The following is a 57,671-nucleotide window of genomic DNA, read 5'->3' as shown; positions in this document are numbered from 1 at the left end:
CGCGCGTGCCCCAGCCCTGGCAGGCCGAATTCTCCGACCTCGTCGATACCTTTGGCCACGCCGTCTACAAGCGCAGTTTTAGCCTGCCGGCTGGTTGGGATCGGCAGGAGCTGGTGCTGCACTTTGGTGCAGTGAGCTATTATTGCGAAGTGTTCCTCAACGGGCAGAAGCTCGGGAGCCACGAAGGCGCCTTCCTGCCGTTTGAGTTCGTGCTCGATAGCAAGCTGCTGCGCCCGACCAATGAGGTTGAAGTGCGCGTGACCATGCCGTCGGCTGATCACCGCGCCTTCCCCGACTTCCCGTTTGGCGAAGTGCCGCATGGCAAGATTTCCTGGTATGGCCGGATTGGCGGCCTCTGGCAGTCGGTGACGCTGCAGGCGCGCGATGCGCGTCGGCTTGAGGCGGTTGTCATTACCGCTGGCACCGATGGCATCGTGAAGGCTGAGTTGGATTTCTCGGCTGCTGCTGCAGGGCTGCCGGTGGCACTAACCGTGCGCGATGCGGGCGGCAATGTGGTGGCCGAGAGCACGGTGACGGCGGCGTCTTCGGTTGCTGCGGAACTGGCGGTGACGGCACCAAAACTCTGGGGCATCGATCAGCCCAATCTCTATACGCTGACCGTGTCGCTGGGCGACGACGTCGATGTCGTCGAAGAGCGCTTTGGCTTCCGCTCTGTCGAGACGCGGGACGGCAAGATCCTGCTCAATGGCGAGCCGATCTATATGCGCGGCGCGCTGGACCAGGATTACTATCCCGACGGCATCTATACGCCGCCCTCGCTCGAATTTCTGGAAGATCAGGCCAAGAAGGCCAAGGAACTCGGCCTTAATACGCTGCGCTGCCACATCAAGGTGCCGGACCCGCGCTATTATGACGTGGCCGACCGTTTTGGGCTGCTCGTCTGGACCGAAATTCCGAACGTCGCGAACTTCACCTCGAAGTCGGCGCAGCGCATGCGCGACACGATGACGGGCATTCTGAAGCGCGACCGCAACCATCCCTCGATCATCGCCTGGACGATCATCAATGAGGACTGGGGCACCCGCATGCTCGAAAATGCCGAGCATCGGCAGTGGGTGAAGGACACTTATGACTGGCTGAAGGCAGAGGACACGACGCGTCTCGTGGTCGACAACTCGGCCTGCTTCCCCAATTTCCACGTCAAGACCGACCTCAACGACTACCACTATTATCGTTCGGTGCCGGAACGCCGGCAGGAGTGGGACGACATCACTGCGCAGTTTGCTGCGGGTGCTGATTGGACTTTTTCGTCCCTTGGCGATGCGGAGCGGAAGGGTGATGAGCCGCTGATCGTTTCGGAATTCGGCGTCTGGGGTCTGCCTGATCCGAAGAAGCTGCGCCGTGAAGATGGGTCGGAGCCGGATTGGTTCGAGACGGGCTCGCTCTGGGGCGACGGCGTGGCGCTGCCGCATGGCATCGAGGATCGCTTTGGCGCGCTCGATCTGGCGAAAACCTTCGGCTCGTTCGATGCCTTCATCGAGAACGTGCAGTGGTATCAGTTCATGAACCTGCGCTACGAGATCGAGGAGATGCGCCGCTATTCCTCGATCATGGGCTATGTGATCACCGAGCTGACGGACGTGCATTGGGAGGCCAATGGTCTCCTCGACATCGAGCGCAATCCGCGCGTGTTCCACGACGTGTTTGGTTCGATCAACGCCGACGTGGTCATCGTGCCACGGCCGGCGCGTTACTCGGCATATCTGGGTGAAACGCTCGATATCGAACTCAAGATCGGTACCGGTGGCGAGGCCATTCCGGCTGGCGCGGTGTTGCGCTGGAGCGGGGAAGTTTCGGGTTCGATTGCTGTGCCGGCAATTGGCAAGGTTTCGACGGCCGATCTCGGCAAGATCGGCTTTGCCCTGCCTGCGGGCGGCGGCAATCGTATGCTGTCCATAGAATTTGTGCTTGAGGCCAACGGGTCGGTTCTCTCGCGCAATACTTGCGAGATCGCGCTTTATGCAAAGCGCGATACGGCCGGGCGTCCCTCCATCGCCGCTGCCGATTCCTCCCTCGCGAGCTATGCCAGCGGCCTCGGCTACCGTGTGGTACCGGCTGCCGAGGCCGATGTGGTGCTGGTGCACGCCGTGGATGGCGACGATGTCGAAGCCATCAAGGCTGGCGCACGGTATCTGATCCTGGCCGATGGTACGGTGGAGACCAACAAGAACCTCCGCACCGATATGCCGGACGGGGAATTGCCGCATCGCTCGATCGTGGCGGGCGGGAAGAAGTTCCGGCCGAGTCTCGATCAGCATTTGCCGGGGATCAGCCTTGTCGAGCGCGACGGCACGATCTGGCGTGGCGACTGGATTGCCGGGTTCTCGTGGGTGCGCCGCGAGGGTGCGTTTGCGGACATTCCGGGTGGACCGATCTTTGATCTCTCGTTCTCCGATGTGGTGCCGCATCACCTTCTTACAGGGTTCAGGCCCTGGGAATTTGGCAACAACGTTATCGCGGGGATGGTTTGCGGCTGGGTGCACAAGCCGGCGGCGATCATTGGCGAGAAGCGCGTTGGGCGAGGTGGCGTTGTGGCCACGACGTTCAGGCTGCTGCGGGAAGAAGCAGGGGCTGATCCGGTGGCGGCGGCGCTGTTCGATGGGTTGGTGACGACGGCGGCTGAGCTGCCGGTGGATAAGGGAAGCATGTGAGGCACGAAGCTTAGGCGACCAAGGGTTCCCCCTTCTCCCCTTGAGGGGGAAGGTGCCCCGGAGGGTCACCGAATTCGCGAATGCGAATTCGGTTGGGATGAGGGGTACGCGGAGATCACGACTAGCTCCTCTGTGGAGGAGAGAACCCCTCACCCTGACTTTTCGCTGAACGCGAAAAGTCTGTCCCTCTCCCGCAAGGGGCGAGGGGAAGGCCGGTGGGGCGCAGAGAACGCAGACCAAAAGACAGCAAAGCTGCGCTGGTTGAAGAGGAGGAAAGAGATGGCCGATATCGTCCTTCGGGATGTCAGCAAGTCCTATGGCGCCGTGCAGGTGCTGGACAGCGTCAGCATGCATATTCGTTCGGGCGAGTTCATCGTTTTCCTCGGGCCTTCGGGCTGCGGAAAGTCGACACTGTTACGGATGATTGCCGGGCTTGAGGCAGTCAATGCGGGAGAAATCCATATCGGCGATCGCCGGGTGGATCAGTTGCCGCCCAACCAGCGCGGCGTCGCCATGGTGTTCCAGAACTATGCGCTCTATCCGCATATGACGGTGCGCCAGAACATGAGCTTTGGGCTCGAAAATGTCGGCACCGACAAGGGCGAGATCGCCAAGCGGGTCGATGAGGCAGCGCGCATGCTGGAAATCGGGCAATTGCTCGATCGGCGGCCGGCACAGCTTTCGGGTGGGCAGCGGCAGCGTGTTGCCATTGGCCGCGCGATTGTGCGCGAGCCCGATGCGTTCCTGCTCGACGAGCCGCTGAGCAATCTCGATGCGGGCTTGCGGGTGCGGACGCGCGTGGAGCTGGCGCAACTGCACCAGCGCATCGGCACGACGATGATTTTCGTGACCCACGACCAGACCGAGGCGATGACGCTGGCGAGCCGGATCGTCGTCATGAACAATCGCAAGGTCGAGCAGATCGGAACGCCGATGGAGGTTTACTCCAAGCCCGCAAGCCGGTTTGTGGCCGCCTTTGTTGGTTCGCCTTCGATGAACTTCTTGCCGGTGACGGCGCTGGCCGATGTGGGCGGGCGGGTCGTGGTGACGGCGGGTGGCTCGACCATTCCGACGACGATTGCGACTTCGGTGGCGCCGACTGTGGGGCAGGGGCTGACCTTTGGGGTGCGGCCGGAATCGCTGCGCGTTGCGGCTGATGGCGAGATTTCAGGGACCATTGCGCTGGTCGAGCGGCTGGGCGACCGGACGCTGATCCATACCAAGCTCAGCGACGGCACCGTCATCGTCGGGGACGATATCGGCAAGTCGACGCTCGAAGCGGGAGCGCCGGTGCGGCTGAAGATCGATGGCTCGGCGGTGCATCTCTTCGATGCACAGGGCGTCGCCTATCACGCCGACTGAGGAGAATTTCTGCTGGGCGGAAAACAACAAAGCACCGCTCCAGCCGGATGAACACATGCATTGGGCATGTTTTGGGAGGAAGATGTTATGAGACTGTCTTTGAAGCGATTGGCTCTGGTGTCGACGGCGCTGATGGCGCTGACATCAGCCGCTGCAGCGCAGCAGACCGTGGTCTGGTGGGATTTTCTGGCAGGCGGCGACGGCGTGCGCATGAAGGCGCTGATCGACGGTTTTAACGCCGAGCATCAGGGCGAGATCGAAATCCAGGGCACGACGCTGGAATGGGGTACGCCGTTCTACACCAAGCTCCAGACCTCCTCGGCCATTGGCGAAGGGCCTGATATCGCGACCTATCACCTGAGCCGCATTCCGCTGGCCGTCGATAGCGGCACGCTGAGCGAAATCACCGATGAAGATCTTTCGGGCGCCGGCATTTCCGATGCCGATTTCACCCAGGCGGCCTCTGACGCCGGCAAGGTCGATGGGACGCGCTATGCCGTGCCGTTCGACCAGCATGGCCTCATTCTCTATTACAACAAGGATATGCTCGCCGAAGCCGGCCTGATCGGTGACGATGGGCTGCCGAAGGGCCTCGATGGCCTCGACAACTTCAACAAGATCCTGGCCGATTTCACCAAGGACGGAAAGTACGGCATTTCGACCCCGACCGGTGATCGCTACCGCACCATTTACTCCCTGTTCGGCCAGCAGGGCGGCACCATGTTCGACGAAGCCGCCGGTGGCTTTTTCCCGACCGACGAAGACCTCACCAAGCTGACCAACGCCATCGACGTGGTGAAGGGCTGGGTCGATAGCGGTTACACCCCGGTCCAGGTCGAAAGCCCGGCGGCCCTCGCGCTCTTTACCTCGGGTCAGTCGCCGTTCTTCATCATGGGCAATTGGGAAGTCCCGACCATGGTCGACCTCCATGCCAAGGGTGAGCTGTTCGAATGGGGTGCGGTGGAGCTGCCGACGCTATTCGAGAACAAGGCCGCATGGTCTGACTCGCATGCCTTCGTCGTTCCGGCCAATTCCGGCAAGGAAGCTGATGCCGACAAGCGCGCTGCGGTGATGAAGGTCATCGCCTGGATGGACCAGCACTCGCTCGATTGGGCTGGCGCAGGCCATATCCCGGCCTTCAACGCCGTGCGTGAAAGCGCCGAATTCCAGGCGCTGAAGCCGCAGTCTGACTATGCAGGGTTTGCTGATACGGCCGTGTTCGATCCGCGCACCATCCTTGCGGGTCCCGCTGCGCCGCTGGGTGATGCCTGGAGCAATTTCATCAATCCCGCCACCACGGGCGAAATCGAGCCGGCTGATGCCGCCGCGCAGATGCGCGACGATCTCAACGGTCAGCTCTAATTGAGCCTGGGGGTGCGGGCCAAGGTCCGCATCCCTCCACACCCACAACGTCATTCCCGCGAAAGCGGGAACCCCTGTTCAAACGGAGGTCCCCGCTTTCGCGGGGATGACACCGGGCGCGAGACGCGGTTCGGTGGTCGAGGAGGCCCAAAAGAATGCTCAGGGATAAAAGGCAAGAATATTTAGTTGCGCTGCTGCTGGTGGGCCCGTTCGTGCTCATCTATGGCGCGCTTTTTGTCTGGCCGACGATCCAGATGGCCATGCTCAGCTTCACCAAGGCGCCGCTGATCGGGACGGGCGACTGGGTCGGCTGGGACAATTATGTAAAAATCCTGAGCCATAAGCTGTTTCACCAGGCGTTCTGGAACACTGCCTATTTCGTGCTGCTGACGGTCATTCCCAATACGCTGATTTCGCTTGTTATCGCCATGGCGGTGAACCGGTTGAAGGGGCCGGTGCAGGGCTTTGTGCTCGCCTGCTTCTTCCTGCCCTATATCCTGCCGGTTTCGGTGGTGTTCCTCACCTGGAACTGGATCATCGACGTGCAATATGGGCTCGTGCAGGGTTTCGTGGCGCTGTTCAATGGCGGCCAGCCGATCTCGCTGACGCGCACCATTCCGCTCTTCATGCCCACGGTCGCCTTCGTCACCATCTGGTGGACGATGGGTTTTAATATCCTGCTCTTTATCGCTGGCTTGAGGAATATCTCGCCGGAGATTTATGAGGCGGCTTCGCTCGATAGTGCCGGGCGGTGGCGGCAGTTCCAGCGGATTACCTGGCCACTGATCTGGCCGGTGACGGCGCTGGTGCTGACGATCCAGCTCATCGCGCAGCTGAAGATTTTCGACCAGGTCTACCTGTTCTCGATCGGCGGGCGGCAGGACGCGACGATCACGCTGGTTCAATATGTCTACAAGCTGGCTTTCCAGCAGAACAAGGGCGGCGAGGCCGCAACGGCCGCCATGCTGCTCTTTGGGATGATCATCATCCTGTCGGTGCTGCAATATCAGCTGCTGCGCGCACGAGGTGAGAAATGAGCGCCGAAGCCATTCCCAATCGCGACACCATGGTATCCGCGCGCAGCCGGGGCGATGGCCCCATCGACATGATCGGGCTGGTGCTCACGGTCATCACCATTCTCGTGGCGCTCGGCTCGTTTTTCCCGATCTATTGGGCCGTCATCACGTCCATCAAACCCGATGGCGAAGTGATTTCGGGGAGCAATTCGCTAATTCCCAATCGCGTCGTCTTCGACAGCTATATCCACATCTGGAACAACACCAATATCGGCATCTGGTACATCAACTCGATGGTGACCTCGCTTGTGATTACCGCGGTTGTGATCGTCTCTTCGGCGGGTTGCGCCTATGCGCTGAGCCAGCTCGATTTCCCCGGGCGGCGGGTCATCTATGTTCTCATTCTCGCGTGTTTCATGGTGCCGATGCAGGCGCTGATCGTGAACCATTTCGTGCTCATGGCGCAGTTCAAGCTGCTCAATACCTGGGCCGGTATCATCCTGCCGCAGTTGATCGTTCCGGTGGTGATCATCGTCTACAAGCAGTTTTTTGACTCGGTGCCGAAGGAGTTTCGCGAGGCGGCGCAGATGGATTCTGCGGGGCATTTGAAAATCCTGTTCCGCATCTATCTGCCGATGAACTGGGGCGTCACTGCTTCGCTTGCCATTATCACTTTTATCGGCGCCTGGAATTCGTTCCTCTGGCCGTTCCTTGCCGCGACGGGCGAGGCCACGATGACTGTGCCGGTGGGCATTACCCAGGTGAAGGACGCCTATGGCATTGTATATGGCAAGCTGATGGCTTCGGCCGTGGTGGCGGGCCTGCCGGTGGCGGTGGTCTATCTCATCTTCCAGCGCCGGGTGACGCAAGCGATCATGCTTTCGGCCGGCGTGAAGGGGTGAAGCGGTCTTCCGATCTCGATCTCTTCAAGACCATGCTCGTTGTGGGCATGGTCTTGATCCACGTCTTTCAGCTTCTCGGGCGCTCGATGCCGGACTGGGTGGTTCGGGTGGAAGAGGGGATCAATCTCATTACCTTTTCCGGCTTTCTCCTCGCCATGGGCATCGGCGTCGGCATGGGAAGCGAGCGAGAGCGGGGACTTTGGGAGCGGTTGCGGCCGGTGGGCTTGCTGCTGCTTGCCGCGTGGATTTCTGCCTTTGCTTTTGCGCTGCTGGTCGATCGGACGCCGCTGACCTGGGCGCTGGCGCTGGATGTGCTGAGCTTTCGGCGGCTTTTCGGCTGGAGCGAGTTTCTCGCCAGCTTCTTCATGCTCTATCTGTTGCTGGCTTTGTTCCGGCCGCTGATCCTGCGCATGGCGCTGGACCCGCTTTCCTTTGGTCTCGCCGTGGCTCTTTCCTTTGCCTCGACATGGATCACCCTCGACCTGTGGCTGCCGGCCTCGGCAACTCTGTTGAGCACGACACTCTTTGCGAGCTTTCCGCTGCTGCCCTATCTGCCGTGGTTCCTTGTTGGCATTCGGCTGTGGCGATCAGGCGGAAAACTGAGCTGGCTGCATTGGGCGCTGGCGGTCCTTTGCTCGGGGTTTCTCGCCTTGCAGATACATCAGACAGGCGCCTTGCCGGGACGCTTTCCGCCAACGGTGCTCTGGGTGATCGGGCCGGCTTTGGCGCTGGCGCTCTATTGGGCCCTGGCGCGCTTGCTCGCCGCCCACGTTCCAAATGTGCTCCTGCTGCCGGGGCGGCATGTGCTGAGCTATCTGCTGGTTTCGAACCTACTCATCTTTTCTGCGCGGCGGATCTGGGGAAGGCCACTCACGGCGGTGGAGACGTGGCTGGGGAGCACGCTGGGCGTGCTGGTGGTCATTGGCGTGGGGTGGTGGCTGCTGGAGCGGTGGCGGGGCGAGACGAAGTTTCGGGCCGCTTCGGTGGCGGCGTCGACGCATTAGTGTCGAGCCGCGTCATTCTAGCGCTCCGCGCAGAGACGAAACGCGGAAGCTAAATTTTAGGTGGGAAGCAGCAAACTGGGTGGAACGAGACAGTCTACAATTTGGGTGGCCGTGCGGAGGGCAGACACCAGGCATGCCGGATATGATGTGGACAGTCGGAGGCCTGGTGCGTGCTGGCCCCGGCAATGTGGCCGCTCGAGAGCGGCCACATGTACGCTTAGTCGAGGCCCGCTTTCATCCGTCATGTCTCACCGCATCGATGGTTGATAGCGCGACACAACGTATCAAGCTGCCTCACTCCTTGCTGCTCTCCAAACGGAACATGTCCCCGCCCTCGCCAATCGCAATCAGGCCTGTCTTCGAGTATAGGTCCAGTTTGGCCCGTGTATCCGCAATGTCGAGATTGCGCATTGTCAGTTGCCCGATACGATCCGCCGGTGTGAACGGAGCGTCCTCGACCTTTTCCATGCTTAGCCGCTCAGGCGCATAGGTCAGGTTCGGGCTTTCAGTCTTCATGATCGAATAGTCGTTGCCGCGGCGCAGCTCCAAGGTCACTTCACCGGTGATGGCGCTTGCCACCCAGCGCTGGGCAGTTTCGCGCAGCATGAGGGCCTGCGAGTCGAACCAGCGGCCCTGGTAGAGCATGCGGCCGAGGCGCAGGCCGTTGATGCGGTACTGCTCGATGGTGTCTTCGTTGTGGATGCCGGTCACCAACCGCTCATAGGCGATGTGCAGCAGTGCCATGCCGGGGGCTTCGTAGATGCCGCGGCTCTTGGCCTCGATGATGCGGTTCTCGATCTGGTCGCTCATGCCCAGGCCATGGCGGCCGCCTATAGCATTGGCTTCGAGGAACAGCGCGACAGGATCGGCAAAGGTCTGGCCATTGAGCGCGACGGGCTGGCCCTCCGCGAAGCGGACCACGACCTTCTCGGCCTTCACGTCCACGTCGTCGCGCCAGAAGGGGACGCCCATGATTGGGCTGACGATCTTGATGCCGCTGTCTAGGCTCTCGAGATCCTTCGCTTCGTGCGTGGCGCCCAGCAGGTTGCTGTCGGTGGAATAGGCTTTTTCGGCACTCATCTTGTAGGCAAAGCCGTGCGAGGTCAGGAAGGCCGACATTTCGGCGCGGCCACCCAGCTCGTCGATGAAGGCCTGGTCGAGCCATGGCTTGTAGATGCGCAGGTTCGGGTTGGTCAAAAGGCCGTAGCGATAGAAGCGCTCGATATCGTTGCCCTTGAAGGTGGAGCCGTCGCCCCAGACGTTCACGCCGTCTTCCTTCATCGCCGAGACCAGCATCGTGCCGGTCACGGCGCGGCCGAGCGGGGTGGTATTGAAATAGGTGATGCCGCCGGTCGAGACGTGGAAGGCGTTGGATTGGATGGCGGCGATGCCTTCATGTACCAGCTGGGTGCGGCAATCGACGAGGCGCGCGCCCTCAGCGCCGAAATCCATCGCCTTGCGCGGAATCTCGTCATAATCGGACTCGTCGGGCTGCCCGAGGTTCGCCGTATAGGCATAAACCTTGGCGCCCTTGAGCTTCATCCAAAGCAGCGCGGCGCTGGTATCGAGTCCGCCGGAGAACGCGATGCCGACTTTTTCGCCATTCGGCAGGCTTTTCAGGATTGTGCTCATGTGTGGTCTCCAGTCGGATCGGGATGGCAGAACAAGGCCATGTTGACGCCGCGAGTAGCAAATTTCGCAGGCCGCGCCTAGCGCCTGAAAGGCGTCCGAATTGTTCTGAAGCCTTATCAAGTCATCGATACAACACGTTAGCCTGCTGGCTCGAGCCGCTCAAACGTCCTGCGATCCGGCGGGGCCCTGAAGTATTCAAAGACCTCTGCCTCGGCTTCGCGCCTCGACTGGCTGCGGTTGCTGGGCGATACCCAAAGCGGGATCGTCGCAATTTGATAGCGCGACGATCCTTGTGATCTGCCTTACTTCGAGAACTTCCTGGCCCCGGCCACACACGCAATGACTGCGATGGTGATCAGCAGCATGGAGGGCGTGACAGCTTCGCCCAGAAGTGATGCAGCCAGCGCCAAACCAAAGAACGGCTGCAGCAGCTGAAGTTGGCCCACCGATGCGATGCCCCCCTGAGCAAGGCCACGGTACCAGAAGACGAAGCCGATCATCATGCTGAAGAGTGAGACATAGGTCAGGCTGATCCACGCGGGCACCGTAACGGCTGCGAACGAGGCCGGCCAACTCAATACGGTCAGCAACGCCATGATCGGAAGTGAGAGGACCAAGGCCCAGGAGATCACCTGCCAGCCGCCAAGGCGCCGAGAGAGCTTCCCGCCCTCGGCGTAGCCCAAGCCACACACAACAACCGCGGCCAGCATGAGGCCGTCACCCCGGGGCGATGCTTCCAATCCCTGGGACAGGGCGAAACCAGCAACCAGGCCGCTGCCAAGCAGGGAGAACAACCAGAATGCCGCCTTGGGGCGCTCGCCGCCGCGGAGGACACCGAAAATGGCGGTAGACAAAGGCAACAGGCCGATAAACACAATCGAGTGTGCCGAAGTCACATGCTGCAGGGCGAACGCCGTCAGCAGCGGAAAGCCGACGACCACGCCCAGCGCAACGACGGCCAGCGAGAGCAAGTCCTTTGTCGATGGGCGCCGCTCCTTGAAGAAGAGCAGAAGCGCGAGTCCTAGAATTCCGGCGATCAAGGCACGGGCCGTCGTCAGGAAGATCGGGTCGAATGACTGGACAGCGATGCGGGTCGCCGGAAGAGACCCGCTGAAAATGACGACGCCGACGAGGCCGTTGATCCAACCGCTGGTTGACCGTTCCATTTATGCAGGCTCCTTGACGGTCGCCTTATGGATTGTCGACCCGAATAGGGCCAGATACAGTTCAGTACAGTTGAGATGAACTGTTATGGTCGTCAACATGTCACAGACGGAACCTCTCACTCGCATTGCGAGCGTAATGGCGACCATCAGGCAGCGCATCGAAGCCGGCTCGTTGCCCGTAGGGTCCAAACTGCCATCCGTCAGGGCATTTGCCGGGGCGATCCAATCCTCGGTATCGACGGTGGTTGAGGCCTATAATCTCCTGGTCGCCGAAGGCATGATCGTGTCGCGTCCTGGTTCCGGGTTCTTCGTCGCTCCTCAGGTGATCCCCTTGAAGCTGTCGAGTGCGGGGCCAAAGGCGGACAGGGCTATCGATCCATTGTGGATCTCCCGCCAGTCGCTCGAAGCCGACGACAAAGTGCTCAAGCCCGGATGCGGTTGGTTGCCAGCCTCATGGATGCCCGAGCAGAGCGTCCGTAAGGCGCTCCGGACCGTTTCCAAAGCAGGGGTAGACTCCCTTTCCAGCTATAGCTCGCTACTTGGTTTGCCGGCGCTCCGCCACCTCGTCAGCCGGCGGTTGTCCGAGAAGGGTGTGGAAGCATCGCCCGACCAGATCATCCTGACTGATAGCGGCACGCAGGCCATCGACCTTCTTTGCCGTTATCTGCTCAAGCCCGGCGACACCGTGTTGGTCGACGATCCGTGCTATTTCAATTTTCAGGCTTTGCTCCGTGCTCATCGCATCAATATGGTCGGTGTGCGATATACGCCGACCGGCCCTGACATTGACGCATTTGCACGAATTGTCGTCGAGACGGGTCCGCGCCTCTACATCACCAATTCGGGCGTACACAACCCGACCGGCGCCATCCTCGCGCCGGCGATCGCGCACCGCGTCCTGAAAATCGCCGACCAGCACGACCTCGTTATTATCGAGGACGATATCTTCGCCGATTTCGAACACACTTCTGCGCCCAGGCTCGCCGGCTTCGACGGGCTGGATCGGGTAGCGCAGATCGGCAGTTTTTCGAAGACCCTATCAGCGTCGGTGCGGTGTGGTTTCATCGCGGCAAGGCCGGAATGGATCGAGGGGCTGATTGACCTCAAGATCGCGACGATGTTCGGCGGTGCCCGCCTGAACGAAGAAGTCGTCTATGCCGCCCTGAGCGACGGCGGGTATCGGCGGCACACCGACGCCTTGCGTGTCAAGCTGGAGCGAGCGAGGCGGGATGTCGGCGATCGGCTCAGGGCCTTGAGTATTGTGCAGTGGACCGAGCCACGAGCTGGAATGTTCCTCTGGTGCGAGTTGCCAGAGGGTGCCGAATCCGCTGATCTGACCCGCAAGGCTCTCGCTTCCGGTATCGTCCTCGCACCAGGAAACGCGTTCAGCGTTGCTCAAAACGCTGCGAGCTTTATGCGGTTCAACGTGGCCCAGACAGACTCTCGAACGATCGAGAAACTCTCGCAACTCTTACGATTAAGGTGAGATTGGGGTCATCTACTCAATAGACGGCCGCCTGTGTGAAGGCAGAGCAGCTGCCTTGGTTATCGCGCTCCGGCTCGCCTTTTGAGGGTGGAAGTCGGACCGGTAGGCTTTGGGTAACGCAGCAAACGACCTGCGAAGACCCGCTCCGAAGAGCGGGTCGCCCGATTTACCAACGTGTCAGGCCGAGCAGTTTCTCGCCGAGCGGGGTCAGTTCAGCGGTCGTGGCATTGTGCTTTTCCCATTCGCGCGGATCGCCCGGGAAGGCGTCGCGCTTTGGGTGATCGAGTTCGCGCCAGAGGCGGATGCGTTCCTGACGCTCGGCCTCGTTGTCGAATTCGGCCGGGTGCATGGAGATGTATTGTGCCATACGGACGCGATTGTCCGCGTGGTTGGGCCGCACGCCATGGGCAAGGAGCGAATTGAAGATCATCAGGTCGCCTGGCTCCATGTCGATATTGACCGTCGACTGACCGCTCATGTCGGGATGCATGGGGTCGCGGTCCGCGGGCTGGGTCTTTTCCCATTCCTCGAAGTGCTGGAAGAGATAAGGCACGCACTGAAAGCCGCCGACATCGCCATCCTGCTTCTTGAGGCTCAGCACGGCTTGCACACCGATGGGCAGCGGGCGAATTGAGGTGTCGACGTCCCAGTGAATGAAACCGTTGGGGTTGCCCTTGACCTTCTTGGGTGGATTGAGATTGGCTCGGTCGATGGTAACCCAGAGGTCTTCGCGGTCCCAGATATCCACGAAGACGTTGTAGATACGCTGCTCCATGCGATTATCCCAAAGATACTGATGATTATAGATCTCCAGCATCCCGGTATTGTTGAGCTCCTTCATCTTGTGCTCGCGGCGTTGCGGCGCATACCAGGTGGAGGGGTCGTTGGGATCTTTCTCGTCAAACTTCCAGAGCAGATCGGCAAGCCGCTCGACATTGGCCGCAGGCACGGCTTGCCGCACGATCACATAACCCTTGGTGATCCAGTGTTGCCAATCGTCCTTCGACAAAACGCGCAGCGGCAAGGTCTTCTGGATGTCCTTCAGTTGCGTGGTGGCGGAGGTTGTCGGATGGCTGTCTCGCTTCAAGGCTGTCGCCATAGTCTGCATGGAAATGTCCTCCCATTTGTCTCAACTCCCGATCATTCGGTGGAGCCAAGGTAGCAAAGGGGGATCAGCCATGTTGTCGGGACGAAGCTAATTCAGATACTATTCTGGCATTTGTGAGTACCAATTAGCCAGATGAAACCCTATCTTGAAAAGCTGCGGACCGATGTCGGGGCGTCCTGGGCCATGCTCAATCGCCGCCTTGAGGAGGGCATTCCCTTCCAGTGGCACCATCATCCCGAGATGGAACTGACCATGACGCTGAACTCGCGTGGTCAGCGCTTCATCGGCGACCACGCCGGTAGCTATGACCACGGCGATCTGGTCCTGGTCGGAGCCAACCTGCCCCATTCCTGGTATTCCACCGACCGGCTCGATCCCAACGAGCCCCATATCGCCCTGGTGCTGTGGTTCGGCCAGGACTGGCTCGAAGACCTCGCTGACAGCGCCGTGGAACTGCGCCCGCTCCGCGACCTCGTTATCCGCTCGCGCACTGGCCTCAAATTTTCGACCGAACTCGCCGATGAACTCCGTCCGCAATACGAGGCGCTGATCGACCAGCCGCCCGAGGCGCGTCTTTTGGGCCTGCTGCAGGTGCTGCTCCGCCTTGCCCATGACGACGGCGCCATCGCGCTCTCATCGGTCCACGAAACAGCCGCCGGCCCGCGCGATCGCATCGACCGTGTGCTCGATCACATCCATTCGAACTATTCCGAAGAGGTGCGTCTAGAAACACTGGCCGAAATCGCGGCGCTGAGCGTCTCGGGCCTGCACCGTCTGTTCCGCAAACATACGCAATCTACTGTGTCCGACTATCTGATCCGCCTGCGCATCGCCGACGCCTGCGCCCGCCTTTCGGGCACCAGCCAACCCATCCAGCACATTGCCGTCGAAGTCGGCTACGGCGCTCTTGCCAATTTCAATCGACATTTCCGGAGGCTGAGAGGCATGACCCCGAGGGAATATCGGAAGCATTTTTCTCGGAGACTTTAGTCCACACGGCGAACCGCACACCCCGAAAGTCTAGCTTGAACGGAGCTACCCCTGCACTGCTCCCAAAGCGGTGTCATGAATGCCCGGAATGGGCCGATGGCGGCCCAGTGTCTTCGGGGTGGCTTGCGGCTCGTCTGTTTTTTCAATGGAGAACAGAAAGCTGACATTTATGATTGGACTTACGCAGCTGCATGACCTGTATCAATCAAGTGCCTGCGCCTCCGTTGATGAAGTCACGCCAGCCACCAAAATGACTGATATCCTGCGCATCGCTGAGCGCGTAGCTCTCGCACAAAAACCCTGAATAGACGCTGCCGTCTTTGAGCTCGATTTTGCCAACGCCAAGAGGCGCAGGAATGCGGGCAATGAAGGCGCCGTATTCGGCTGGGGGCAGGGCCCATACCTCGACAGCAATGCCGGAGCCAGCATGTCCGGGCACCCGGACGAGGCCTGGCTTAGGTGGCGTTGTATTTGGCAGCGCAAAGAGCCGATAGTCGGCTGCAGTCGTTCCGGACTTCAACAACAAGCCCCCTGCGTTGGTCAACTCCTTGTTGAGCGGCATGCCCGTGAGATGAGCGCCGACCACGACGAGAGGCAAGAACTCTGTGGGTACCAACGCGGAGGAAAATTCGGGAATGGCGGCGGACTTGTCGATGCCTTGGCCGACTCCCAGCGCCTTATGCAGCCGCGCTGCCCATTGGGCCAAGGCGTCATCGGAAAAAGCAGGGCCAATTAAGGTCACGCCCCCGGGCAGGTGACCGTCGGCATCGAAGCCCGCCGGCACCGCGATGGCGGCGCAGTCGAAGAGGTTGACGAAATTGGTGTAGCGCCCGAGGTGCGAATTGCGCAGCACCGGCTCAGCCTGCATCTCGGTGACGGTATAGCTGGTCGGCGCCGTCGGCAGCAGCAGCACATCGCATAGCGCCCATTGCTTTTCGGCTTGCCGGCGGAGGTCGGCGAGACGGTATTGACCGTCAAAGGCCTCGACGGCGGTTTTGCCTTCGGCACCGGCGATGATGCCGCGCACGGTCGGGTCCATGTCTGTCGAATGCGTCGCAAAGAAATCGGCGACGGCAGCGAGACGCTCGGCGACCCAGGGGCCGCCATAGAGAAGCTCTGCGGCTTGGCGGAATGGGGCATAGTCGATCGAGACGATCTTGGCACCAAGGGCTTCGGTCGCAGTGATCGCGTGATCGTAAATGCGTTCCACCTCGGCATTGCCATAAAATTCTCGCTCGGCGCCCGTAAGGACGCCGACGCGCAGGCCTGCCGATGCCAAGGTTCTGGACTGCATCTTGCGTGAATAGGCATCGACTTCGTCAAAGCCTTCGGCAACCCGACGGATGACGGTGCCATCGGCAACGGAGCCGGCAAAAATGCTGACGCAATCAAGCGAGCGGCAAGCAGGAACGACGCCAGTGGCCGAGAGGAGGCCAATGCTGGGCTTGATGCCAACGAGATTGTTGAACATCGCAGGCACACGGCCTGAACCCGCCGTGTCGGTGCCCAATGAGAAGGTGCAAAGCCCAGCGGCAACGGCGACGGCGGAACCCGAACTGGACCCGCCGGAAATATAGTCTGCATCGAAGACGGATCGCGGAGCGCCATAGGGCGAGCGCGTGCCATTGAGGCCGGTAGCGAACTGATCCAAGTTGGTCTTGCCAATGACGATGGCGCCGGCCGCCTTGAGGCGCGCCACGACGAAGGCGTCGGCGGCCGGCTCGTAAGCAAAGGCCGGACAAGCCGCCGTGGTTGGCATGCCGGCAACGTCGATATTGTCCTTTACCGCGAAGGGCACACCCCACAGAGGAAGACTTTGCGGATCGGGATGCGCGGCCATCAGGTCGCGCGCCGCCTGTCGCAAACCTTCGTCGGACGTCGGGGTTATAAACACCGCCTTATCTGCAAGCGCTGAGCGGCGCGCGATCACCGCTTCCACAACATCGAGAGGCGTACCGCCTTCACGGTAGAAGGCGTTGAGGCTCGCAAGATCGAGGAAGGTAGGCAGCATGGCGGACTCCAAAGTCGCCAGCAGTTTGGCATCGAGCCTTATTGTATGCAACAACATCATGTCAGCCTATTTTTTATGCGTTATTTTTTCTATTGTATGCAATTTGTGCAATACCCCCCTAATCGAGTCCAGATGGCAAAATATTCAAGTCATTGAAATCGATGATAAATTTTCGGTAAACGAGTTTGGCACATCCCTTGCAATGATGTTTTTAGCCTCTCCTCGGAGTGGCGCGCAGGGAGAAAACATCAATGTCGCAGTTCAATCTGTCTCGCCGTTCGCTGCTAAAGGCCGGTGCCGCTGGCCTCGCCGCGGCAGCTCTGCCCATGGGCTATGCCCGGGCTCAGTCACCAATCGTGCTCGGCGCCGTTTACGTCGGCCCACGCGATGACTTCGGTTGGAACCAGGCCCATTCGGTCGCCATGGAAATCCTCAAGCAGGTGCCGGGCATCACCGTCATCGAGGAAGAAAACGTTCCGGAAACCGACGCCGTCAGCCAGTCGATGGAGTCGATGATCAACCTCGATGGCGCCAACTTGGTCCTCGCGACGTCCTTCGGCTATTACAGCCCATTCGTGGTCGAACTGGCCAAGAAATATCCCGAAGTGCAGTTCCGCCACGCCGCGCCGCTCTGGAAGGAAGGCGACCCCACCAATGCTGGTTCGTACTTCTGCTATCTGAACCAGGGCCACTACGTGAACGGCGTGGCCGCGGGCCTTTCCTCGCCCACGGGCAAGCTCGGCTTTGTGGCCGCCAAGCCCATCCCCTCGGTTCTGTCCAATATCAACTCGTTCCTGCTAGGCGCGCGGAAGAGCAATCCGAATGCCACTGTGCAGGTAATCTTCACCGGCGAATGGTCGATGCCGGTGCGCGAGGCCGAAGCCACCAATGCGCTTGTGGATGCTGGTTGCGACGTGATCGGTTGTCATGTCGACGGCCCCAAGGTTGTGGTCGAAACGGCCGAGGGCCGTGGCGTGAAGACCTGCGGCCACAATGCGAGCCAGGCCCCGCTTGCGCCGAAGGGTTTCATCACCGGCGCCGAATACAAATGGTCGACCATCTATTCGATGTATGCCGATCTCCTCGCCAAGGGCGAACCGCTGCCCAACTTCGTGGCTGGCGGTTTCCACAACGACATGCTGCAGAATACGCCCTATGGCGCCGGTGCCACGCCCGAAGCCATCGCTGCTGCCGACGCCGCCATTACCGATCTCAAGACCGGCAAGCCCATCTATGTCGGTCCGCTCAAGGACAATGCGGGCAATGTCGTCATCGAGGGCGAGATGGACAATTACGACCCGGTCCTCGACGGCATGAACTACCTGCTCGAAGGGGTTATCGGTTCGATCACCTGATCGCAGCGGCATCACCGAGATATTGCGCCAAACACACATACGTCCCTCCCCCCGCAAGGGGGAGGTTAGGTGGAGTAAGCGGAGCAAGCCATGAGCGCGGAAACTGCCGGATCAATTCCTTCCACGCACACGCCCAATGTGCGCATGCTGAAATTCGCCGAGGCACTGTTTGTGCCTCTGGTGGCGCTGCTGGTTTCGGCGGTGTTGTTTTCGCTCTTCCTCCTCATCATCGGTAAATCGCCGGTCGACTTCTTCAGCCTCGTCTGGACCGGCGGTTTTGGATCATCCTTCTCGATTCAGCAGTCTCTACAGCGGTCCGCCCCGCTGATCCTCGCTGGTCTCGCCTTCGCCATTCCCGCGCGCATCGGACTGACCATTATCGGCGCCGAGGGCGCCTTGGTGCTCGGCGGCTTTGCAGCGGCAGCCATAGCCATTCCTCTCGTGACCTTCGGCATTCCTGCGCCGCTCACCTGGCTGCTCATGGCCCTGATCGCCATGGTGACGGGCGGCGTGTGGATCGGCCTTGCCGGATGGCTGCGGCATTATCGCGGCGTCAACGAGACCATCTCGTCGCTGCTGCTCTCCTATATCGCCATCGCCATCATGAACTTCTTCGTCGAGGGCGCGCTACGCGATCCAGCCTCGGCCAACAAGCCCTCGACCATGCCGATCGGCGATGCCTATCGCATCGGATCGATCCCTGGCACCGACGTGCATTGGGGCTTCGCCGCCGGCATTGTCCTGGCCATAGCGCTCTATATTCTGATGTCGCGCACGACCTTTGGCTTTGCTGCGCGCATGACCGGCGGCAATGTCCGCGCCGCGCAGGCGCAGGGCCTGCCGGTAGGCCTGCTCATCGTGTCGTGCTGCGTTATCGCCGGATGCTGCGCAGGGCTCGCCGGCTTTTTTGAAGTGGCGGCCATTCACGGCCAGGCCAATGCCTCGCTCGTCGCCGGCTATGGCTTTACCGGCATCCTCATCGCCTTCCTCGCCCGCCACAACCCACTGGCCGTCGTGCCTGTCGCCATTCTCTTCGGCGCCATCGCGGCGGCCGGTGGCCTCGTGCAACGCCGCATGGGCATGCCCGACGCCACGGTGCTCGTGCTGCAGGGCATCATCTTCGTCGTGCTGCTGACCAGCGACACGCTCTATGGGCGCCTCAAATTCTTCCAGCCGCCAGTCGGGGGAGACCGCACCTGATGGACAACTCGATCTTCATCGTCCTCATCGCCATGCTCGGCGGCGCCATTCGCGTCTCGACCCCCTTCATGTTCGTGGCCCTCGGCGAATGCCTCACCGAAAAGTCGGGCCGCATTAATCTCGGGCTCGAGGGCAATCTCGTGCTCGGTGCTATGGTCGCCTACGCGATTAGCTTCCACACCGGCAATCCCTGGATCGGCGTCCTCGCCGCCGGTGGCTCAGGCCTGATTCTCGGCGCTCTCCATGGCTATATCTGCAAGTTACCCAAGGTGAACGATATCGCCGTCGGCATCGCCATCATGAGCTTTGGCACCGGCGTCGCCTTCTTCTTCGGCAAACCCTATATCCAGCCCTCGGCCCCGCGGCTCAATTCCATACCGCTCGGCGACTGGACCGGCAATGCCTCGCTGGCCCAGGCGCTGCAGGTCAATCCGCTGTTCTTCGTCGGTATCCTGCTCGCCGTTCTGATGAGCTGGGCCTTTGCCAATACGCGCTGGGGCCTCATTGTCCGCATGACCGGCGACAGCGCCGCCTCGGCCAGGGCCATGGGCGTATCGGTGGATCTCGTTCGCTTCATCGCCACTACCATCGGCGGCATGCTGGCCGGCATCGGCGGCTCCTTCCTCTCGCTCTACTATCCCGGCTCGTGGAACCAGGGCCTCTCCTCGGGACAGGGCCTTATGGCCGTGGCCCTCGTCATCTTTGCCCGCTGGGACCCGATCCGCTGCATCTGGGCGGCGCTGCTGTTCGGCGCGGCAGGTGCCATCGGGCCCTCTCTGCAATCGGTGGGGATCACGCAGGGCTACTACTTCTTCAATGCCGCCCCCTACATCCTGACGCTTTTCATCATGATCGCCTCTGCCCGCTCCAAGGGCGCGGCGCGCGAAGCGCCAGGCGAACTCTCGATCACCAAATAGGAGCCTGCCATGACCCTTGCAGACGAACGCGTCGATGCCGCCATGGTCGCCGGCGGCTCTACCATCGCCTCGGCCGATCCCTATCCCTGGCCATTTGACGGCAATTGGGGGCCGCACAATACCGCCCTCGTCGTCATCGACATGCAGGTCGATTTCTGCGCGCCCGGTGGTTATGTCGACACGATGGGCTACGACATCGGCCTGACTCGTGCCCCCATCGAGCCGATCCAGCAGGTCCTGACCGCCATGCGGGCCAAAGGCTATACGATAATCCACACCCGCGAGGGGCACAAACCCGACCTTTCGGACCTGCCCGCCAACAAGCGCTGGCGCTCGCAACGCATCGGCGCGGGCATCGGCGACCAGGGTCCGTGCGGTCGCATTCTGGTGCGCGGCGAACCGGGCTGGGAGATCATCCCCGAACTCCAGCCGCTGCCGGGCGAGCAGATCATCGACAAACCGGGCAAGGGCACTTTCATCGCCACCGATTTCGAACTGGTGCTGCGCATGAAGAACATCCGCAACATCATCTTCACCGGCGTCACCACCGATGTCTGCGTGCACACGACCATGCGCGACGCCAATGACCGCGGCTATGAGTGCCTGCTGCTGGAAGACTGCTGCGCCGCAACCAAGCAAAGCAATCACGACGCCGCAGTGGACATGATCAAGATGCAGGGCGGCGTTTTCGGCGCGGTGAGCACTTCGGCGGCGCTGATCGAGGTGCTGCCATGAACGCCGTAGCCCCCATGGGCCGTGCCCCTTCGCTCGAAGCCACAGGCATGACCAAAATCTTCGGGCCGCTTGTGGCGCTCGATGATGTGTCGATCTCGGTGCCCGCCGGTTCGTTCCACGCCTTGCTCGGCGAAAACGGCGCGGGCAAATCCACGCTCGTAAAATCCATCATGGGCTTTTACTCGCCCGACAAAGGCTCGGTAAAACTCGATGGCAAGGAAGTGTCTATCAAGACACCCAAGGACGCACGCGCTCATGGCATCGGCATGGTCTACCAGCACTTTACCCTGGTTCCCTGCCTGACTGCGGCGGAAAACCTCGTCATCTCCCGCGCCGACGCACCCTCCGTAATCGACTGGCGCAAGGAGAAGAAGGCCCTTTCCGAGTTTATGGAAACCATGCCCTTCAAGGTGCCGCTCGATGCGCAGGTGGCGACGCTTTCGGCCGGTGAAAAGCAGAAGCTGGAAATCCTGAAACTGCTCTATCTCGACCAGCGCTTCATGATCCTCGACGAACCGACCTCGGTGCTGACGCCAGGCGAGGCCGACGAGATGCTTGGCCTCTTGGGCGACATGGCCGCGAAAAAAGAGATCACCGTCTTGATGATCTCCCACAAATTCCGCGAGGTGAAAGCCTTCTGCGACGGCTTTACCGTGCTGCGCCGCGGCAAGCTCACCGGCTCGGGCGATGCACAATCGGCCAGCATTGCCGAGATGAGCCGGATGATGATCGGCGACACGGAAGTGCGTGAACGCGCCGCGCGTACCCAGCACAATGACAAGCGCGAAGTGCTCGAGCTGGCCGGCATCTTTGCCGAGGACGCCGAAGGCACCCCGGTGCTGTCCTCGATCAACCTCAAGGTCAATGCCGGCGAGATTGTCGGCATTGCCGGCGTGTCCGGCAATGGGCAATCGGCGCTGGTCGAAGTTCTTGCCGGCCAGCGCGCCATGAGCGACGGCGCCATCCGTATTCAGGCGCAGAATTTTGCGCCAAAGCGCAGCAATTTCGACCGCTACAAGGTCTTCGGCCTCCCCGAAGAACCGCTCAAGAACGCCACCGTGCCGCGCATGAGCGTCGCGGAGAACCTCGCCTTCCGCGCCTTCGACAAGCCGCCCGTCGCAAGCCTTGGCTGGTGGATGTCCCCCGGTCCGCTGCGCAAGCGCGCCGAAGAACTGATCAAACTTTACCGCGTCAAAACCACCTCGCCTGATGCGCCGATCGAAACGCTTTCGGGCGGCAATGTGCAGCGCGCCGTGTTGGCGCGTGAACTCTCGGGCGATGTTGATGTGCTGATCGTCGCCAATCCCTGCTTCGGGCTCGACTTCGCCTCGGTTGCCGATATTCGCAGCCAGATCATGGAACAGCGCAATCGCGGCGCGGCCGTATTGCTGGTCAGCGAGGATCTCGACGAAATCCTCGAACTCGCCGACCGCGTGGCGGTGATGAGTGGCGGCACCATCACCTATGTCGCCGCTATCCAGGAGACGGATCGGAACGTCATCGGCCAGCACATGGCAGGGCATTGAGCATGGTCGATATTCCCGCCCGCCCCTATCCCTATCCACTCGACCCCGGCCATACCGCGCTCGTCGTCATCGACATGCAGCGCGACTTCATCGAACCCGGCGGTTTTGGCGACAGCCTCGGCAATGATGTTTCGCGATTGGAGGCGATCATCCCAGCGACCGCGGCGCTGATCGCGCTGTTCCGGGAAGAGGGCTGGCCAATCATCCATACCCGCGAGGCTCACATGCCCGATCTTTCCGATTGCCCGCCGGCCAAAATCAGCCGTGGCAAGCCGGGGCTGCGCATTGGCGACACCGGGGCCATGGGGCGTATCCTCATCGCCGGCGAACCCGGCAACCAGATCGTCGATGCTCTGGCGCCAATCGCAGGCGAAATCGTCATCGACAAGCCCGGAAAGGGCATGTTCTACGCCACCGGTATCCACGAGAGACTGCAGGACATGGGCATCTCCCATCTCGTCTTTGCCGGTGTCACCACAGAAGTCTGCGTCCAGACCTCCATGCGCGAGGCCAATGACCGCGGCTACGAATGCCTCCTCATCGAAGACGCCACGGAGAGCTATTTTCCGCAGTTCAAGGCGTCAGCCATCGAGATGATCGCGGCCCAGGGCGGCATCGTCGGCTGGGTGACGCCTCTCTCGGAACTACAGAAGACGCTCGCGAGGGATCACGCACATGTCTGAACAGGGCCGCTGGGCCGGACGTAATCCGGCCAAGGACATCATCCGACACACAATCTGGCGCGAGCTTGAGACCGCCGGCGTCAATGTCGGCCCGGCCTGGAGCATGATTCCGAATTTCTCGGGCGCCGATGTCGCTGCCTGGCATCTGGCGCAGACCGACGCTTGGAAGAGCGCCCGCACGGTCAAAACCAATCCGGACCATGCCCAGACCCCGATCCGCATTCGCGCGCTTTATGAGGACAAGGTTGTCTACACACCAGTCCCCTATCTCACCAAGGACTTCCCCTACCTCCGTCTCGATCCCGCAAAACTCACGGTGGCCGAAATCTCCTTCGAGCTTGCCGCCACCCCACAGGGGTTCATGACCCATGGCGAGCGGCTGGAATTCGAGGAGGTTGAACCGCTCGACTTCTGCGTCGTCGGTTCGGTCGCTGTCAGCCGCGCCGGCGGTCGCACCGGCAAGGGCGCCGGCTTTGCTGATCTCGAGACCGCCATTTTCCGCGAGCTCGGCATCGTCACCGCCACGACCCCGATGGCAACGAGCATCCACTCGATCCAGCTCGTGCCCGACGATGCCATCGTCATCGAAAGCCACGACAGCCCGCTCGATTTCGTGGCAACCGAAAGAGAACTGATCACCACCGGCAGCATCGCAACCCGCCCGATGGGTGTCGACTGGAGCAAGGTCCGCGCCGATCAATTCGAGACCATCCCGTTCCTTACGAATCTGCGTGATCGCATGCTAAGCCGGCGTGCCAGCGCATGATCATCAACGACCTCCAAACTGTGGTCGCAGTTCGGGCCGCGTTCGACCGTTACGAGGCTGCGCTCCTTGCCAATGACGTGCCGGCGCTCGACGCCTTCTTTCTCCACCGCGGCGACACGGTGCGCTTTGGCGTCTCCGAAGTCCAATACGGTATCGACGAAATCCGCGCCTTTCGGGCGACGCAGTTGCCGTTCACGCGCGAACTCGAGCGGGTGAGCATCGTCACCTATGGCAAAGAGGTTGCGACAGCGTCGACGCTGTTCTATCGACCTGACATTCCCGGCCAGGTGGGCCGGCAGCAACAGACCTGGGTCTTAACCGAAGGCGGCTGGAAAGTCGCTGCGGCCCATGTGAGCATGATGCCGACAACACTCTGACCTTACAAACGAGTATGCACGTGGCTCGTACGCCAAGAACATCGGCCGAAGATATCCGCCAGCGCCTTGCCACGCGCATCATTAGCAGCGAGCTTTCCCCCGGCACTCCGCTGGACGAAACCGCGCTTGCCACCGAATTTTCCGTTTCCCGCACGCCGGTTCGTGAAGCCCTTCGCCTGCTTGCGGCGAGCGGCCTCGTCCAACAAAGACCGCATGCGACCGCACTCGTTGCGAAGCCCGACCAAGCCACCTTGGCCGGCATGTTCGAGGTGATGGGATATCTCGAAGCGCTCTGCGCCAGTTTGTCAGCTGCCCAAATGTCGCACGCTGAACGAAGCGATCTGCAGCGACTGCATAAGGAGATGGCGCAGATCGTCCGTTCCGGTGACACAGTCGTCTATTCCGAGGCGAACGAGCGCTTTCATTCTGCCATATACGACGGCGCTCATAACGACTATCTCGCAGAAATCACGAGATCCACCAGACAACGTCTTCAGCCCTTCAGAAGAGCGCAGTTCAACACGCTCGGGCGTCTTAGCCAATCCCATAGTGAACACGGGGATGTGGTGCTGGCCATACTGCAGGGCGATCGTCGCGGCGCGGAGGAGGCCATGCAGCGTCATATCGGCATCGTGCAAGCGGCCTTTGCCGACCTGCAGGATGAAAACGTCAGACGTGGACCAAAGGCGGCTGCCGCCAAGCTACCCGCCGGAGCCTGAGGACAAGACAGTCGGATTGTTAACCGGGCAAAAGGCCCTACGATCAATGTATGAGGAGCAATCCTCCGCCAGCCTGGTGCTCAGCCGTTCGGCTCATCGTCTCGAAAATCTACAACGGCCAGCTGCGATTGCTGACATCAACGCGCGACCACGGACAGTTCGACCTAACTCAATTCTCTGATCACTCTCCATCTTCTGCGCGTCGAGATGGCATCGCCGTACAACGGGGCCCATTAGAAGCGTGCCACGCCGCAACTAATGTCTTCGAAGGGTTTGCGACGGCAGAGCCTGCCGTATTGCTCTTGTAATCGGTGTCGCTCGTCACCATTTGAGATGTTGGAGATCGACACAGGCTTTGGCCGTGCTTAACGCACACGACGATCTAACGACCGGAACGGTCGCCCGCTCTCCCAGGCAAAATGCATGTTCGGCTACCGTATCGAGGCTCGCCTCGCGGGGCAGATTCGCGAACGCTGGGAAGCGCAGAAGACTTGGCCCTTTCTGACCGACGACGACCTTCAATCCATAACGACGCCGGAAGACCTCATCGACCTCGTCCGGATGCGCAAGGGCATCACAACCTCGGCTGCGGCCGATTTGGTGAACGCCTGGATAGTTGGCTATCGAAGCCGCCTTGTCCTGGCGCGATCCGGCGGCGGCGCATTCGCCGTTCCCGACACCCCATCCAGAGAAGATGACGCAATGGCAATCTCCTATCCCCTGCGCCCACCCCGGCCCAATCACTTCGAACCGGTGGCGCCTCCCAGCGAGCGTCCGCACGCTTCTGCCGCTCGCAAGGGTGTCGAACTGGGCGGGAAAGCCGGTGAAATCCCGGACACGTCGGCCCTTATAGGCCCTCGACCGGAGCGATCTGCATGACCCAGGACCAATACAATATTGCGCAGTCCCAGTTTCGCCCTTCGGCCCTGGCAAATCCAGACAGAGCCGCAAAGCTCCTCAGCATTCGAGCCACACTGGCAATGCGACAGCGAGAAAACCGAGCCATAGAGAAGCAGCAGCGCGACGCTCTTCGTGTTTCCGTCAAGTAGCGCATCGTGTGGCACAGCTATGCAAGCGCGTTCGAAATAATTGCAGGCAGCCTCCTGTTGATCACGGGCGGAGATCAGGCGGTTGATATTTCCGCCGCAGACATACTCGCCATCGAATTCCCAGATGGCCGCCAACGTACCGCGGATGTTCTCTTCTGCGAAAACGGCCGGCTGGTGATCCAGTTCGAACTCGACATGCTCGTCGAACTCGTCCGGGCGGAAGATGAAGCCGGAAGCTTTGCTCAATTCAGACTTTCAGAGGGCTTCAGCCGCCAAATATGGCTGGTTCAGTAGCCGTTCCGGGAAAGGGACCAGACTATGACAACAATCGACTATGCCGCAGCGGCGGACTTCTACCCCGGCAGGACGTCTCGGAGGTCACAGGGGTTGCATTATCGTCGCTTTGCCTCGGCCGCCGAAGCGGTTCAATTCGTAGCCGAGGAAATGGAACCGGCCTTTTTGAAGGGCTCCTTGCTCGAAGTGGACGAGCAGCGCTTCGAGGGCGCGGACATACTCGCTCTCTACGCGCATCGCTCCTTTCCCCTGGCGCGGCGGAAGGCCTCGTGACCAAAGAAAATACCCGGCGTCAGGAGGCAAGGAACGCAGCCGCACTCTATGCACCCGCCCCCAATGGCTCAATGCTCACGCACGCCATTGTCGGGTTTTCGATCGCGGTCATGCTCATGTTCGCCATTGCCGGTTTTTACGGCGTGGATTTCTTTCGCCTGCCCATGCTCGCGGCGAGCCTCGCGCTTGTCGCGGGCCTGGCAGGCATTGCGACCAATCGCGTTCGCACGCGTAGAAATCGCCGCGCGATAGAAAACGAATACCAGAGCCGGGCGCGTAGGCAGAGCTCTCTTCACGAGGAGCCCCGTCGTCCACTTCGCAAGACATAGAGTAGCGTATGGCAACCATGTATCTGGTTCAGGCGTTCAAGCAAATCGGCAGGAAGCTCGTTGCCGATCCCGTCCAGACTTCAAAATCCGCAGAGAAGGCAGTTGCCGCAGCGGAGCGCCTGGCGCCTATGCGTGCCGGCGTCATTGCCTTTTCCCAGGAAGTCGACATCGAGACCGATACCTATGACGAGCCGCGGGTGTTGTTGAAGCTGGGCACCTTGCCCCCGGGATTGATGGAATAGCTGCAAGCAGGTGCCGGGCTATTCCCGGTCGGACGCCCGGCCGTATCCGGACCGAGGATCGATCATGGCCAGAGGACAGATGCGCGGTAACCGCGAGTTGAAAAAGCCCAAAATGGTCAAGGCACCACGGGCTACGACTGAAGAGCCCTTCGGCAAGGCGGTACAGGAGCGCATCGCTCCACCAAAGAAGAAGCACTGATCTCCGGACTTCGGAAACCTGTTCGGGTCCGATCCGCCACTATGTGTTGCATCCCCGGCAGACATTTGCCGGAGGGATGAGCGAACACGCCATTTCTTCGAGGAAAAAGCGCATGACAACAGCCCGGCCGGCGAACCCGTGGACCGATCCTGCTCCAGTACGCGAGGAATTGTTCGGGGTCGAACGGCTGGAACAGCATGCGCGCAGTCTGGCTTCCGCCCAGGCGGTGACGGAGCGGCCACCAGCGGTCGTTTCCTTGCACAAGCGGCTAAGGCAGAACGCGGCCGTGCTGCTGGCGGCCTATCGCGCCAGCGCCCATGAGATAGAGAGCGAACGCACCGTGGTACCGGCGGCCGAATGGCTGCTGGACAATTATCATCTGGTCGAGGAGCAGATCCGCGAGATCCATGATGATCTTCCGCCCAATTACTATCGGCAACTGCCCAAGCTCGCCGATGGGCCATTTGCGGGCTATCCGCGCATCTTTGGGCTGGCATGGGCCTTTATCGCGCATACCGACAGCCATTTCGATCCACAGACGCTCGCCCGGTTCATAGCGGCCTATCAACAGACACAGCCTCTGACGATTGGCGAACTGTGGGCCGTTGCGATAACCCTGCGCATCGTGCTGGTGGAGAATCTGCGGCGTCTGGCCGACCAGATCACCGCCGGGCGTCGAGCCCGCACTGAGGCGGATACGCTGGCCGATCTGCTCCTTGCCGAAGACAGCGCGAGGGCGCTGGCGGCGCGCATGCCCGAGAAACCGATATCTGAATTGTTCGCGGCGCAATTGGCCAAACGGTTGCGTGACCGCGATCCGAGAACCACGCCTGCTCATGGCTGGCTTGAGGATCAACTGGCCCGACAGGGCAGCTCCATCGAGACCGTTGTCCAGCACGCCCAGCAGCGCCAAGGCGCCTCCAATGTCACGATCCGCAACATCATCACCAGCATGAGGCTGATTTCCAATATCGATTGGGCCGATCTGTTCGAAAGCGTTAGCCTGGTCGACGAGCGTCTTTCCGCCGGCAGCGATTTCGCGCAGATGGATTTCGCCACCCGCGATCGTTATCGGAGCGCTATCGAGTATCTGGCGCGGGGCTCGGACCTGTCCGAACTCGATATCGCAGAGGCCGCGCTCGCGCTAGCGCACACCGCTGTGGGGCAAGACGCTACACAGGTCGAGACCGAGCGGCTGGGCGATCCCGGCTATCACTTGGTTGCCCAGGGCCGTCCTGCCCTTGAGCGCGCCATCGGATTTCGTCCGACGGCGCGGCTGCATCTGAACCGGCTCGCGGGCCGCATGGGCATTGGCGGCTATGGCATTGCAATTGGTGGCGTGACGCTCGCCCTGCTTGGGCTTCTGGGTTGGATATTGTCCGGTATGGGCCTTGCAACAGGCATCCTCTATCCGTTTCTGCTCCTGGCGCTTTTGCCGGCCAGCGAAGTCGCGTCCGCGCTGATAAACCGTGCGATAAGCTGGGGTGTTGGAGCCGCGAGTCTGCCTGGGCTCGAACTCTCAGGCGGCGTGCCACAACATTTACGCACGCTGGTCGTCGTGCCGACCCTGCTGGTCAATCAGGCTCAATTGCTCGAAGACATCGAGCAGCTTGAAGTCCATCACCTGTCCGGCGCCGGCGGAGATATCAGTTTCGCCCTTTTGACCGACGGTCTCGACGCAGACACAGAGACGCTGGAAGGCGATGTAGCGTTGCTCGATATCGGCCGAGACGCCATCGCTGCTCTGAACAAGCGCCATGGTCCAGGGCACGCCGGCGAGCGCTTTTTTCTGCTCCACCGGGCTCGCCGCTTCAATGCGGGCGAAGGTATCTGGATGGGATGGGAGCGAAAGCGCGGGAAACTGACCGAACTTAACCGGCTGCTGCGGGGCGCGCGGGATACCAGTTTCGGCACACCGTCGGTGCCGGCCGATGTCCGCTATGTCATCACGCTCGATGCAGATACCAAATTGCCCCGCGACGCCGCGTTGCGCCTCGTGGGCAAGATGGCTCATCCGCTCAATAAGCCGCGCTTTAGCGCCCGGGAACAGCGTGTCATCGACGGCTACGCCATCATCCAGCCCCGCGTCACCCCTTCGCTCCCCGTCGGGCGCGAAGGCTCGCTCTATCAGAGGGTCTTTTCGGCGCCGGGCGGCATCGACCCCTATGCGGCCGCCGTTTCGGATGTCTACCAGGACCTTTTTGGGGAAGGCTCCTACACAGGCAAAGGCATCTACGATGTTGATGCCTTCGAGACGGCATTGGCTGGGCGCATCCCGAACAATAGCCTTCTCAGCCACGATCTGTTCGAAGGAGTCTTCGCGCGGGCGGGGCTGGCATCCGACGTCGAAGTGGTGGACGACTTCCCAACCCGCTACGACGTGGCGGCGCGGCGCCAACACCGCTGGACGCGTGGCGACTGGCAATTGCTGCCCTGGGTCGCCAAAGATTCTACGCTCCCGGCCATTGGGCGCTGGAAAATGGTGGACAATTTGCGGCGCTCGCTGGTCGCTCCGGCCGCTCTCTTGGCGCTGGTTCTTTGCTGCCTGATGTCGTTGCAGGCCGGTGCGATCGCAGCGGCTTCAATCCTTCTGGCGCTGATCGTTCCCGCCTTCTTGCCCGTTCTGTTCGCCATCCTGCCGCGTCGTCCGGGTCTACAATTGCGCTCCCATCTGCTCGGCCTCTCCCATGACGCCAAATTGGCAACCCTGCAGGTTGGGCTCGGGCTTTCCTTACTGCCGGACCAGGCATGGCGCAACGCCGACGCGATCCTGCGTACCCTGTTCCGTCTCTCTGTGTCGCGAAAACATCTGCTCGAATGGACGACCGCTGCCAGCTCCAGCGGCCGGACGCGGTTGACGCTGATCGGGTTTTATCGGGACATGGCGGGCGGTACGGCTTTGGCCCTGGCCCTGCTGACGGGCGCCCTGGCACTCGCTGCTTCGTCCTTGCCACTGGTCCTGCCCTTGGCAATAATCTGGCTTTCCGCACCGGCCATGGCCCTCTGGATCAGCCGCTCGCCGCCGACGCGACCGGACAGAGACCTTGTTCCCGCCGATGCTGACTATCTACGCTTGATCGCACGTCGCACCTGGCGGTTTTTCGAAACCTTCGTCACACCGCGGGAGAACATGCTGCCGCCGGACAATTTCCAGGAGACTCCGGCGCCCGCCATCGCCCACCGCACTTCGCCCACCAATATCGGGCTCTATTTCCTCTCCGCTGTCGCGGCGCGGGATTTTGGCTGGGCGGGCGCCCTCGAAACCATCGAGCGGCTGGAAGCGAGTTTTGCGACACTGGGCAGGCTGACCCGTTTCAGGGGGCATTTTTTCAACTGGTACGACACCCGTGACCTGAGGGTACTCGATCCGGCCTATGTGTCTTCCGTCGACAGCGGCAATCTGGCCGGGCATCTGATTGCCCTCGCCAATGCCTGCGAAGAATGGGCCGAGACCACACCGTCCGAGACAAGGCGAGGCTTTGAGGACACGCTGATACTGGCCCGCATGGCGCTGGCGGAAATGCCGGGCGCGAGGGACCAGGCACTTTCGTCGGTGCTCGACGAAATCGAAGCGCAACTCGGTGCTCAACAATCTTTTGATGCCCTGACGCCGACCCTGCTGCGTCTGTCGGATAAGGCGTTGAAACTGGCGTCGCCGCAAACTCCGGCCGCGGCAAATAGTGCCGACTCCGATCTCACCTTCTGGATCTCGGCATTTCATCACTCCATCGCCGAGGCCTCCCGCGACCGGCGAGCGCTACGGAACGATCATGCAGCGTTTAATACGCGGCTCCTTGCGCTGGCGGGGATAGCTCGCCAGACAGCCCGCGATATGGATTTCGCCTTCCTGCTCGATCCCGACCGGAAGCTGCTCTCTATTGGCTACTCACTGCTCGACAACGGTCTCGACGCCAATTGCTACGATCTGCTGGCCTCGGAAGCCCGGCTAGCAAGCCTCTTCGCCATCGCCAAGGGCGACGTCTCTACCCGACACTGGTTCCGACTTGGACGCACCGCGACCCCTTTGGGAAACGGCTCGGCGCTTATTTCGTGGTCGGGGTCCATGTTCGAATATCTGATGCCCTCGCTGGTGATGCGTGCGCCCGCAGGGAGTCTCCTCGATGACACAAACCGGCTGGTGGTGGCGCGTCAGGAAGCCTATGGCCGGGCGCGCAATGTGCCCTGGGGTATTTCCGAGTCCGCGTACAATGTCCGCGACTACGAGTTCACCTATCAATATTCCAATTTCGGCGTGCCGGGCCTCGGGCTCAAGCGTGGCCTTTCCAGCAATATGGTTGTCGCCCCCTATGCCACCGGTCTCGCCGCTATGGTCGACCCGCAGGCAGCGGCGGAGAATTTTCGGCGCTTCGAAATGATGGGCGCGCGCGGCGTTCATGGCTTTTACGAAGCGCTTGATTATACGCGATCTCGCCTGCCGGACGATGAAAACGTCGCCATCGTCCGCAGCTACATGGCGCATCACCAGGGCATGACCATCACCGCCATTGCCAATGTGCTTGACGATGGCCGCATGCGGGCGCGCTTTCATCGCGACCCCATGATCAAGGCGAGCGAACTTCTGCTCTCCGAGCGCGTGCCGCGGGACGTTGCCATCGCCCGTCCACGCGCCGAGGAGGTCAAGGCACCAGCGGATATGTCGGTCAACGTTAGTCCCACAGTGCGCCGACTGGCTCTGCCGCATCATGGTGCTCCGGTCACCCACCTGCTGTCCAACGGCCGCTATACGGTGATGCTGACCGCGTCCGGCGGCGGCTACAGCCGCTGGCGGGACATCGCCATTACCCGCTGGCGCGAGGACGCGACGCGAGACGACTCTGGCGCTTTCGTCTTTTGCAAGGACATGCGGACAGGAGTGGTCTTCTCCCCGACGGTTCAGCCGATGAACGAGAGGGCCCCAGCCTCCGTCGCGTTCGGCGAGGACCATGCCCAATATCTGCGCCACGACCAGACGCTGACGACCGAAATGGATGTCCTGGTATCAGGCGAAGACGATGGCGAGGTACGCCGGGTCTGCTTCACCAATAGCGGCCGCCGTGCACGCGAAATCGAAGTGACCTCCTACGCCGAGCTGGTGCTGACAACACCCACCACCGATGACGCCCACCCCGCCTTTGCCAAGATGTTTGTCGAGACCGAATACCTGACCGAGTTCGGCGCCCTAGTGGCGACACGCCGCAGACGCTCTCCGACCGAGCCGGAAATCTGGGCGGCCCATTTCGCCGTGGTCGAGGGCGAGGTCATTGCCGACCCGCAATATGAATCCGACCGCGCCCGCTTTCTCGGCCGCACTCGCTCCATCGGAACCGCCGCAGCAGTCCATGACGGGCAAGACCTGTCGGGAACAGTTGGCATCGTGCTCGACCCGGTTTTCGCCCTACGCCGACACCTGCGCATACCACCCGGCAAAGTGGCGAGGATTGCTTTCTGGACCATGGTCGCATCGTCGCGGGCCGAACTGCTCGAACTGATCGACAAGCACCACGACCGCAGCGCTTATGAACGAGCCAAGACACTGGCCTGGACCCAGGCGCAAGTGCAGTTGCACCATCTCGACGTTGGACTGGACGAAGCGGCTGACTTCCAGCGCCTGGCAGCGCCAATCATATACGCCGATCCGCGCTTCCGACCGTCTTCGGACACGATCGCGGCCGGGGCCGGTCCACAGTCGGGACTGTGGCCCCATGCCATTTCGGGCGATCTGCCCATCGTCTTGTTGCGCATCGACGCCATGGAAGACATGCCACAACTGCGCCAGATGCTGCGGGCGCACGAATATTGGCGCATCAAGCGGCTGGCCGTCGATCTAGTGATCCTTAATGAACGCGGCTCTTCCTATGTGCAGGACCTGCAGAACGCCATCGAGGCGGCGGTTCGCTCCAGCCAGTCGAGGCCACGCTATGACGATACGCCCGCGCAAGGCACCGTGCACGTCCTCCGGGCCGATCTTCTGGGGCTGGAAACCCGCAACCTGTTGCAAGCGAGCGCGCGCGTGGTGTTCCAGGCGCATCGGGGGCCAATCGCGGACCAACTGACCTACCATTCCGACGCAACCTGGCCGCCGGATGCCGAGATCCCTGCACCGGCCCCATCACCCTCAGCCGAGATCGTCGGGCAGCCGGACGATCTAGAGTTCTTCAATGGTCTCGGTGGGTTCGCGAGGAACGGCACGGAATATGTGACCGTGCTCGAGAACGGCGCAACGACTCCTGCCCCCTGGATCAATGTCATCGCCAATGCAGGCTTTGGCTTTCAAGTATCGAGCGAAGGCAGCTTTCACACCTGGGCCGGCAATAGCCGGGAAAACCAGATCACGCCCTGGTCGAACGATCCGGTCGGCGATCCCGTTGGTGAAGCGATTTACATACGGGACGAAGAGACGGGAGCCCTCTGGAGCCCAACGGCGCTGCCGATCCGAAACGAAGGCCGCTATGTCGCGCGCCACGGCTTTGGCTATTCCCGCTTTTCCCATCAGGCGCATGGCATCGAAAGCGACCTGCTCTCCTACGTTCCGCTTGTCGATCCAATCCGGATTTCGCGCCTGACGCTCACCAACCACTCGAAGCGCTCAAGGCGACTTTCGGTCACCAGCTATGCCGAATTCGTTCTCGGCACCCAGCGCGGCACGACCGCGCCGTTCATCACGACCAAAATCGATCCTGAGACCGGTGCCATTTTTGCCCGCAACAAATGGGCGATGGCCTTTGGTGGACGCGTCGGATTTGCAGACCTAGGCGGACGCCAGACGACATGGACCGCTGACCGTACCGAATTCCTTGGCCGCAATGGTAGCCCAGCAGCGCCTGCCGCGCTCTTGAGCCAAACCGACCTCACCGGACGAACCGGGGCCGGGTTCGATCCTTGTGCCACACTTCAAACCAGCATCGAGCTGGCCACCGGGGAAAGCATGGAGATTGTCTGCCTCCTCGGCGAAGCTGCATCTGAAGACGAAGCGCGCCTGCTTATCGAGCGCTATCGCAATACCGATCTCGATGCCGCCCTTGCCGAAGTCATCGCACATTGGCAGTCCATTCTCGGTGCCGTTCAGGTGAGAACGCCCGACCGGGCGATGGACATCATGCTCAACGGCTGGCTGCTCTACCAGACGCTGGCTTGCCGCATCACTGCGCGTTCGGGCTTCTACCAGGCCAGCGGTGCCTATGGTTTCCGAGACCAGTTGCAGGATGGCATGGCAATGACGCTCGTTCGGCCGCAGGATACCCGCCATCACATCCTGCGAGCCGCGGGACGGCAGTTCGTCGAAGGCGATGTGCAACATTGGTGGCTGCCCCATTCCGGTCAGGGCGTGCGCACCCGCATTTCCGATGACCGCGTCTGGTTGGCCCTGGCTGCCGCCACATATGTCGCGACCATAGGCGACACGGCGATCCTCGATGAGATCGTACCGTTTATCGAGGGGCCTAACCTGACAGATGGCGATCACGATGCCTTCTTCCAGCCTATGACGTCCGAGCGCACCGCATCCTTGTTCGAACATTGTGCTCTTGGTCTAGATCAGGCGATCAAATTGACAGGCGCCCATAGCCTGCCGTTGATGGGCACCGGCGACTGGAACGATGGCATGAACCGGGTCGGCGAGGGCGGGCAAGGAGAGAGCGTCTGGCTAGGCTGGCTTCTCATTCGCGCCATCGATCTCATGATGCCTTTTGCGGATATGCGCGATCCCAAACGCGCCAAACGCTGGAAGGTCCACGCCGCAAAACTGAAGACCGCACTGGAGCGTGAAGCTTGGGACGGGGCATGGTATCGGCGTGCCACCTTCGATGACGGTTCATGGCTCGGATCCCAGGATAATGACGAATGCCGGATCGATTCCATCGCGCAGTCCTGGGCGGTGCTGTCGGGCGGCGGCGACCCCATTCGCGCCAGCGTCGCCATGGCATCGCTCGACCGCCACCTGATCCGCGAGGACGACGGCTTGGTGTTGCTATTCACCCCGCCGTTTGACGCCACGTCTCGCGATCCCGGCTATATAAAGGGCTATCCGCCGGGCCTCCGCGAAAACGGCGGCCAGTACAGTCACGCCGCGATGTGGGCTATTCTTGCCTTCGCTAAACTCGGTCAGGGCGACAAAGCGTACGACCTCTTCTCCCTCGTCAACCCGATAAATCACGCCGCCACACCGGAGGCCGTCGCGCGCTACAAGGTCGAACCCTATGTGGTAGCCGCCGACATTTACTCGGTCGCGCCCCATATCGGGCGCGGCGGCTGGACATGGTACACCGGCTCAGCGGGCTGGATGTACCGGGCCGGAATCGAAGGCATTCTCGGACTGCGCCGCGAAGGCAATATGCTTGTTCTCGATCCATGCCTTCCGGCTGCCTGGCCGGAATATAGCGCAACGCTGGACGTGGCCGGCACGCGATATGAGATCACTGTGCGCAATCGCGCCATCGATCTGGAGGTATCCCAAAGCGCGATACTGGACGGGCTTGCGCTAACGCTCGAAGGCGGACAATTACGCGTGCCACTCGACGGCGGCACCCACACCCTTGCCATACAGCTGCTGCCGAAGGCGCGACAGTCCCCCGCGGAGCGCAGTGATCGGGGGAATGACTTTTAAGCCACCCCGGTGTCGGCAGTTGGCCAGGATTGAACATCAGCCTTCAAGGGTCGACGGTTGGGGCCTTCTTGACCGAAACGGGGTCAGAATCGTCATCGTCGGGGCCTAAACCTCGGACTGGCCACAAATTATCGAACAATTAAGCATGATGTTTTCAAATCTGTTCATTGTTTGATTCATCTCGGGTCGGCGTCGATGCAGAATATGTGGCTACGTCGCACCATAGATTGGCCTTGCTGTTTCCCTTGGCTCGACGAGCCCCGTTGCGGCGCAGCAGGTGCTAATTGGGGGTGACAGCAATCCGACAGATCCCGCATTGGTCGACAGCAACATCGACGTCCAAATCGGGCTAGTGGTCCAGGCTGGTTCGATATCTCGAATGGCGGCCAACTCTTCAGCGCCAGCGGCAGCGTGGGCTCCGGTGACCGTGGCGAGGCTCTGATCAGTTCGATCACCCTCGACTTGTGGCTGCCGGGCCTCGGCGACGCTGTTGGGCACGACACTCTTCGCGAGTTTTCCCCTGCTGCCCTATCTGCCGTGGTTCCTCGTCGGCATTCGGCTGGGGAGATCAGGCGGGAAACTGAGCAGGGTGCATTGGGCGCTGGTGGTCCTTTGCTCGGGGTTTCTCGCCTTGCAGGTACACCAGACAGGAGCCTTGTCGGGACGCTTTCCGCCGTGCTCTGGGTGATCGGGCCGGCTTTGGCACTGGCGCTCTATTGGGCCCTGGCGCGTTTGGTCGCTGCCCGTGCCTCCAAACTGCTCCTGTTGCCGGGGCGGCATGTGCTGAGCTATCGGCTGGTTTCGAACCTGCTCATCTTTTCTGCGCGGCGGATCTGGGGAACGCCAATCACGGAGGTGGAGACTTGGCTGAGGAGCGCGCTGGTCGTGCGCGTGGTGATTGGGTTGGGGTGGTGGGTGATGGAGGGATGGCGGGGCAGGGCCAAATCTGGGCCTGCCGCTGCGTCGGCACCAGCGAATTAGCCGCGAACCCTCTTAGCATTGCGCTCGTCTTGGCTATTCACTCAGTAAGGCGCAATCGAGGCAAGTAGGACGCGGCGAAACTGGGGTGGGAAGGAGACTGTCGGGTTGGAACGACATGTATAGAAACGGCCATTCTGTCGAATGATCTAGTCTGTTAGATCGCGCAAATACCGGTCATCCTTAGGACGTTCCCCGGAGCTGGACAATGAATGTGAAACAGGTGGCGTCTAGCCTGGCCGCGGTTGGTTGGAGCGTGGGCAGGGACAACGTCGGTGACTTTTTCGCTGAACAAGACCTTGTAGACAGGCGGATACAAATGGTCTTCGGCATTAGGAACTTGTCTGAAGAGACGGTGCTGTACTGCGCCCTCAGTGTGACCACTGAGATTTTCTCAAACGCGTGCGCAGAAATCTCCGGTGATCGGGCGCAACAGCATGGAGATCCCTTGGTACGCGCGTTGCGTCCTCCCGAGCTACGAGCGAAAGAGATTAGCGGAGCCGAGGTGGAGGCGCTTAGCGCGGCGGCTTGGCAATGGGCCGTTGAGCAAGACATCGGACAAGCAATAATCGATTACTCCAGGCTTCCAACGAGCGCGCCGGGTGCGCGCCCGATCTGGCACCTCGCGGCACTCGCGATTCTGAGAGATGTGGAGCGCTTAGAAGCTTATCTATCTAGTATGAGGGCTGGCGACAGGCTTGGTTTCGTCAATTATGTGAGCGTAGATATGATTGCTCGGGCGCTGAAGGTAGCTGAAAGCAATACGCCCTAAGCCGGCAGAGAGATCCCCCGGCCGCTCGCTTGTGCTTGATGCCAGCACCGCTACGAACTTGGTCACCAGAGACTGGTTGCTTCGCAGGTCTGGCCATGACCGCTTCGAGGTGACTGCCCGACAAACGGCAACGGCCGACTTGGGGGTCGATAGCGGAAATCTTGAAACCCCTTGTACAGGACCGCATGGCTTGCGGGGCGGGTGGTGCAATTGCCAAGAGAGGGTGGCTGTGGGACAGCCACGCTTTTGTCTTCGCAAACCCCTAAATTGCTTTGAAAATGTCATAATTTCCCTGCCCCTTGCTTTCTCATCGGGGTTGGCATCTCTATTCGGTGCCGTTTCTGGGAGGGCAGAATGCTGGGTGGACGCCGCGCAATTCGTACCGTCTTTGGCGCTTTGGTGCTGGCTTTGGCCGGGCTTGTGCCTGTGGCCGCCGAGACGAAGATAACGCTCTTCGAAAATACCGACCTGCCCGGGTTCGACTATTCCATCGTCAAGAACACGGACCTCGACAGCTGCCAGGCGGCGTGTAGCGAGGACAATATCTGTCGCGCCTTTACCTATAATGCGCGCAGCCAATGGTGCTTCCTCAAGGGAGACGTTGGTGATCGCGCGGAGTTTTCGGGGGCGACTTCGGGTCGGATCAGCCGTTCGCCCACCCCGGCGGTGACCGAGGCGGTGCGGCAGGCGGAATTGCCGTTCCCCGCGCAGTCTATTGTCGATGCCGCCAAGGGCTTTGCGCGCGACCTGCCGCAGACCGATGCGCCGGCGCCGAAGGCGGTCTATGCCGATCTCGTGGCTTCGGGCGACGAAGAGGTGGCGAACGAGAATTATCAGGCCGCGATGGTCGCTTACCGGCAGGCCCTCGCGATCAATGCCAATGACCGCGCCGTGTGGCAGGCACTGGCCGAGGCCGCGCTGCGGCGCGCTGATGCGGTGGCCGGGCAGAGCGAGGGGGACAATAGCTACGACCTCTCCTATGTCGGCTCCAATGCAGCGATGAATGCCTTTTTGCGCTCGACGAGCGAAGACGAGCGGGCGGCGAGCCTCAGGGCACTCGCCAATTCCATGGAATATCGCGAGATGTGGCGCGAAGTAATCGCGACCTATCGTGCGGCTTTGACGCTGGTGCCGGATGTCGATGTGGAAGCGCATCTCGATAGCGTCGTGGCGCAGCACGGGTTCCGGGTAACGGACCATGTGGTCGATGCGGAAGCTGCGTCGCCGCGCATCTGCGTGGTGTTTTCCGAGCCGCTCGGCAGCAGTGACCTCTCGGCCTATGTGTCGGTCGCCAATGCGCCGCAGGTTTCGGTTGAGACCGAAAGCGAGCAGATCTGCGTCGAGGGCGTGCAGCACGGCAATCGCTATACGATCAAGCTGCGGGCGGGTCTGGCTTCGGCCAATGGGGAAGAACTGCGTCGGGATGTCGACCTAAGCGTCTATGTGCCGGATCGCGCGCCTTTCGTCGGCTTTGCCAACAATGCCTATGTGATGCCGGCTGGGCTTGGCGGCGGGCTGCCGATCACTTCGGTCAATGCCGAGACGGCCGAGGTGATGATCTACCGCATTGGCGATCGTGGTATTGCGACGGCCGTACGCGATGGCGTGTTCCAGGGGAGCCTCAGCCAGTACAATGCCGAGGACATTGCCGATCGCGTTGGCGAACAAGTGTGGACCGGCGAGGTTGACCTGGCGCAGGGCGACAATAATGCGCTGACGACGACGGCTATTCCGGTGGCCGAAGCGCTGGGGACGCTGGAGGCCGGGGCGTATGTGATTACGGCACGGATCAAGGGCGAGCCGGAAGACGATTATTGGTCCGATCTCGCGACGCAGTGGTTTATTGTCACCGATCTTGGCGTGACGACGATTGCCGGCGACGATGGCGTGCATGCCTTTGTGCGCAGCCTTGCGACGGCTCAGCCGGTGGCTGGGGCTGATGTGCGGCTCGTGGCGGTCAACAATGAAATTCTGGGCGAGGCGAAGACCGATGCGGATGGTCGCGCGGTGTTTGCGCCGGGTCTGGCGCGCGGCACGGGCGGAAGGGCGCCGCAATTGCTGGTGGCGGAGACGGAGGGGGATTATGCCTTCCTCGATCTTTCAAAGCCTGCCTTTGACCTGACCGATCGCGGTGTCGAGGGGCGCCCGTCGCCGGGGCCGCTTGATCTCTTTATGACGACCGAGCGCGGCGTCTATCGGCCGGGCGAGGTGGTGCATCTGACGGCGCTGTTGCGCGATGCGCGGGCAGAGGCGGTGGAGAACCTACCGCTGACGCTCGAAGTCGAGCGCCCGGATGGCGTGGTGGCGTCGAGCCAGGTGATGGATGACCAAGGCGCGGGCGGCTATTATGCGGCACTGCCCATGGCCAGCGAAGCCATGCGTGGCTCCTGGACGCTGCGGGTCTATTCCGATCCGAATGCGGCTTCGCTTTCCAGCACAACCTTCCTCGTGGAAGATTTCGAGCCGGAGCGTCTGGCCTTTGAAATCAAGCCGCAGGGCGAGGGTGCTTTCTCGGCCACTGATGTCAACCGGATCGATATCGCGGCGAAATATCTCTATGGCGCGACGGCTCCGGGATTGTCGGTCGAGGCCGATGCCATTGTGCGGCCGCGGACGACGCTGCCAGAATTTCCGGGATTCACTTTTGGCCGGTTGGACGACACCATCGAAACCACGCGCGAGCCGCTCGGCACGGTAGGGGTGACCGATGACGACGGCAATGCGGTGGCCGAAGTGTTCTTGCCCGAGGGGCAGGCGACGACGCGGCCGCTCGAAGCGCAGGTGCTGTTGCGGCTGGTGGATACCAGCGGGCGCACCGTGGAACGCAGCATTACAAGGCCGGTTCTGGCCGATGGCGACCGGATCGGGATCAAGCCGGTCTTTGCCGACGCGACGGGGCTCGAAGAGGGCAGCGAAGCGCAGTTTGAACTGATCGTTGTGTCGCCCGAGGGTGAGAAGGTTGCGGCCTCGGGGCTCGGTTGGACGCTGTCGCGCGTCGAGACGAATTATCAGTGGTATCGCAATGGCAGCACCTGGCAGTGGGAGGGGATCACCACCACGCGCGAGATTGCCAATGGCTCGGCCGACACGCCCGATGGCGGTTCGGTGACGGTGGGCGCCAATGTTAATTGGGGGCTCTATCGTCTCGAAGTCGAGGGCCGGGGCACCTCGTCGAGCTATGAGTTCTATGCCGGCTACTATTATGCCGATGCGGGTTCGGACACGCCGGACACGCTGCAGGTGGCGCTCGACAAGCCGGCCTATAAGGTGGGCGAGACGGCGAACTTGAAGCTCGATCCGCAGTTTGCCGGTACGGCGCTGGTCATGGTGATCGACAATCGCGTCATTGCCATGGAGGCAGTCGAGGTTCCGGAAGGTGGCACCACCGTGCCACTGGAAGTGACCGAGGAATGGGGTCCGGGCGCCTATGTGACGGCGGTGCTCTATCGCCCGTCTGACACGGCGGAAAAGCGCATGCCTTCGCGGGCGCTGGGTCTCGCCTTTGCCGATGTGGAGCCGGGCGACCGCAAGCTTGACGTCAAGCTCGACGCGCCCGATGTGACGCTGCCGCGGCAGAGCTTTGAGGTGAGCGTTGATCTCGCCAATGTGGCTGCGGGCGAGAAGGCCTATGTGGCCGTGGCTGCGGTGGACCTCGGCATTCTCAATGTCACCAACTTCAAGGTGCCGGCGCCGGATGACTATTACTTTGGCCAGCGCCAGCTCGGTATGGAAATCCGCGACCTTTATGGCTCGCTGATCGATCCGACGCAGGGGCTGGCGGGTGCGATGCGCTCGGGTGGCGATGGTGGCGGTTCGCGCCTCGGCACGCCGCCGCCAATCTCGGTGCTGGTGGCGCTGCATACCGGCATCGTGGAAGTCGATGCGGATGGCAAGGCGACGGTGACGTTCGACATGCCTGACTTCACCGGCACGGTGCGCGTGATGGCTATGGCCTGGACCGCTTCGGCGGTGGGGCATGCTTCGGTCGATGTCATCGTGCGCGATCCGGTGGTTGTGACGCTGAGCCCGCCGCGCTTCCTGCGCGTGGGTGACGAGGCGCGGCTGCTGGTTGAGGTCAACAATGTTGGCGGGGCTGCCGGTTCCTACGAGGTGGCGTTGTCTACCGGCGAGGGGATTTCGACCTCGGCAGAGACGACCGATGTTGACCTCGGGCAGGGAGAGCGGACGTCACTCGATCTCAAGCTCAACGGCATGCAGATCGGCGATTGGCCGGTGCAGTTGACGGTGACCGGGCCGGATGGAACGGCGCAGACCAAGGAGCTTCTCCTCGGGGTGCGGCCGACCAGTGCGCCCATCACAACCAGCCGTTTGGTGCCGATCAAGGCGGATGGCAGCGCTTCAATCGACGCCAGCTATTTCGATGGGCTGCTGGCCGATACCGGATCGATGACCCTTGCCATCGGGCCGATCGCGCGGCTCGATGTGCCGGGGCTGCTGCTCTCGCTCGATCGCTACCCCTATGGCTGTGCCGAGCAGACATCCAGCCGCGCCCTGCCGCTGCTCTACCTCAATGAGGTGGCGCAGATGATCGGGGTGGCTGGGGATGACAAGCTCAACCAGACGGTGATCGATGCCATTGCCAGCACTCTGGCCAAGCAGACTTCGGCCGGCGGTTTTGGTCTCTGGGGACCGTTCGATGGTGGCGATTTCTGGCTTGATGGGTTTGTCACCGACTTCCTGCTGCGTGCCAAGGCGGCCGGCTATGCCGTGCCCGAACAGGCCCTCAGCATGGCGCTCGACAATCTCTCGAACCAGCTCTCCTATGCCAGCGACTTCGAGAATGGCGGCGAGGACATTGCCTATGCGCTCTATGATCTGGCGCGCGCCGGTCGGGTGGCGATGGGTGATCTCCGCTACTATTTTGAAGCTCGGCTTGCGGCCTTCGGTTCGCCGCTGGCACAGGCGCAGCTTGGTGCGGCACTGGCGCTCTATGGCGATACGACGCGCGCCAATGAGGCTTTTGTGGCCGCAGTCGAGAGCGTGGGCAAGGCAAGGGACAGCAACCGCTATCGCAACGATTATGGCAGCCGGTTGCGTGATATGGCCGGTGTGCTGGCGCTTGCCGCTGAGTTCAAGCCGGCTGGGGTCGACCTGACCTCGCTCGCCAACCAGCTGGCAAAGCTACGGGATCGGACGCGCTATACTTCGACGCAGGAGGATACCTGGACGCTGCTGGCGGCTTCGGCTCTTGGAGCAAGTACCACGGATGGTTCTGTTACCATCAATGGCGAGGCGCTGACGGGGCAGGTTTATCGCCGCGTCGAGCAGGCGGGCTTTGAGACGGTCGAAATCGCCAATGGCGGATCGGCGGATACCGAGGCCAAAGTGACGGTGACGGGTTATCCGGCGGTGCCGCCGGAGGCTTCGGACGATGGCTTTGCCATTTCGCGGGCCTACTACCTGCCCGATGGCACCGAGGTCGACCCGACCGAAGGCACGTTGGCGCAGAATGATAGGCTGATCGTGGTGTTGCGCGTGCGGCCGCATGATCTGGGGTCGGGGCAATATGTCGTCGCTGATCCGCTGCCGGCGGGTTTTGAAATCGAGAACCCCAACCTGTCGGATGGCGAGGGCGTGTCGGATTTCAACTGGCTGTCACTCAATATGCCGGTGCATGTGGAATCGCGGACTGACCAATATATCGCCGCTTTCCGCTATGGCTCGGACCCCGGCACCTTCACCACGGCCTATATGGTTCGCGCGGTGACGCCGGGTACGTTCGTGCTGCCGGGCGCGACGGTGGAAGACATGTATCGTCCTGAATCCCGCGGCAATACGGCGGCGTACTCGATCGAGATCACCGCTCAAGGCCAATGACGGACGAGAATACAGAGGGACAAGAAAAGCGGCCGCGCCCATGGGTGGCGCGGCTGACACTTCTGGGCTTTTCGGCTTTTGTGCTGGTGCTGGCGGGCATCATCCAGCTTGTTTCATGGACAACGACGATTTCGGCGTCGCTGCCGCCGGTGCCGGATTTGCAGACGCTGCCGGTTTCGGCGGAGGTGACGGATCGGGATGGACTGCTGTTGCGGCCGTTCACGACGGCGGGTGGCCATTGGCGGCTGCCGGTGACGCGGGCCAGCGTCGACAAGCGTTTTATCGACATGCTGATCGCCTATGAGGATCGCGGCTTTGCCGATCACGACGGCATTGCCTGGAATTCCATGCTGCGGGCGGCGGGGCAGTTCGTGCTAGCCGGAGGCAGGGTGGTTTCGGGCGGGTCGACGCTGACCATGCAGGTGGCGCGTCTCGTCGAGGGGCAGCCGACGCGAAATGCCTTCGGCAAATTGAGGCAGATGATCCATGCCCAGCAGCTTGAGGACAATCTCAGCAAGGATCAGATTCTCGATCTCTACCTGACGCTGGCGCCCTATGGCGGGAATATCGAAGGCATTCGTGCGGCGACGCTGGCCTATTTCGGCAAGGAGCCGACGCGGCTGACGACGGCGGAAGCGGCCCTGCTCGTGGCGTTGCCGCAATCGCCCGAGGCGCGGCGGCCGGATCGGGATGCGGCGGCAGCCTTGGCGAGCCGCAATATGGTGCTCGATCGGCTGGTGTCGCTTGGCACGATTGCCGAGGAAGAGGCGCGGGCGGCAAAGCTGGAGCCCGTTCCGACGGCGCGAAAACCGTTTCCGATGCTGGCGGCGCATATGGCCGAGCAGGCGGTGAAGGCGCAGCCGACGGCGCGGACGGTGGAGCTGACGCTCGACAAGAGACTGCAGGATGCGCTGGAGCGTTTGGCGGCGGCGCGGGCGCGGTTGATCGATCCAAGAGTGTCGGTGGCGATCCTGGCGGCAGATATCGAGAGCGGAGAAATTCTGGCCTCGGTGGGGTCGGCAGGGCTATTGGCGACGGAGAGCGCTGGCTTTGTCGACATGACCAAGGCGGTGCGCTCGCCGGGTTCGACGCTGAAGCCGCTGATTTATGGGTTGGCGTTCGAACTGGGGCTCGCGCATCCGCAAAGCCTCATTGAAGACCGGCCGACGGCCTTTGGTGGCTATGTGCCGGTCAATTTCGATGGGTTCAATCGCGGTACGGTCACTATCCATGATGCGCTGACGGAATCGCTGAATATTCCGGCGGTGGTGGTGCTCGATGCGGTGGGGCCGGCGCGGCTGGTCTCGCGTCTGAAGCGGGCGCACGCCAATCCGCTGTTGCCGGTGGATACGGCGCCGAGCCTTGCGGTGGGGCTGGGTGGTGTGGGGATCACCCTGCGCGATCTCGTTTCGGTCTATGCGGCGCTGGGGCATGGCGGCAAGCCGGTTTCGCTCTACGATGGGCTGGGGGAGCGACCGGTGCCGCAGGTTTCGGCCGCGGTACTCGATCCGGTTTCGGCCTGGTATGTCGCCGATATCCTGGCTGATGTGCCGCCGCCGCTGAATGGCTCGCCGGGGCGCGTGGCCTACAAGACAGGGACCTCATACGGCTATCGCGACGCCTGGGCGATTGGTTTCGACGGCAAGACGGTGGTGGGTGTTTGGGTGGGTCGGCCGGATGGGGCGCCGGTGCCGGGACTTTCCGGGATCACCGGGGCGGCGCCGATCCTGTTTGAGGCGTTTGACCGGTTGGGGAGCCGCAAGGCGGCTCTGCCCAAGGCGCCGGCAGGGGTGCTGTTTGCGTCCAATACGGAACTGCCGACGCCGCTGCGTCGGTTCAGGCATCCGGATGAGGATCTTGTCGCGCGGGTCTCTGCGCCCGAGATCGCCTTTCCAGGTGATGGCGTCGATGTCGATCTGGGGCTGCGCAGCGGCTCGCAGTCGCCATTGGTGGTGAAGGTGCGGAATGGCGTGCCGCCTTTCACCTTCTTTGCCAATGGCGCGCCGTTCGGGCGATCGCAGTTTGCCCGGCAGGATAGCTGGACGCCGGATGGGCCGGGCTATGTCACGCTCTCAGTGGTTGATGCCGAGGGGCGGGGCGACACGGTGACAGTGTTTTTGGATTAAGGGAACGCAGCGTTCTAGGTGTGCCCCGCTACCCCACCCTTGATCCCACAAGGGGGAGGGAGACGATAGAACCGTGAAACCTCACCCTCATTCCCTCCCCCTTGGGGGAATGAGGGTGAGGTTATTCTTGTGTCCCTTCGCCTTCTCAGCGGACCAGCAAATCCCGCAGCTTTTCGCCGACGGCAGTGGCCGATTGCGGGTTCTGGCCGGTTACCAGGCGGCCATCGACGACCACTTTGGAGGTCCAATCCGCGGCCGGGTGGTGGATGGCGCCGCGTTCGGTGAGCGTCTTGGCCAGGAGGAAGGGCACGGTCTTGTCGAGGCCGACGGCGCGTTCTTCGGAATCGGTGAAGGCGCTGACATTGCGACCGGCGACGAGATAATTGCCGTCGCTGAGCTTGACGTTCACCAGAGCAGCAGGGCCGTGGCAGACTGCTGCGACCACTCCACCGGCTTCAAAAATAGCGCGGGTGGTACTGTCGACGGCGGGGCTGGTGGGCAGGTCCCACATGGCTCCGTGGCCACCGGCGAAGAAGATGGCGGCGTAGTGGCTGGGATCTGTGTCCGAGAGCTTTGCCGTGGTGCGAATGGCGTCGCGGAAGGCCAGGTCGTTCCAGTAGCGGGCATTGGTTGTGTCGTCGAGTTCCAGACCGTCGACCGGCGGTTCGCCGCCGAGGATCGAGGCGAAGTCGACTTTGATGCCGGCGGCGTCGAGCACGGCTAGCGGATGAGTGACTTCGCCGAGATAAAAGCCGGTCTTCTGGCCGGTGTCGCCCTTTTCGCCGTGGCTGGTGAGAACGAAGAGTACCGGTTTGGTTGGGATCGTCATTGTCTGCTCCTGCATACGGCGCTTGGCCGGTTTCGAGTGATGAACAGGATTTATTCTTTCCTTTGCGGGCGATAAATGTGCTGGTCAGGCATTTACTTGTTCCCAAGAGGTAATAATGCGGCGGTTCGACCATCTGGGCGATGTGGAAGTTTTCGTAACCGTGCTCGACAAGGGCTCGATCAGCGCTGCGGCGGTGGCGCTTGGCACGACGCCTTCGGTGTTGAGCCGGGCGATCACGCGGCTCGAGGCGCGGCTTGGTGCGCAATTGTTGCGGCGTACCACGCGACGGTTGAGCCTGACCGAGGCGGGACAGGCCTATCTTGAAGAGGCCAAGGCGGCCTTTGCGCTTATCGAGGGCGCGGAGCGGGCAATCCAGGCGCGGGATGGCAGTCTCAACGGCCATGTCCGGGTGAGCGTTTCAACGACCTATGGACATTTTCGTCTGCCGGAGAAGTTGGCTCGCTTTGCGGCGGCGCACCCGGACGTTGGGGTGGATGTGAGCATTACCAATCGCAATGTCGATCTCGTAGCCGAGGGGATCGATATCGCCATTCGGCTCGGGGAACTGCCCGATAGCGGCCTGGTGGGGCGCAGGCTGGAAGATGCGCATTTGCGGCTGGTGGTTTCGCCTCACTATGTCGAGCGGCATGGCCGGCCAGCAACGATTGAGGATTTGGCGAAGCACCGCTGTCTGCCCTTCATCATGCCGAGTACTGGGCGGCCGGGGGCCTGGCTGTTTTCCATGGATGGCAAACCGGTCGACTGGGCGCCGTCGGGATCGATCAGCCTGCACGATGACGTGCTGGGTGTCGTATCGCTGGCCGAGGCCGGCATGGGTATCTGCCAGAGCTATGATTTTGTCGTACGGGAGCGCATCGAGCGCGGGAGCCTTGTCGAGCTATTGCCCGAATGCGCAGGGCGCAGTCGGCCGTTCTCGGCGCTTTATGTGCCGCATCGCAGTCTCTCGGTGGCGACGAGGGCATTTCTCGATGTGCTGCTGAGTTGAGGTCAAGAGGCGCTTGAGGGGCGGCGGCCGGCCTTGAGGGGTTTTGGGCGCGCTTCATCTTGTGCCGGGGGCACGAAGAGTTCGGCGATGGAGACGGAAAGGGCGGTCGCGACCTTGTCCAGAATACCGATGGACGGGTTTTCCATCATGCGCTCGAGCCGGCTGACATAGGTGCGATCTACCGCGGCGAGCTCGGCGAGTTTTTCCTGGGACAGTTTGCGCTCGACACGCAGGCGCCTCATGTTCCAGGCTACAAGTTCACGACTATCCATAAAAGCTTCGGCGCCCCCCACGGAGAACGCTACACAAAGCGCGGCAGCGGTGCAATCAGCCGTAGCGCAGTTGCTGGGTCTGATTTTCCGCCATGGTTACTTCGTCGAAGAGTTCGTGCGGCGCGACACCAAGCGCGGCAGAGAGTTCGTCCACCTGATCGAGCGCAATATCGAGCGATGAGGCGAGGAGATCGGCGACCTTCTCACCGGGCCAGCCAAGGCGTTCAGCGAGCGCGTCGAGGCTCATGCCCTGCATTTCACAGAGCCGCCGGACGTTTTGTCCGAGGAGGGTGGCGGCCGGCAACTGGTTCATGGGCATTCCGAATCGTGGACCTTACCCGTTTGAATGTATCGACGAAGGGCGCGCGGGCGGGGGGGTATTAAGGAAGGCTTAACTACTCCCTTAGGGGTAGGATGATGCCTTTGCGGTTCGGCTCGTTGACCATTTCAGCGCCGAGGAGATCGGAGAGCTGCGAGACGATGCGCAGACCGAGGCCGCCGCGGCTGGAGCGATGGGGCGCGGTGGGGTCGAAACCGTCTTTGATGATGATGCCGATGCCGGTATCGCGCCGTTCGATCCGCAACTCGACCGTGCCGCCTTCGGGAGTCAGGCGAATGGCATTGTCGAGATAGTTGGAGAGAATCTGGAACAGCAGCTCGCGGTCCGAAATCACCGTGATGTCGGTTTCGGGCCAGACGAGGCGTTGCGCGCGCTTTTGGGCCTGCGGGATATAGGTGGCGCGCAACTGGTCCAGTAGTTGGTGGAGCGGCAGGGGCGCGAGTTCGGCCTTGATGTCGCCGGTATCGAGCCGGGCATAGGCCAGAATGCGGGTGAGAAGGTCGGAGGTGACGGCGCCGAGCTGGCGTACGCGGGTCAGGGCCGTGTTGCGCACGGCGATGTCGCTGTGATCGCCGATGGCGGCAACCGTGAGGTTGATCGCTTCGACCGGTTGGCGCAGATCGTGGCCAAGCGAGCGCACGAGATGGCGCTGTAATTCATAGGCCTTTTCCAGTTCTTCCGTGCGCTGGGCGACCTGGGCTTCCAGCCGCTCTGCGGTCTGCTGGCGCTCGGTGGTGGCGGCGCCCACGAGCAGGGCGGCGATGGCCGTCGTGAGGAGCAGCGCCGGAAGGCCGGCAACTTCCACGGCGCCGGTAAAGATCATGGCGACGGAAGGGGTGAGGACGCAGGTGAGGAGCGCCGCGGCGGCCGCGTGTTCGAAGCCGCCGCGCAGAGCGAAAACGAGCACGGAGGGCAGCACCAGATACCAGAGGTTGATATCGAGCGTCGGGCCTAGCGCGCCGATGAGCGAGGCGAGGGAGAGGGTGAGCGCCTGGACGGCGAAGGCGCGGGGGCTGGGCCAGCGCCAGGCGCCGAGCGGCCTGCCCAGCGCCAGCATGATGGCGGGGACCAGCATGGGTGGGACCATGACGGCGCCGAGGGCGTCGCCGAGGAACCATGGCTCGGCCAGCGGCAGGGCGCCGGCGGGGTCGAGTTCGCCGAGCAGGACGCTCTGGCCGATGCCGGCGGCAGAGGCGACGGAGGCCGCGACCAGTGCCGCGCCGATGAACCATTGCACCTCGCCCCAGGTCCGGAAGGGCAGGGTGATCCGCATCACCTGGGTAAGGAAAAGGCCGGTGCCGCCATAGATAAGATATATTCGAATGCTGTGGAGAAGCAGGTCGAAATCGCTGGCGATGTGGATGTCGAAGACCTGCCGCATCGGTGGCGATGCGAGCGAGAGATGCGCGAGCAAGGGCACAAGTTTCAGCCAGCCGGGGGCTGCCATGACCATGGCCATGGTGACGCCGGAGGGCAGGAACCACACACTTGAATAAGTTTTGAAAACGGTAAATAGATCGGCGATACGGAAGGATACGAGCCAAATCGCGGCAAGAAGAATCACCGTGATCATGGTTCGTAAAATTCGCATAAAATCTCTCAAACTTCTGGGCTTGCAGGAATTTGTCTAGAAAACTTCTGCTCGTTGATGATCATCTGCTCTTCGCCGATGCCGTTAAATTCTTGCTGGAATCTAGCGGCGCCGATATCGAGGCGCAGGTTTTCTCCTCGCTCGCAAGCGTCCTGGACTATTTGTCCACCGACGCGCCGGTAGACCTGTTGTTGCTGGACTATTCCATGCCGGGCACCAGCGGCATTGAAGCGGTGGAAATGGCGGCAACAAGGCGGCCCGGCCTGCGCATCGCCTTTCTTTCGGGACTCGACGATCCGCAGGTGGCCGGAGAGGCGCTGCAACGCGGTGTCGTCGGTTGGCTGCCCAAATCCATGCCCGGGGAAGCGCTGATCAATGCGCTCAACCTCGTGCTGACGGGCGAGCGATTCGTCCCGGCCGACCTCCTGCTGCGGCAGCACGCGAGCCCCTTGACGCCGCGCGAGCAGGATGTGGCCTCGCTTCTGGCGCGCGGCCTTTCGGACAAGGAAATCGCCGAGCAGCTCGAGCTGCAGGTCGGCACCGTGAAGGTGCATGTCAAAAGCCTGCTTCGCAAATTCGACGCCTCCAACCGCACTCAATTTGCCTTGCGCTATCGCGGCGCCTGATTTTCCGCTTCCAACGCTAGTTCTGGCCCCAGGCTCGTCCCGCTTTCGGGGGCAGGCGCCGATGACGCATGTCCGGCTGGGTTTATGACTACGAAATTTCCTTGCTTAATTGTAGGTCTATGCGCATCATTAACGCGCTTTTAATGTGATGCGTACAATCCTCTGATTTGTAAAAGGGCTGCATGAAGCGGCTCATGTTTCCAGAAGGAAAGCACCACACATGGGTTCCGATATCTCTCTCTCGAAGGCCGTTCGCTCGAACCTTCTGAGCCTGCAGAACACCGCCGAAATGATGAACAAGACGCAGAACCGTCTTGCCACCGGCAACAAGGTGAACTCTGCTCTGGACAACCCGTCCAACTTCTTCACCGCTTCGGCTCTCAACAGCCGCGCCGCCGACATGAGCAACCTGCTCGACTCGATGGCGTCGGGCATCAAGGTCATCGAGGCTGCCGACAAGGGCATCACCGCGATCACCAAGAATATCGAGTCCATGCAGTCGACCCTGCGTCAGGCTCGCCAGGATAAGTCGTTCCAGACCGACAATTATGAAGTCGGTAAGGACAGCACCCTGAAGCTCTCCGGCGGCCAGTTCCCAGAAGGGTACGAAGTCAAGCTGCAGTCGGCGACCGGTGGCGAAAAGGCCACGGTGTCGTTCGATGCTGCTTATGGTGATGCAGCGACCTCCGCCGCGGCAACCGGCCAGGGCGCCGGCGCCCGCGCCCTGATCCAGTTCAATGCCGCTGGCAACTGGGATGGCGGCGAAAAGATCAAGATCGACGGCCGCGAAATCACGCTCGCTGCCGGCGCTATCGCTGACGAAACCGCACTGGCAGCGGCCATCACCACCGCCCTTGGCGCTGGCTCGGGTTACACCGTGACCCAGGACACCACCACCAACCAGGTGATCATCGAAAACAACGACAAGACCAAGGCGTCGCCGGTCGTTGAGTTTGTGTCTGGCGTGAATGCCGCTACCTACGGCGAAACGTCCTTCACCTACAATGCTACTCATGCCGGCACCGTCACCGTTGGCGGCCAGCAGATCAGCAATGGCGGTGCTTCGTTCACCGACTTCGTCAAGTCGCTGGAAGACAAGGCCAAGGATGGCGGCTACACGGTTGTCGCCGACGCCACCACGCAGAAGATCACTCTGCGCTCGGCCGAGCCCAACCAGAATGCTCCCTCGATCAGCGGTCTCAACCAGACCGGCGCAAGCAACTCCAGCAACTCGATCGTTTTGACGGGTGCTGACGCTACGGCCGGTACGATCCAGATCGACGGCGTCGACCTTGGCGCTGTTGGCGGTGCCAACGCCGACGCCGTGGGCGGCAACCTGGTCGCTGCCATCACTGGCAATGCCACCTTGAACGCTCGCTACTCGGCGACCTACGACGCTGCTACCGATACCTTCACGCTGACCAACAAGACGGCGGGCGAAGGCCAGGCTGCGGCCACGATCGGCTTCACGGGCCTGACCGCGAATCCGGGCGTCACGACCTTTACCAACACGCCTGCCGACACCACCGGCATCACTGTTACCAGTACCAATGGTACCAATGGCGCTCACGTAAAGACCGTTGAGGCCGCATCGCACAAGTTCACCGTGACCTACGGTGACAAGTCGGCGGATATCAACGTTGTGGGTCGCGACGGTTCGCCCTACGACAAGACCAACCAGCTTGACCTGATCAACAATCAGCTCAAGGCCGCCGGTATCAACGATGTGACTGCTTCGTTCGACGCTGACGACAAGCTGGTGTTCACTGCCAACAATCCTGAAGGCAAGACGCTGGCCGTTTCGGGCAAGAACGTCGCCCTGTTCGGCACGGACAATGTCTCGACTGGCAAGGAAGCGGTTTCGGCCTACAAGTCGTCCAACACGGTCGACCAGTTCGTCGAAGAGATCAACCGCAACGCCGCTACAGCCGGCAAGATCCGTGCTTCGAACGACAACGGCAAGCTGCGTATCGAGAACCTCTCGACCCAGCAGCTCGACGTCGAGTTCGACAAGGACGGCGCAGGCGTCGGTGCACCGACCCAGCACAAGATCGCCGGCAACGTCATCCGTGACAACCTGGCCAAGCAGTTCAACGACCTGCGTGACCAGCTCGACAAGTTTGCCGATGACTCTTCGTTCAACGGTATCAACCTGCTCCGCGGCGACAAGCTGACGATCACCTTCAATGAATCCGGTTCGTCCTCGATCCAGATTCAGGCCAAGGACAAGAACGGCAACGAGCGCCCGATCACTGCGGCTAATCTGAACCTGGAAAGCCTCGTCGGCCAGGACCTCGATAACGACACCGATATCGACGCCCTGCTCGGCAAGCTCTCGACGGCTCTGTCGGAACTCCGCTCGCAGGCTTCGACCTTCGGTTCGAACCTGTCGTCGGTCGAAAACCGTCAGACCTTCACCAAGAACATGATCAACACGCTGGAAACCGGCGCTGCGAACCTGACCTTGGCTGACACCAACGAAGAAGCTGCCAACCTTCTGGCTCTCCAGACCCGCCAGCAGCTCTCCTCGTCGGCTCTCTCCATGGCCAGCCAGCAGGACCAGGCTGTTCTGCAGCTCCTGCGTTAATCGCCAAGACTTCCGGGGGCGGCGTCGTCGCCCCCGGTCCTACCCAGAAGGAAAGACGATGGCTCTGAAGCTCACTGTAAAACCCGGCGAAAGCTTCTTCGTCGGCACCGCGGAGATCACCGTGCAGTGCGATGCAATCGTCAACGTTCTTGTAGGGGGTAAGGCCCCCGTTTTGCGTTCCGAGGACTATGTTTCGGACGCGGACCTCAATTCACCCGCCCATCGCCTGCGCCATGCCGTGCAGCAGATGTATCTGACCGGCGATGTTGCGGGTCACCACATTGCTTATTTCGAAGCCGTGCAGGCGCTGCTTGCCGAGGCGCCGCAGCATTCGGGGCTCGTCGCAGAGGTTAATGGCATGCTCATGAACGGCGCGACCTACAAGGCCATCAAGTTGCTGAAATGCCTCTCCAATCCCGAGCTGACCCAGACCCGGGCCAAGCTCAAGCTGGTGGGTTGATCGCCATGGCTGCTACCGCCTTTGCCGTTAATCCCGAAATGACCGGCGCGATGCTTATTGCCAGCAATGTCATTCGCCTGCGTCGCATCCGCAATCTCAGCCTCGAGGTGTTTGCGACGCGCCTCGGCTGGAGCGTGGCCGAAATGCGGGCGCTCGAAACCTCGGACAAGTTCAACCTGGCGCTCGATGATATCGACAATCTGGCTCAGGCGCTGGGTGTGGAGCCGGCGGCGCTGTTTGTCTAGGCGTTTCTTCAGTTCTCATAAGTCGTCGTCATTGCCGGGCTTGTCCCGGCAATCCAGTTCTTGGCGGCATGCCATCCTACGGATGACAGGGACCACCGGGACACGCCCGGTGGTGACGAAGGAGGGGAGAGTGCTGTGCCCGGCCTCTCAGCTATGTGCCCAACCGCCATCGACGATGAACTGCTGCGCAGAAATCATGGCGCTGTCGTCGGCCGCGAGGAAGAGGGCCATGCGGGCGATGTCGTCGGGCTGGACCCGACCGGCAAGGGCCTGGTTGGCGTCGATCTGGGCCTCGGCTGCCCCATCAACCCAGTGGGTCAATTGGCGCTCGGTCATCACCCAGCCGGGCACCAGCGTGTTGACGCGGATGCCGGATTTTCCCAGTTCGCGGGCCATACCGCGGGTGAGGCCATGGGTGGCGGCCTTTGCGGTCTCATAGACCGGGATTTTGGGCGACATAATCATCCAGCTTATGGAGCCGGTATTGATGATCGAGCCGCGGCCGGCCTTGACCATGCCGGGTGCGACGGCCTGGATGGCGAAGAAGGAATGCTTCAGATTGACTGCCATGCGGTCGTCCCAATAGGCCGAGGTCACTTCCTGCCATTCGTGGCGCTGGTCGTGGGCAGCATTGTTGACGAGCGCCAAGGCGTCGCCATGGGCGGCAGCGAAGCCGGCAATGGCGGTCTGATAGGCGTCGGTGTTGGTGATGTCGCAACGGGTGAAGAGTACGGCCTGGCCGGCTGCGGTCAGTTCGGCAGCAAGAGCCGTGCCGCGCTCGTCCTGGATGTCGACAAAGCCGACCTTGGCGCCCTGTGCAGCAAAATTGCGCACCAGGGCCTCGCCAATGCCGGAGGCGCCGCCGGAAATGACCACGGGCATGCCGACAAGGCTCGGATAGCGGGCGGATTGCGTCATTGGTGAACTCCGAGCGGTCTAAATAAAAAGATTGGCGTGACGGGTTTCTAGCTCGGGAAGCTCGTCGAGAATACTGCCCAAATGCGTCGCCATGGCCGCTTTTGCGCCTTCCACGTCATGGGCGTCGATGGCGTCCATGATAGCGGTGTGTTCGCGGACGCGGCGGGCCATGTCCGCCTCGCTTTGCAGGGTCATGTTACAGACCCGGTCCATGTGGGTTTTCATGTCGGCGATGGCGATCCAGGCGATGCCCACGCCTGCACCGGTGGCGATGGCGATGTGGAAGGCCTCATCGTGCTCGCGAAAACCGGCGTGGTCGAGTTGTTCGGCCGCTTCTGCCTGCTTGGTGAGCAGGCTCGCAATGCGTTTGCGCTGCCAGGAGTCAAAATTTTGCGCGGCCTTGGCGACGACGGCGATTTCTACCGACTGGCGCACAAAGAGCGCCTCGATCATTTCCTTGGCTGAAATACGGGCTACCACCGTGCCGCGATGGGGCCGGATTTCGATCAGGCGGGAATTGGCGAGGCGGATCAGCGCTTCGCGTACGGGCTGGCGGGAAACGCCCAGTTTTGTCGCGATATCCTGTTCGGAAAGGCGGGCGCCGGGCAGGAGCTCGAGCTCGATGATCGAGCGGCGCAGGTCCTTCTCGATGGTCGCTGCCGCGCTTTCGCCGCTCTCGGCCGAAGTCTGCATATCCAGAGTCATATTACATCTCGCCCATGCCATTGACAGCTTGGGTCAATGCGCCATACGGTACCATACAATTCCATACAGGACACGGTCGAGCGGGTCCAGCATCTTCGGGGAGGTGGGTCAGTCCGCCATGGCCATCACAAGTCAATCCAGCTTTCAGGACAATTTTGCCGTTCCGAATCTTAGTGATCCGCGTGTTCAGAGTAAACGCGCCTATCGCATGCTTATCGATGGCAAATCCGTGGATGCGGTGTCTGGGAGGGTCGTGGAGCGGGAGAGCCCTGGCCATCGCGGGAAGGTCATCGGCACATGGCCGGCTGGCAGGACGGAAGATGCTTCGCGCGCTATCGGCGCAGCTCGCACGGCTTTCGACAATGGCCCCTGGGGGCGGATGAGCGGGGCCGAGCGTTCGACCATTCTTCACGCCATCGCGCAGGGCATTCTGAAGCATCAGGACGAGTTGGCGCTGATCGAATGCCTCGAGACGGGCAAGCCGATCAACCAGGCGCGCGGCGAAATCGGTTATTGCGCCGATCTCTGGACCTATGCGGCCGGCCAATGCCGCGGGCTCGAGGGCGATACGCATAATGCCATCGGGGCCAATCGGCTTGGGCTTGTGCTGCGCGAACCGGCCGGGGTTGTGGGCATCATTACGCCGTGGAATTTTCCCTTCATCATCATGTCGGAGCGTGTGCCGTGGGCGCTGGGAGCGGGCTGCACCGTTGTGGTCAAGCCGAGCGAATTTACCTCGGGCACGACGATCCGCCTGGCCGAGATCGCGCTTGAGGCGGGCCTGCCGGCGGGGGTGTTCAATGTCATCACCGGTTATGGGCCGGATGTCGGGCAAATCCTCGCAGAAGACCCGCGTGTCGACATGGTGGCTTTTACGGGCTCCGTGCGTGTGGGCACTCAGTTGGCCGGGATTGCAGCGAGCAATGTGAAGCGCGTCGGGCTCGAACTGGGCGGTAAGGGGCCGCAGATCGTTTTTGCCGACGCCGATCTTGAGGCTGCTGCCGACGGCATTGCCTATGGCGTCTTTCACAATGCCGGGCAGTGCTGCATTTCGGGCAGCCGGCTGATTGTCGAAAATTCCATCCGTCCGGCCTTGCTCGAGCGCCTGCTCGATCTCTCGCGTCGCCTGCCGTTCGGCGATCCGCTGGCCGCCACGACCCGCTATGGCGCAATGGTGTCCGTGCCGCATCTCCACAAGGTTGCGGGCTACGTGGCGGCTGGTTTGGAAGATGGGGCCGAACTGCTCTTGGGTGGGGAGAAGATCGACGAAGGCTCGGGCAATTTCTTTGCTCCGACGGTCTTTGACGGGGTGCGGCCCAACATGCGCATCGCGCAGGAGGAGATTTTCGGGCCGGTGCTGGCCACCATCGGGTTTGACACGCCGGAGGAGGCTGTCGCTCTCGCCAATGGCACGCCGTTCGGTCTTTCGGCCGGCGTCTGGTCGCGTGACCTGGAGACGGCGATTCAAACCACGAGAAAACTGCGGGCGGGGCGATGCTGGATCAATTCGGTGATCGACGGAACGCCGGAAATGCCCATCGGTGGCTACAAGATGAGCGGCGTTGGCCGCGAACTCGGCCGTTATGGCTTTGATGAATATTCGCAGTTCAAGGGTCTGCACATGACCCTCGGGCGCGGCGAACCCTGGTTTGAGCACTAGGCTCAAACCAGGGAGAGGATCTGGCGGCGCAATCTTTGGTCGGAGCACGCCGCCCGAAGCGGGACCTGAGGAGGGCCCGCCACAATCCAAAGGGAGGATTAAGCGATGAAGTTGACCAAGTCAAAAGCCGCTCTGCTGGCCGGTTGCGCCCTGTTCGCAACCGTTGGCGGCGCGCTGGCGCAGGATCAGGAACCCGTCAAGGCGACCATGATCATCTACCTCGATCCCAGCGTGCAGTTCTTCAATCCGGTGGTGAAGGGCGCTCAAGACGCCGCCGCTGCCTTCAACGTCGATCTCGACGTGCAATATGCCAATAACGATCCGGTGCGCCAAAACGACCTGATCGATACGGCCGTGGCGACCGGCGTCGATGGCATTGCCGTCGCCATTTCCTCGTCTGATGCGTTTGATGACAGCATTTGCGCTGCGGTCGAAGCGGGCGTCGTGGTTATCGGCTTCAATAATGACGACCTCGAAGGCGCAGCCGGCAATTGCCGCCAGGCCTATGTGGGCATGAACGAGTTCGACTCGGGCTATGAACTTGGCCTGCGCATGATCGAGCAATTCGACCTCAAGGAAGGCGACACAGTTTTCAATCCGCGCGAAATTCCAGAAGCGAGCTTTGCCGTGGCTCGTGGTGGCGGCATCGAAAAGGCTATGAGTGAACATGGCATCAAGGTCGAGACGGTGCGTGCTGGTCTTGATCCGGCGGAAGCGCAGAACGTCATGGCGCAGGCCCTG

44 protein-coding genes (2 of these 44 only partly in view) are annotated in these 57,671 nt (G+C 61.6%); 33 read left to right on the top strand and 11 right to left on the bottom strand.

All coding sequences use genetic code 11. From position 1 onward, the window contains the following. The 6 genes from JP75_RS00485 to JP75_RS00460 all read left to right on the top strand — a co-directional run. Window positions 1-2,672 carry the 3' portion of a glycoside hydrolase family 2 protein gene (locus JP75_RS00485; RefSeq protein WP_051960039.1) on the top strand. It extends 109 nt beyond the left edge of the window, so the window shows 2,672 of its 2,781 coding nt (coding positions 110-2,781); its start codon lies off the left edge, out of view; it ends in the stop codon at window positions 2,670-2,672. 279 nt (window positions 2,673-2,951) lie between these two features. Next, a complete protein-coding gene (locus JP75_RS00480; protein WP_035077643.1) occupies window positions 2,952-4,034 on the top strand; it encodes an ABC transporter ATP-binding protein in 1,083 nt (360 codons plus the stop codon). 87 nt (window positions 4,035-4,121) lie between these two features. Then, the gene (locus JP75_RS00475; RefSeq protein WP_035077641.1) at window positions 4,122-5,396 is read left to right on the top strand and encodes an extracellular solute-binding protein; all 1,275 of its coding nucleotides are present in this window, start codon (window positions 4,122-4,124) and stop codon (window positions 5,394-5,396) included. A 155-nt stretch (window positions 5,397-5,551) separates the two neighbouring features. Further along, complete coding sequence (locus JP75_RS00470; RefSeq protein WP_035077638.1) at window positions 5,552-6,433, top strand: carbohydrate ABC transporter permease; 882 nt, start codon at window positions 5,552-5,554, stop codon at window positions 6,431-6,433. A 68-nt stretch (window positions 6,434-6,501) separates the two neighbouring features. Then, on the top strand, window positions 6,502-7,314 hold the full coding sequence (locus JP75_RS00465) for a carbohydrate ABC transporter permease (RefSeq protein ID WP_035078390.1): 813 nt from the start codon (window positions 6,502-6,504) through the stop codon (window positions 7,312-7,314). Beyond that, window positions 7,311-8,318, top strand: a complete 1,008-nt coding sequence (locus JP75_RS00460; RefSeq protein ID WP_035077637.1) for a hypothetical protein — start codon at window positions 7,311-7,313, stop codon at window positions 8,316-8,318. Before JP75_RS00465 ends, JP75_RS00460 begins: the two co-directional genes overlap by 4 nt. A 294-nt stretch (window positions 8,319-8,612) precedes the next feature. On the opposite strand, the gene argG is transcribed toward JP75_RS00460, so the two are convergent. Both argG and JP75_RS00450 read right to left on the bottom strand, forming a co-directional pair. After that, the gene (argG, locus tag JP75_RS00455) at window positions 8,613-9,950 is read right to left on the bottom strand and encodes an argininosuccinate synthase (RefSeq protein WP_035077634.1); all 1,338 of its coding nucleotides are present in this window, start codon (window positions 9,948-9,950) and stop codon (window positions 8,613-8,615) included. A gap of 302 nt (window positions 9,951-10,252) precedes the next feature. Beyond that, the gene (locus JP75_RS00450; RefSeq protein WP_035077632.1) at window positions 10,253-11,116 is read right to left on the bottom strand and encodes a DMT family transporter; all 864 of its coding nucleotides are present in this window, start codon (window positions 11,114-11,116) and stop codon (window positions 10,253-10,255) included. A gap of 136 nt (window positions 11,117-11,252) precedes the next feature. Here JP75_RS00450 and JP75_RS00445 point away from each other — a divergent pair, with 136 nt between their 5' ends. Then, window positions 11,253-12,602, top strand: coding sequence for an aminotransferase-like domain-containing protein (locus JP75_RS00445; RefSeq protein ID WP_244446223.1), 1,350 nt, complete (start codon window positions 11,253-11,255; stop codon window positions 12,600-12,602). 166 nt (window positions 12,603-12,768) lie between these two features. Here JP75_RS00445 and JP75_RS00440 read toward each other — a convergent pair whose 3' ends face one another. Next, window positions 12,769-13,701: a phytanoyl-CoA dioxygenase family protein gene (locus JP75_RS00440; protein ID WP_035078385.1), complete on the bottom strand. Its 933-nt coding sequence runs from the start codon at window positions 13,699-13,701 to the stop codon at window positions 12,769-12,771. A gap of 141 nt (window positions 13,702-13,842) precedes the next feature. On the opposite strand from JP75_RS00440, the gene JP75_RS00435 reads away from it, so the two are divergent. Beyond that, entirely contained in the window at window positions 13,843-14,700 is an 858-nt protein-coding gene (locus JP75_RS00435; protein WP_035077629.1) for a helix-turn-helix domain-containing protein, read from the top strand. A 205-nt stretch (window positions 14,701-14,905) separates the two neighbouring features. On the opposite strand, the gene atzF is transcribed toward JP75_RS00435, so the two are convergent. Then, window positions 14,906-16,711, bottom strand: coding sequence for an allophanate hydrolase (gene atzF, locus JP75_RS00430; RefSeq protein WP_035078382.1), 1,806 nt, complete (start codon window positions 16,709-16,711; stop codon window positions 14,906-14,908). A 251-nt stretch (window positions 16,712-16,962) separates the two neighbouring features. On the opposite strand from atzF, the gene JP75_RS00425 reads away from it, so the two are divergent. The 12 genes from JP75_RS00425 to JP75_RS00370 all read left to right on the top strand — a co-directional run bounded on the left by JP75_RS00425 (window position 16,963) and on the right by JP75_RS00370 (window position 26,605). After that, on the top strand, window positions 16,963-18,066 hold the full coding sequence (locus JP75_RS00425) for a BMP family ABC transporter substrate-binding protein (RefSeq protein ID WP_035077625.1): 1,104 nt from the start codon (window positions 16,963-16,965) through the stop codon (window positions 18,064-18,066). A gap of 144 nt (window positions 18,067-18,210) precedes the next feature. Next, on the top strand, window positions 18,211-19,266 hold the full coding sequence (locus JP75_RS00420; RefSeq protein ID WP_425277249.1) for an ABC transporter permease: 1,056 nt from the start codon (window positions 18,211-18,213) through the stop codon (window positions 19,264-19,266). Beyond that, a complete protein-coding gene (locus JP75_RS00415) occupies window positions 19,263-20,183 on the top strand; it encodes an ABC transporter permease (protein ID WP_425277248.1) in 921 nt (306 codons plus the stop codon). Before JP75_RS00420 ends, JP75_RS00415 begins: the two co-directional genes overlap by 4 nt. A 42-nt stretch (window positions 20,184-20,225) precedes the next feature. After that, window positions 20,226-20,918, top strand: a complete 693-nt coding sequence (biuH, locus tag JP75_RS00410; RefSeq protein ID WP_035078376.1) for a biuret amidohydrolase — start codon at window positions 20,226-20,228, stop codon at window positions 20,916-20,918. Next, on the top strand, window positions 20,915-22,444 hold the full coding sequence (locus JP75_RS00405) for an ABC transporter ATP-binding protein (RefSeq protein WP_051960035.1): 1,530 nt from the start codon (window positions 20,915-20,917) through the stop codon (window positions 22,442-22,444). Before biuH ends, JP75_RS00405 begins: the two co-directional genes overlap by 4 nt. Before the next feature lie 2 nt (window positions 22,445-22,446). Further along, window positions 22,447-23,127, top strand: a complete 681-nt coding sequence (locus JP75_RS00400; protein WP_035077614.1) for a cysteine hydrolase family protein — start codon at window positions 22,447-22,449, stop codon at window positions 23,125-23,127. Further along, window positions 23,120-23,893 carry a 5-formyltetrahydrofolate cyclo-ligase gene (locus JP75_RS00395; protein WP_035077611.1) on the top strand — a complete coding sequence of 258 codons (774 nt, stop codon included), beginning with the start codon at window positions 23,120-23,122 and terminating at the stop codon, window positions 23,891-23,893. Before JP75_RS00400 ends, JP75_RS00395 begins: the two co-directional genes overlap by 8 nt. Beyond that, entirely contained in the window at window positions 23,890-24,270 is a 381-nt protein-coding gene (gene hpxZ / locus JP75_RS00390; protein ID WP_035077608.1) for an oxalurate catabolism protein HpxZ, read from the top strand. The genes JP75_RS00395 and hpxZ overlap by 4 nt, the downstream gene beginning before the upstream one ends. A gap of 14 nt (window positions 24,271-24,284) precedes the next feature. Next, window positions 24,285-24,989, top strand: a complete 705-nt coding sequence (locus JP75_RS00385; protein WP_051960033.1) for a GntR family transcriptional regulator — start codon at window positions 24,285-24,287, stop codon at window positions 24,987-24,989. Between the two features lie 423 nt (window positions 24,990-25,412). Next, window positions 25,413-25,868 (top strand): hypothetical protein, encoded by a 456-nt coding sequence (locus JP75_RS00380; protein WP_035077605.1) that lies wholly within the window; start codon window positions 25,413-25,415, stop codon window positions 25,866-25,868. Between the two features lie 176 nt (window positions 25,869-26,044). Next, window positions 26,045-26,332, top strand: coding sequence for a hypothetical protein (locus JP75_RS00375; RefSeq protein ID WP_152565686.1), 288 nt, complete (start codon window positions 26,045-26,047; stop codon window positions 26,330-26,332). A 24-nt stretch (window positions 26,333-26,356) separates the two neighbouring features. Next, window positions 26,357-26,605, top strand: a complete 249-nt coding sequence (locus JP75_RS00370) for a hypothetical protein (protein ID WP_035077599.1) — start codon at window positions 26,357-26,359, stop codon at window positions 26,603-26,605. Window positions 26,606-26,673: 68 nt separating this feature from the next. On the opposite strand, the gene JP75_RS26110 is transcribed toward JP75_RS00370, so the two are convergent. Next, window positions 26,674-26,901, bottom strand: a complete 228-nt coding sequence (locus JP75_RS26110) for a hypothetical protein (RefSeq protein ID WP_152565685.1) — start codon at window positions 26,899-26,901, stop codon at window positions 26,674-26,676. Window positions 26,902-26,942: 41 nt separating this feature from the next. On the opposite strand from JP75_RS26110, the gene JP75_RS00360 reads away from it, so the two are divergent. From JP75_RS00360 to pbpC, 6 genes are all read left to right on the top strand, one after another. Next, window positions 26,943-27,176, top strand: a complete 234-nt coding sequence (locus JP75_RS00360) for a hypothetical protein (RefSeq protein WP_035077594.1) — start codon at window positions 26,943-26,945, stop codon at window positions 27,174-27,176. Window positions 27,177-27,487: 311 nt separating this feature from the next. Further along, window positions 27,488-35,977 (top strand): GH36-type glycosyl hydrolase domain-containing protein, encoded by an 8,490-nt coding sequence (locus tag JP75_RS00355; RefSeq protein WP_152565684.1) that lies wholly within the window; start codon window positions 27,488-27,490, stop codon window positions 35,975-35,977. A 612-nt stretch (window positions 35,978-36,589) separates the two neighbouring features. Beyond that, complete coding sequence (locus JP75_RS26105) at window positions 36,590-36,958, top strand: hypothetical protein (protein ID WP_152565683.1); 369 nt, start codon at window positions 36,590-36,592, stop codon at window positions 36,956-36,958. 205 nt (window positions 36,959-37,163) lie between these two features. After that, complete coding sequence (locus JP75_RS00345) at window positions 37,164-37,727, top strand: DUF6990 domain-containing protein (protein WP_035077587.1); 564 nt, start codon at window positions 37,164-37,166, stop codon at window positions 37,725-37,727. Between the two features lie 354 nt (window positions 37,728-38,081). Continuing rightward, a complete protein-coding gene (locus tag JP75_RS00340) occupies window positions 38,082-43,565 on the top strand; it encodes an alpha-2-macroglobulin family protein (RefSeq protein WP_035077584.1) in 5,484 nt (1,827 codons plus the stop codon). Beyond that, complete coding sequence (gene pbpC / locus JP75_RS00335) at window positions 43,562-45,691, top strand: penicillin-binding protein 1C (protein ID WP_084587333.1); 2,130 nt, start codon at window positions 43,562-43,564, stop codon at window positions 45,689-45,691. The genes JP75_RS00340 and pbpC overlap by 4 nt, the downstream gene beginning before the upstream one ends. 145 nt (window positions 45,692-45,836) lie before the next feature. Here the strand turns inward: pbpC and JP75_RS00330 are convergent, their stop codons facing one another. After that, on the bottom strand, window positions 45,837-46,520 hold the full coding sequence (locus tag JP75_RS00330) for a type 1 glutamine amidotransferase domain-containing protein (RefSeq protein WP_035077581.1): 684 nt from the start codon (window positions 46,518-46,520) through the stop codon (window positions 45,837-45,839). A gap of 115 nt (window positions 46,521-46,635) precedes the next feature. On the opposite strand from JP75_RS00330, the gene JP75_RS00325 reads away from it, so the two are divergent. Beyond that, a complete protein-coding gene (locus tag JP75_RS00325; protein WP_152565682.1) occupies window positions 46,636-47,526 on the top strand; it encodes a LysR family transcriptional regulator in 891 nt (296 codons plus the stop codon). Window positions 47,527-47,528: 2 nt separating this feature from the next. Here the strand turns inward: JP75_RS00325 and JP75_RS00320 are convergent, their stop codons facing one another. The 3 genes from JP75_RS00320 to JP75_RS00310 form a co-directional block, all read right to left on the bottom strand. After that, a complete protein-coding gene (locus JP75_RS00320; protein ID WP_035077576.1) occupies window positions 47,529-47,798 on the bottom strand; it encodes a helix-turn-helix domain-containing protein in 270 nt (89 codons plus the stop codon). 55 nt (window positions 47,799-47,853) lie between these two features. After that, the gene (locus JP75_RS00315; RefSeq protein ID WP_035077573.1) at window positions 47,854-48,111 is read right to left on the bottom strand and encodes a helix-turn-helix domain-containing protein; all 258 of its coding nucleotides are present in this window, start codon (window positions 48,109-48,111) and stop codon (window positions 47,854-47,856) included. 82 nt (window positions 48,112-48,193) lie between these two features. Beyond that, window positions 48,194-49,711 carry a sensor histidine kinase gene (locus tag JP75_RS00310; RefSeq protein WP_035077571.1) on the bottom strand — a complete coding sequence of 506 codons (1,518 nt, stop codon included), beginning with the start codon at window positions 49,709-49,711 and terminating at the stop codon, window positions 48,194-48,196. Between the two features lie 50 nt (window positions 49,712-49,761). Here JP75_RS00310 and JP75_RS00305 point away from each other — a divergent pair, with 50 nt between their 5' ends. From JP75_RS00305 to JP75_RS00290, 4 genes are all read left to right on the top strand, one after another. After that, window positions 49,762-50,355, top strand: coding sequence for a response regulator transcription factor (locus JP75_RS00305; protein ID WP_035077568.1), 594 nt, complete (start codon window positions 49,762-49,764; stop codon window positions 50,353-50,355). A 220-nt stretch (window positions 50,356-50,575) separates the two neighbouring features. Continuing rightward, a complete protein-coding gene (locus tag JP75_RS00300) occupies window positions 50,576-52,942 on the top strand; it encodes a flagellin N-terminal helical domain-containing protein (RefSeq protein ID WP_035077566.1) in 2,367 nt (788 codons plus the stop codon). Window positions 52,943-53,000: 58 nt separating this feature from the next. Further along, window positions 53,001-53,402, top strand: a complete 402-nt coding sequence (locus tag JP75_RS00295) for a flagellar biosynthesis repressor FlbT (RefSeq protein ID WP_035077564.1) — start codon at window positions 53,001-53,003, stop codon at window positions 53,400-53,402. A 5-nt stretch (window positions 53,403-53,407) separates the two neighbouring features. Further along, window positions 53,408-53,647, top strand: coding sequence for a helix-turn-helix domain-containing protein (locus JP75_RS00290; protein ID WP_160194622.1), 240 nt, complete (start codon window positions 53,408-53,410; stop codon window positions 53,645-53,647). Window positions 53,648-53,794: 147 nt separating this feature from the next. Here the strand turns inward: JP75_RS00290 and JP75_RS00285 are convergent, their stop codons facing one another. Together JP75_RS00285 and JP75_RS00280 are read right to left on the bottom strand one after the other, a co-directional pair. Continuing rightward, entirely contained in the window at window positions 53,795-54,565 is a 771-nt protein-coding gene (locus JP75_RS00285) for an SDR family NAD(P)-dependent oxidoreductase (RefSeq protein ID WP_035077559.1), read from the bottom strand. An 18-nt stretch (window positions 54,566-54,583) separates the two neighbouring features. Then, window positions 54,584-55,270 carry a GntR family transcriptional regulator gene (locus tag JP75_RS00280; protein WP_084587329.1) on the bottom strand — a complete coding sequence of 229 codons (687 nt, stop codon included), beginning with the start codon at window positions 55,268-55,270 and terminating at the stop codon, window positions 54,584-54,586. A gap of 118 nt (window positions 55,271-55,388) precedes the next feature. On the opposite strand from JP75_RS00280, the gene JP75_RS00275 reads away from it, so the two are divergent. Next, window positions 55,389-56,930: an aldehyde dehydrogenase family protein gene (locus tag JP75_RS00275; protein WP_035077553.1), complete on the top strand. Its 1,542-nt coding sequence runs from the start codon at window positions 55,389-55,391 to the stop codon at window positions 56,928-56,930. Window positions 56,931-57,035: 105 nt separating this feature from the next. Beyond that, window positions 57,036-57,671: the 5' portion of a sugar ABC transporter substrate-binding protein gene (locus tag JP75_RS00270; protein WP_035077550.1), read on the top strand. It continues 324 nt past the right edge of the window; the window shows 636 of its 960 coding nt (coding positions 1-636); its start codon is at window positions 57,036-57,038; its stop codon lies off the right edge, out of view.

The organism is Devosia riboflavina (assembly GCF_000743575.1).
In the GTDB taxonomy this organism is placed as follows: Bacteria; Pseudomonadota; Alphaproteobacteria; order Rhizobiales; family Devosiaceae; genus Devosia; species Devosia riboflavina.
Note: the sequence above shows the minus strand (reverse complement) of the source record. Positions and strands in the feature narration are given on the sequence as shown.

Coding starts and splice junctions, on each gene's coding strand:
- JP75_RS00480 (WP_035077643.1), top strand. CDS start 2,952: ATGGCCGATATCGTCCTTCGGGATGTCAGCAAGTCCTATGGCGCCGTG.
- JP75_RS00475 (WP_035077641.1), top strand. CDS start 4,122: ATGAGACTGTCTTTGAAGCGATTGGCTCTGGTGTCGACGGCGCTGATG.
- JP75_RS00470 (WP_035077638.1), top strand. CDS start 5,552: ATGCTCAGGGATAAAAGGCAAGAATATTTAGTTGCGCTGCTGCTGGTG.
- JP75_RS00465 (WP_035078390.1), top strand. CDS start 6,502: ATGATCGGGCTGGTGCTCACGGTCATCACCATTCTCGTGGCGCTCGGC.
- argG (WP_035077634.1), bottom strand. CDS start 9,950: ATGAGCACAATCCTGAAAAGCCTGCCGAATGGCGAAAAAGTCGGCATC.
- JP75_RS00450 (WP_035077632.1), bottom strand. CDS start 11,116: ATGGAACGGTCAACCAGCGGTTGGATCAACGGCCTCGTCGGCGTCGTC.
- JP75_RS00445 (WP_244446223.1), top strand. CDS start 11,253: ATGGCGACCATCAGGCAGCGCATCGAAGCCGGCTCGTTGCCCGTAGGG.
- JP75_RS00440 (WP_035078385.1), bottom strand. CDS start 13,701: ATGGCGACAGCCTTGAAGCGAGACAGCCATCCGACAACCTCCGCCACC.
- JP75_RS00435 (WP_035077629.1), top strand. CDS start 13,843: ATGAAACCCTATCTTGAAAAGCTGCGGACCGATGTCGGGGCGTCCTGG.
- atzF (WP_035078382.1), bottom strand. CDS start 16,711: ATGCTGCCTACCTTCCTCGATCTTGCGAGCCTCAACGCCTTCTACCGT.
- JP75_RS00425 (WP_035077625.1), top strand. CDS start 16,963: ATGTCGCAGTTCAATCTGTCTCGCCGTTCGCTGCTAAAGGCCGGTGCC.
- JP75_RS00420 (WP_425277249.1), top strand. CDS start 18,211: ATGCTGAAATTCGCCGAGGCACTGTTTGTGCCTCTGGTGGCGCTGCTG.
- biuH (WP_035078376.1), top strand. CDS start 20,226: ATGGTCGCCGGCGGCTCTACCATCGCCTCGGCCGATCCCTATCCCTGG.
- JP75_RS00405 (WP_051960035.1), top strand. CDS start 20,915: ATGAACGCCGTAGCCCCCATGGGCCGTGCCCCTTCGCTCGAAGCCACA.
- JP75_RS00400 (WP_035077614.1), top strand. CDS start 22,447: ATGGTCGATATTCCCGCCCGCCCCTATCCCTATCCACTCGACCCCGGC.
- JP75_RS00395 (WP_035077611.1), top strand. CDS start 23,120: ATGTCTGAACAGGGCCGCTGGGCCGGACGTAATCCGGCCAAGGACATC.
- hpxZ (WP_035077608.1), top strand. CDS start 23,890: ATGATCATCAACGACCTCCAAACTGTGGTCGCAGTTCGGGCCGCGTTC.
- JP75_RS00385 (WP_051960033.1), top strand. CDS start 24,285: ATGCACGTGGCTCGTACGCCAAGAACATCGGCCGAAGATATCCGCCAG.
- JP75_RS00380 (WP_035077605.1), top strand. CDS start 25,413: ATGTTCGGCTACCGTATCGAGGCTCGCCTCGCGGGGCAGATTCGCGAA.
- JP75_RS00370 (WP_035077599.1), top strand. CDS start 26,357: ATGACAACAATCGACTATGCCGCAGCGGCGGACTTCTACCCCGGCAGG.
- JP75_RS00360 (WP_035077594.1), top strand. CDS start 26,943: ATGGCAACCATGTATCTGGTTCAGGCGTTCAAGCAAATCGGCAGGAAG.
- JP75_RS00355 (WP_152565684.1), top strand. CDS start 27,488: ATGACAACAGCCCGGCCGGCGAACCCGTGGACCGATCCTGCTCCAGTA.
- JP75_RS00345 (WP_035077587.1), top strand. CDS start 37,164: ATGAATGTGAAACAGGTGGCGTCTAGCCTGGCCGCGGTTGGTTGGAGC.
- JP75_RS00340 (WP_035077584.1), top strand. CDS start 38,082: ATGCTGGGTGGACGCCGCGCAATTCGTACCGTCTTTGGCGCTTTGGTG.
- pbpC (WP_084587333.1), top strand. CDS start 43,562: ATGACGGACGAGAATACAGAGGGACAAGAAAAGCGGCCGCGCCCATGG.
- JP75_RS00330 (WP_035077581.1), bottom strand. CDS start 46,520: ATGACGATCCCAACCAAACCGGTACTCTTCGTTCTCACCAGCCACGGC.
- JP75_RS00325 (WP_152565682.1), top strand. CDS start 46,636: ATGCGGCGGTTCGACCATCTGGGCGATGTGGAAGTTTTCGTAACCGTG.
- JP75_RS00320 (WP_035077576.1), bottom strand. CDS start 47,798: ATGGATAGTCGTGAACTTGTAGCCTGGAACATGAGGCGCCTGCGTGTC.
- JP75_RS00315 (WP_035077573.1), bottom strand. CDS start 48,111: ATGAACCAGTTGCCGGCCGCCACCCTCCTCGGACAAAACGTCCGGCGG.
- JP75_RS00310 (WP_035077571.1), bottom strand. CDS start 49,711: ATGATCACGGTGATTCTTCTTGCCGCGATTTGGCTCGTATCCTTCCGT.
- JP75_RS00300 (WP_035077566.1), top strand. CDS start 50,576: ATGGGTTCCGATATCTCTCTCTCGAAGGCCGTTCGCTCGAACCTTCTG.
- JP75_RS00295 (WP_035077564.1), top strand. CDS start 53,001: ATGGCTCTGAAGCTCACTGTAAAACCCGGCGAAAGCTTCTTCGTCGGC.
- JP75_RS00290 (WP_160194622.1), top strand. CDS start 53,408: ATGGCTGCTACCGCCTTTGCCGTTAATCCCGAAATGACCGGCGCGATG.
- JP75_RS00285 (WP_035077559.1), bottom strand. CDS start 54,565: ATGACGCAATCCGCCCGCTATCCGAGCCTTGTCGGCATGCCCGTGGTC.
- JP75_RS00280 (WP_084587329.1), bottom strand. CDS start 55,270: ATGACTCTGGATATGCAGACTTCGGCCGAGAGCGGCGAAAGCGCGGCA.
- JP75_RS00275 (WP_035077553.1), top strand. CDS start 55,389: ATGGCCATCACAAGTCAATCCAGCTTTCAGGACAATTTTGCCGTTCCG.